A 57671-nucleotide genomic window follows, 5' to 3' on the forward strand; every position below is an offset into this window, starting at 1 on the left:
GGTTACAGAGCAGTGGCCGGCGATGAAAAAAAACATGAGTACTATCGTTTTCCTCGCGTTATGTGGTCAGGTCCTTTTTCCGTTGACCTTGTACATCGGCCTACAATATACGACATCTCTGAATGCGGCGATTTATATGTCGACCACACCAGCAATAGTCCTGCTAATCAATAAACTCTTTTTCAAGGAGAGGATCTCTTTGCGTAATATTGCTGGTGTGATACTCAGTACTGTTGGCGTTATCTGGCTAATATTGCAGGGTAATCTGATGCATCCGGAGGTGTTTAGTCATCTGAACCAGGGCGATTTCTGGACTATGGGCTCAGCGCTTAGTTGGGCCGTCTACTGTGCTTTTCTGCGAATTAAACCTCGTGAGGTTAAGGGAAATGCATTCGTCGCTGTGAGTGCACTGATAGGCGCAATTGTTCTTCTTCCGGTGCTAGCTATAGAACTGATGCGTGATGGTGTTCCGGACTGGAGTGGTTATGTGAATTCTGCAGTTATTTCCGGGGTCATGTACCTTATTATTTTTCCGTCCTGGCTGTCGTATTTACTCTGGAACAAAGGCATTAGCGCCATCGGGGCCACGCGTGGAGAAATATACTCACACCTGATCCCTTTGAGTGGAGGATTATTTAGCGTGGTATTTTTGCATGTGACGCTACATTCGTATCATCTGGTCAGTGCGCTGGTTATCGTCTTTGGTATTGCGCTCTGTTCACGCCCGGCAGTGCACAGGATAACGGAGCAACATACGGTGTGAGGGGGAACAGCTACATTAGCTGACGGTGGCGCCACTTGTTACATTCACCACCGTAGCAGTCATTGCACTGGCATGATCTGATGCCAGAAATGTTATAACTTCGGCGATTTGTAACAGAGTGGGCAGACGTTTGAGCATAGTGCTTTGTGCGGCGCCACCCAGCCATTGTTCCACGGTTAACCCCATTGACTGAGCTTTTGTGGTGAATATTTCCTCTGTGTAAGAGCCGGCCTGTATCGCATCCACAATTGCATGCGATCGCACGCCGAGGACTCGAATATTCTGTGGGCCAAGTTCACTGGCGAGCGCTTTAATAAAGGCTTCGGTTCCCGCGCAGCCAACGATGTGGCCCAGATGTCCTGGCATTGCCATCGGTGCCGCAGGAGCTACGATGGTGATAATACTGCCTGCACGTTCACCGCCCATATACGGAGTGACGGCCTTTGATATATTGAATTGTGCGGAGAGAAAAGGGGTGATGCCACTCATAAACTCAGCCAGAGATAACGCTTCTATTCTTTTGCCCTGTTCGTGCATAAAGCCAGTTGCGTTTACCACCACGTCAATACCACCGGCTTGCTGAGCCAGTTGCGCAATATGTTGAGTTGTGGACTGTTCGTCAAGTACATCGACGATGAAGATTTCAGCCGTGCCACCGGCCATGCGGATGCTGTCGGCAGCGCAGTCTAGCTTTCCCTTGCTACGTGCACCAAGGAACACATTCGCCCCTTCACGCGCCATAGTGCGTGCAACCGTACTACCGATCGCGCCACTTCCGCCGAAGATCACTACGTTTTTGCCTGAAAGCAACATTATGAATCTCCATCACCAGAAAGCATCAATCAAAAGTATGTGCCATAAACGGCATGCTGCAAATTGCGCGGATTATGGGGGGATTGTGGTATTTGAGGGGCGGGAGCTGAATTTCAGGCAACAAAAAACCCATCAACCTTGAACCAAAACGGCGGGGTTGATGGGCTCCACAAATTGGGGACATCAAAGAAAAGCAGTGGCAATAGTTATGACTGACACCTTGAAGAAAAGTTCTGCTTACCTGCAAAAAATTTTCACTTAAGGATAATTATCAGTCTTAACCGAGGCCTGGCCAGACAATGACAATAAGTGTCCCTGCCAGCGTCAGCAGGACGTTAGCAATTGCATAAGTGCCCGCATAACCTAAGGCTGGAATGTTACTGCGCGCCGTGTCGCTGATGATTTCCATTGCCGGAGCACAGGTACGCGCTCCCATCATGGCCCCAAACAACAGGGCGCGGTTCATACGCAATACGTAAGCACCAAACAAGAAGCAGATAACCACCGGAACCAGACTGACAATCAAACCGGCAATCAGCATTTGACCACCCACGGCACCGAGGCCGTTGCCAATACCGCTGCCAGCGCTTAAACCGACGCCTGCCATAAATACCATTAGGCCAAACTCTTTCACCATATTCAGCGCACCCTGCGGAATATAGCCAAACGTAGGATGGTTGGCGCGCAAGAAGCCAAGCATGATCCCGGCGAACAGTAATCCGGCTGCATTCCCAATGCCGAAGCTGAAATTACTGAACTGGAAGGTGATCATCCCGATCATCAGACCGATGATAAAGAAGGCGCAGAAGGCAAGGAGATCGGTCACCTGACTATGGATTGAAATAAAGCCGATACGATCAGCAATGGTTTTGACACGACGTGCATCACCACTGACCTGCAACACGTCGCCTTTATTGAGTACAACGTTGTCATCGATTGGCATCTCAATCTGGCTGCGGATCACGCGGTTAAGGAAGCAACCGTGATCGGTTAATTTCAACTGTGCCAGACGACGACCGACGGCATTGTGGTTTTTGACAACAATCTCTTCGGTGACGATACGCATATCGAGCAGATCGCGATCGAACACCTCTTTGCCATTACGAAAACTTGGGTCGAGGCGGGCATGCGCATCCGGGTAACCCACCAGGGCAATCTCATCACCCATTTGTAGCACTGCGTCACCATCAGGATTCGCCAAAATGCCGTTGCGACGGATGCGTTCAATATAACAACCAGTCTGGCGATAGATGCCCAGCTCACGGAGATTTTTACCGTCAGCCCATGCGACCAGTTCCGGACCGACACGATAGGCCCGAATCACGGGCAGATATACCTTACGGTTAGCGTCAGTGTCCAGACCGCGTTCACGTGCGATTTGTTGTGCGCTGGTTTGCAGATCCTGATGTTGCAGTTTCGGCAGGTAGCGTGCGCCGACGATCAGGCTGACCAGTCCAATAAGATAGGTGAGGGCGTAACCCAGACTCAGATTATCAAGGGCACTTGACAGCTGCGTACCTGCCATTCCTGAATGCCGCAATGTGTCGCCTGCGCCTACCAGCACAGGTGTGGAGGTCATTGAGCCAGCTAGCATACCGGCTGTCAGGCCGATGTCCCAGCCAAATAGCCGACCCAGCCCCAGGGCGATCAGCATTGCACTACCGACCATTACCAGAGCAAGCATTAGGTAATTTTTACCATCGCGAAAAAAAATGGAAAAAAAGTTGGGACCCGCTTCCACTCCGACACAAAAAATAAACAGCATAAAGCCGAGATTTAATGCATCAGTGTTAATACTAAAGTGCTGCTGCCCTAATAATAGGGAGACTACCAAAACGCCAATGGAATTACCGAGTTGGACTGAGCCCAGACGTAATTTACCCAGACACAGGCCCAGCGCCAGGACCACAAATAATAACAGGATGTAATTCCCATTTAACAAATCTGCGACGTTTATATTCACGGAGGCTAACTTCTTGTTTACTAGTAAGCTATTGAAAGAAATGGCAATTTACGCTAATGTTTTTGCCAGAAATTAAGGGGCGACAGCTTCGTATACAGCCCCAAATAAAAGCAGCATAACAATATATGTGGCTAGTTTAATCTCATTACGTATCAACGGCTATAAGAATCGTGTGGGTGTGTTTTTGGCATGGAATGCCGAGTAACTTTATCTGACTGGACGCCTTTGGGCGAAAAGAGTGTTCGATAGAGAAAAAGTCAGGAGGAACGGTTGAAACATAAGCAAGGTTGGGCGGGTGCGATCTGCTGCTTTGTGCTTTTTATTGTGGTGTGTCTTTCATTAACGCTAAACGTGAAAGGGGCATTTAAAGCGGCTGGACATCCTGAAGTCGGGTTGTTGTTTTTTATATTGCCAGGTGCAGCGGCAAGCTTTTTCTCCCACCGTCGGGAGGTGCTCAGACCTCTTCTTGGTGCAATGTTGGCGGCACCATGTTGCCTGTTGCTGATGCGGTTCGTCTTTATGCCCACGCGTTCGCTGTGGCAAGAACTGGCATGGCTGTTTAGTGCGGTGTTTTGGTGCGCGCTTGGCGCATTGTGTTTTTTATTTATCAGTAGCTTATTTAACCAACATCAACGACGTAAAAAAAACTAACGACGCCCTCCAGCGGAGGGCGTTGAAACACTAATCAGGCGAACAGGTTCGCATTTTCTTTTGCCCACGCTTCAAAATCCGTGCAGCCGCCGATGTGTTTTTGATCGACAAAAATCTGCGGTACGGTTTCAACAGGCTTACCTACCGTTTTTTCCAGATCCGCTTTGGTAATACCTTCAGCGTGGATATCAATGTAGCGGTAGTTAAAATCGTCATGCTCATTGCTCAATTTTTCTGCTAATTCTTTTGCGCGCACGCAATACGGGCACCCTGGGCGACCAAAAATAACAGCAAACATCTCTTTCTCCTCGAACTTATCAGGCCGGATGGCGAATTACCGTTATGATGCCGCGATTTACGATAGATGGAAAGCAGGTTGAGCCTGTTGCTTTGATATCCTTAGTCTATACCCTTTGTCTTTCAGGCTACATTTTGTGGTCTGCATCCGTTCACACCTGCCATAGAGTTATCTATGCTGCTGGAGATCACGGGCTTGCCGCTTCAGTACAACCCGAAATTCATAGCGTATACACTAAGCACCACTTCACCGGGAGGCCACTTATGCGCACAATTGGTGTGTTACCCAGGAGCGTATTGATTCTGGAAATGATTGGTATGGTATTGTTAGCGCTGGCGTTGCTGTCGCTTAACGATTACCTCACCTTACCCGCGCCGTTTAACAGCTCAGTAGCCTGCGTCGTGATGATCTTTTTGGGTGTATTGCTGATGCTTCCTGCGGCGGTGGTGTTGATGTGGCGCATTGCACGACTGCTTGCGCCGCAGTTGATGTCGCGTTCATCCGACGCGACTTCCCATTCAGTCAGAGATAAAAGAGATGACTCCAACCATTGATTTAATTCGCGGTCACCGCTCCATTCGCCATTTCACCGACGAGTCGATTTCGGATGCACAACGAGATGCGATTATTGCTGCTGCCCAGGGAACTTCAAGTTCCAGCTTTTTACAATGCAGTACAATAATTCGGATTACCGATAAAACTCTGCGCGAATCGCTGGTTACCTTGTCTGGAGGGCAAAAACATGTCGCCCAGGCTGCTGAGTTCTGGGTGTTTTGCGCTGATTTCAATCGTCATTTACAGATCTGCCCGGATGCTCAGTTAGGGCTGGCGGAACAACTGCTGCTGGGCGTGGTTGATACGGCTATGATGGCGCAAAATGCGCTAACGGCCGCGGAATCGTTGGGACTCGGAGGCGTCTATATTGGTGGCCTGCGCAATAATATTGAGGCAGTCTCCGAGCTCCTGAAACTCCCGCAGCACGTCTTACCGTTGTTTGGTCTTTGTCTCGGCTGGCCTGCCGATAACCCGGACATCAAACCGCGATTGCCTGCTGCAATCGTCGTGCATGAAAATCAGTACCAACCGCTCGATAAGGACATTCTGGCGCAATATGATGAACAGCTCGCGCAGTACTATCTGACCCGTGGCAGTAACACGCGTCGCGATACCTGGAGCGATCACATCCGCCGTACCATCATTAAAGAAAGTCGCCCCTTTATCCTGGAATATTTGCATAAACAAGGTTGGGCGACGCGCTAAAGATTCTAACCCGGTGTATGATACGTCAGCTTTTACCAGGTCTTTCAGAGAGGTGCAGGGTGAAAATTGCCATTTTGTCCCGGGACGGAACGCTCTATTCGTGTAAACGCCTGCGTGAAGCGGCGATGCATCGCGGCCACCTGGTAGAAATTATCGATCCCCTTTCTTGCTATATGAACATTAGCCCGGCGGCTTCTTCTATTCATTATAAGGGCCGCCAGCTACCCCATTTTGACGCAGTCATCCCAAGGATTGGCTCGGCCATTACTTTTTATGGGACTGCTGCGTTACGTCAGTTTGAGATACTGGGCAGCTATCCGCTGAATGAATCGGTAGCAATTACCCGTGCGCGCGATAAGCTGCGTTCGTTACAACTGCTGGCGCGCCAGGGGATCGATCTCCCCATCACCGGGATTGCTCACTCGCCGGATGATACCAGCGACATGATTGATATGGTCGGTGGGGCACCGTTGGTGGTGAAGTTGGTCGAAGGTACACAGGGCATCGGTGTAGTGCTGGCCGAAACGCGTCAGGCTGCAGAGAGCGTTGTGGATGCGTTTCGTGGGTTGAATGCCCATATACTGGTTCAGGAATACATTAAAGAAGCGAAAGGCCGCGATATCCGCTGTTTCGTTGTAGGTGACGAGGTTGTGGCCGCCATTGAGCGTCGGGCGAAAGATGGTGATTTTCGTTCTAATCTCCATCGTGGCGGAGTTGCCAGTATTGCAAATATCACGTCTCGCGAAAGGGAGATCGCCATCAAAGCCGCTCAGACAATGGGGCTGGATGTGGCGGGGGTTGATATTCTGCGCGCAGATCGCGGGCCACTGGTCATGGAAGTCAACGCTTCTCCTGGATTGGAAGGCGTGGAGAAAACTACAGGGATAGATATTGCTGCGCGGATGATCCAGTGGATCGAACGTCACGCAACACCTGAATTCTGTCTTAAAATCGGCGGTTAAGCGCAATATCGATTGCGATCGTGGTATGACACGGTCTTTTTGCGTAAGCTGTGCCGGTAATTTTTTCATCGTAAGAGGTCGCACATTATTATGACATCACTGGTCGTTCCCACTCTGGATACGTTGCGTCAATGGCTCGACGACCTGGGCATGAGTTTTTTTGAATGCGATACCTGTCAGGCGCTGCATTTACCACACATGCAGAACTTCGACGGCATCTTTGATGCGAAAATTGATTTGGTAGATAACGTCATTCTGTTCTCTGCAATGGCGGAGGTCAGACCTTCTGCACTGCTGCCGCTTGCGGCCGATCTGTCTGCTATTAATGCCAGTTCGCTGACGGTGAAAGCGTTTTTAGATATGCAGGATGATAATCTACCAAAGCTGGTGGTTTGCCAGTCTTTATCCGTTATGCCTGGCGTGACTTTCGAGCAGTTTGAATGTTTTGTTCGTCAGAGTGAAGAGCAGATATCGATGGTGATCCTTGAGGCCGGGGCACACCAGCTGTTGTTTAACGCCGAAGAAGATGCGCAAAATAGCAGCACCGAAAACCATTTCCTCCATTAATTCTTTCTTAGCAGTGACACATTTAACGCAGCCGCTGCCATAGCGGTTGCGTATTGTATTTTTTTATTCTGCATTTAACCTTTTATTAAAGAATTATTCACTTCAATTCTTTGCCTTCCGCTTTATGTCATAGACAAAACTTGCATAAAAAATTGATAAAAGACGTTTTTTAATCTGAGCTATATCCTTGAATCCTGGCTAAAGTTATTCTTGCGAGGCTCTTAAACGTCATCCTTCATCTGCCCCTGTGAGCTGACTTATAGCCACTATGCATAGTGAATGATTTCGCGTTGATCAGCGAGCCATAGCGGCATGGGGAGAAGCCCTTCTTCTCATCGGTGCCCAATGAAAAAATATGCACATTTCTTGCATATCGTGGAGTGTGACTTTTTTGTTCGTTTGTTAACGAACTTTCAGAAGGAAAGAGATTATGACCGCCTTAAATAAAAAATGGTTATCAGGCCTGGTTGCGGGTGCTCTGATGGCTATCTCTGCCGGCACGCTCGCTGCTGAACAAAAAACACTGCATATTTATAACTGGTCTGATTATATCGCTCCGGATACGGTGGCGAATTTTGAAAAAGAGACCGGGATTAAAGTGGTTTATGACGTATTCGACTCCAACGAGGTGCTGGAAGGTAAGCTGATGGCTGGCAGCACCGGTTTTGATCTGGTGGTACCTTCAGCCAGCTTTCTTGAGCGTCAACTCACTGCGGGAGTATTTCAGCCGCTGGATAAAAGTAAACTTCCTGGCTGGAAGAACCTCGATCCCGAACTGCTGAAACTGGTAGCGAAACACGATCCTGACAATAAGTTTGCCATGCCGTATATGTGGGCAACCACCGGTATTGGTTACAACGTGGATAAAGTTAAAGCGGTGCTGGGGGCTGATGCTCCGGTTAATAGTTGGGATCTGATCCTTAAACCGGAAAATCTTGAAAAACTTAAAAGCTGCGGTGTTTCTTTCCTGGATGCGCCCGAAGAAGTATTTGCCACTGTGCTGAATTATTTGGGGAAAGATCCAAACAGTACCAAAGCAGATGATTACACCGGGCCGGCGACGGACCTGCTGTTAAAGCTGCGTCCGAACATTCGCTACTTCCACTCTTCTCAATACATTAACGATCTGGCTAACGGCGATACCTGCGTAGCAATCGGCTGGGCAGGGGATGTATGGCAGGCCGCTAACCGTGCTAAGGAAGCGAAAAATGGTGTCAATATTTCCTTCTCAATTCCAAAAGAAGGGGCGATGGCGTTCTTCGACGTTTTTGCGATGCCTGCGGATGCTAAAAACAAAGATGAAGCATATCAGTTCCTCAACTACCTGCTGCGTCCGGATGTGATTGCCCATATTTCCGATCACGTGTTCTACGCGAATGCTAACAAAGAAGCGACGGCGTTGGTCAGCCCTGAGGTTCGGGACAATCCGGGTATCTATCCACCTGCGGATGTAAGAGCCAAGATGTTCACGCTGAAAGTGCAGGATCCGAAGATCGATCGTGTACGTACCCGTGCCTGGACGAAGGTGAAAAGCGGGAAATAACCCGATGTTTGGGACATGACCCGGCGGTACTTGTGCCCGCCGGGGCTGCATTGATACCCGAACACGTATAACCCGGCAATACGCACCATTGTGGTGCGTTATTTGCACCGTTTTTTTGTTTTATGCCGGAGAGCACTTGAGTGAATGATGCAACCTCCCGCCCACAGGCGAAGACCCGTAAAGCGCTGACCCCGCTCCTTGAAATTCGTAACCTGACCAAGTCATTTGATGGCCAGCACGCCGTCGATGATGTCAGCCTCACAATCTATAAAGGTGAAATATTTGCCCTGCTTGGCGCATCCGGCTGCGGCAAATCGACCCTGCTACGCATGCTGGCGGGGTTTGAACTGCCGACTACCGGGCAAATTATGCTGGATGGTGTTGATTTAGCGCATGTCCCGCCTTATCTGCGCCCGATAAATATGATGTTTCAGTCCTACGCGCTGTTTCCGCACATGACGGTGGAGCAGAACATTGCCTTTGGCCTTAAGCAGGACAAGTTGCCGAAAGCTGAAATTACCAGTCGCGTGAACGAGATGTTAGGCCTGGTGCATATGCAGGAATTTGCCAAACGCAAACCGCACCAGCTTTCCGGCGGTCAGCGTCAGCGTGTGGCGCTGGCGCGAAGCCTGGCAAAACGTCCGAAGCTGTTGCTGCTGGATGAGCCGATGGGGGCTCTGGATAAGAAACTACGTGACCGTATGCAACTGGAAGTGGTTGATATCCTCGAGCGTGTAGGGGTTACCTGCGTGATGGTGACACACGATCAGGAAGAAGCCATGACGATGGCGGGTCGCATTGCGATTATGAATCGTGGCAAGTTTGTACAAATCGGCGAGCCTGAAGAAATATATGAGCATCCGACCACGCGTTACAGCGCGGAATTTATCGGCTCAGTAAACGTTTTTGAAGGTCTACTGAAAGATCGTCAGGAAGATGGTCTGGTTATTGACTCCCCTGGGTTGGTTCATCCGCTGAAAGTGGATGCCGATGTTTCCATTGTTGATAACGTGCCAGTGTATGTTGCGCTGCGCCCGGAAAAAATCATGCTCTGTGAAGCCCCTCCGGCTGATGGCTATAACTTTGCGGTGGGCGAAGTCGTACACATTGCCTATCTCGGTGATTTGTCTGTATACCACGTACGTTTAAAAAGCGGCCAGATGTTGAGCGCCCAGTTACAAAACGAACATCGCTATCGCAAGGGGCTACCGACCTGGGGCGATGATGTACGTTTGTGTTGGGATGCGGACAGCTGTGTGGTGTTGACGGTTTAAGGAGTGAAGATGAGTACACTTGAACCTCCGGCTCGTGTGGACAAAGCGGGCCGTTTCACGCTGTTTATGTCGCGGATGCAGATGAAGCACGGGCGCAAGCTGGTGATTGCGCTGCCGTATGTTTGGCTGGTGCTCCTGTTTTTGTTGCCGTTTTTGATTGTTTTTAAGATCAGCCTGTCAGAGATGGCGCGGGCTATTCCCCCGTATACTGACCTTGTAGGCTGGGCTGATGACCAATTATCCATTACGCTCAATCTGGGCAACTTCCTGCAGCTAACGGACGATCCGCTCTATTTTGATGCTTATCTGCAGTCTTTGCAGGTGGCGGGGATTTCGACGATCTGTTGCCTGTTGCTGGGCTATCCATTGGCATGGGCCGTGGCGCACAGTAAACCGTCAACGCGTAATATTTTGCTATTGCTGGTGATCCTGCCGTCCTGGACCTCTTTTTTGATTCGCGTGTATGCCTGGATGGGGATCCTGAAAAATAACGGGGTATTGAATAATTTCCTGATGTGGCTCGGCGTTATCGATCAGCCACTGACGATCCTGCATACCAATCTGGCAGTTTATATTGGGATTGTTTATGCCTATTTGCCATTTATGGTGCTGCCAATATACACCGCATTAACGCGCATTGATTATTCGCTGGTGGAAGCTGCGCTGGATTTGGGAGCCAGACCGTTGAAAACCTTCTTTAGCGTGATTGTGCCGTTGACCAAGGGAGGGATCATCGCCGGATCAATGCTGGTGTTTATTCCGGCGGTGGGAGAGTTCGTGATCCCTGAGCTGCTTGGTGGCCCGGACAGCATTATGATTGGTCGCGTGTTGTGGCAGGAGTTTTTCAACAATCGTGACTGGCCGGTGGCATCCGCTGTCGCCATTATTATGCTGCTGTTACTGATTGTGCCGATCATGTGGTTCCATAAATATCAGCAAAAAAGCGTGGGGGAACACGGATGAATAACTTACCGGTCGTTCGCTCGCCGTGGCGTATTTTTATTCTGGTGTTGGGATTTACCTTCCTGTACGCACCGATGTTGATGTTGGTTATCTATTCGTTCAACAGCTCCAAACTGGTGACGGTCTGGGCTGGTTGGTCAACGCGCTGGTACGGCGAGCTTTTCCACGATACAGCGATGATAAGTGCAGTCGGTATGAGCTTAACTATTGCAGCTTGTGCTGCGACGATGGCGGCGATCCTCGGTACTATTGCCGCTGTCGTGATGGTGCGTTTTGGTCGTTTCCGTGGATCTAATGGTTTTGCCTTTATGATAACCGCACCACTGGTTATGCCGGATGTCATTACCGGTTTATCGCTGTTGTTGTTGTTTGTGGCAATGGCACATGCGATTGGCTGGCCTGCGGATCGTGGCATGTTGACCATCTGGCTGGCGCACGTCACGTTCTGTACGGCGTATGTTGCGGTGGTTATCTCTTCGCGTTTGCGCGAACTGGATCACTCAATTGAAGAAGCGGCGATGGATCTTGGTGCGACGCCGGTGAAGGTCTTTTTTGTCATCACGTTGCCGATGATTATGCCAGCGGTAATTTCCGGTTGGTTGTTGGCCTTCACGCTGTCGTTGGATGATCTGGTGATCGCCAGTTTTGTGTCTGGTCCGGGAGCGACGACCCTGCCAATGCTGGTGTTCTCCAGCGTACGTATGGGGGTCAATCCGGAGATTAACGCGTTGGCTACGCTCATCCTTGGTGTGGTAGGAATTATCGGATTTATCGCGTGGTATCTGATGGCGCGAACAGAAAAACAGCGGTTACGCGATATCCAGCGTGCAAGACGCAGCTGAAAAAACTAAAATCTGCCAACCTGTCTACACGGTGCAGCGTTTCCCGTTGCACCGTTTTCACGGAAGACGACGCGTTGGGATTTTTTAAGAAATCATCCACATCACATGCACGCCTGAACGTACCTGCTCTGGTGCAGGTGGCGGCGCTTGCTATTATCATGATCCGTTGCCTCGATCTGTTGATGATTTTTAATACGCTTGGTGTTCGCGGGACGAGCGAGTTTATTCATCGCAGCGTGCAGACCTGGGATTTGACGCTGGTATTTTTGAGCAGCCTGGTGCTGGTTTTTATTGAAATTTACTGTGCATTCTCCCTGGTGAAAGGACGTAACTGGGCACGCTGGCTCTACTTGCTTACCCAGGTGATTGCCTCAGGTTACCTGTGGGCGGCGTCACTCGGTTACGGGTATCCGGAACTGTTCAGTATCGCAGGGGAGTCTAAGCGCGAAATATTCCACACGCTGGTGATGCAAAAATTGCCGGATATGCTGGTGTTGCTGCTTCTCTTTGTTCCTGCGTCCAGTCGGCGGTTCTTCCGTTTGCAATAACGTGTATAATCTTCGCCCCTGTTAATTTGAAGGTTTCCGTATGCAGTGCGCACTTTATGACGCCGGACGCTGTCGTTCCTGTCAGTGGATAACACAGCCAGTTGGCGATCAACTCTCCACTAAAACAGCCGATCTCCAGAATTTGCTGGTCGATTTTTCGGTCGGGGAATGGTGCGCACCGGTCAGTGGTGCGGAAAGCGCTTTTCGTAATAAAGCTAAAATGGTGGTCAGCGGCAGCGTGGAAAAACCGCTGTTGGGTATGCTGCATCGCGACGGCACGCCAGAGGATTTGTGCGATTGCCCGCTCTATCCCACTTCATTTTCCCCGGTATTTGCAGTGTTAAAGCCCTTCATTGCGCGCGCAGGGCTTACTCCTTACAACGTTGCACGCAAGCGGGGAGAGCTCAAATATATTCTGTTAACCGAAAGTCAGTTCGATGGCGGCATGATGCTGCGTTTTGTCTTACGTTCAGACGCTAAACTGGCACAGCTGCGCACTGCGCTGCCGTGGCTGCAGGAACAACTGCCACAGTTGAAGGTGATTACGGCCAATATTCAGCCGGTGCATATGGCGATTATGGAAGGGGAGATGGAAATCTTCCTGACAGAACAGCAGGCGCTGGCAGAACGCTTCAACGATGTTCCGCTGTGGATACGCCCGCAGAGCTTCTTTCAGACCAACCCGGAGGTGGCCAGCTGTTTATATGCCACGGCCCGTAACTGGGTCCGTCAGCTTCCGGTTAACCATATGTGGGATCTATTTTGCGGTGTCGGGGGCTTTGGTCTGCATTGCGCTACGCCACAGATGAAACTGACGGGTATTGAAATCGCGCCAGAGGCGATTACCTGTGCAAAACAGTCTGCCCAGGAACTCGGGCTACAGAACCTGCATTTCCAGGCGCTGGACTCGACTCAATTTGCCACGGCGCAGGAAGAAGTGCCTGATCTGGTGCTGGTTAATCCGCCGCGTCGTGGAATTGGAAAACCACTGTGTGATTTTCTCTCCAGAATGGCGCCACGTTTTATTGTGTATTCCAGCTGTAATCCGCAAACGATGGCAAAAGATATTCGCGAGCTGTCGGAATACCACATTGAACGCGTGCAGATATTCGATATGTTCCCTCATACCGCCCATTATGAAGTGTTAACGTTGCTCAGCAGACGATAATTCATTTTCATCAACGAGAATGCCGGATGCGCTGCTTGCATCGTATCTGACATGCGCAACAGGCGAAAAAAAAGCCCGTACTTGCGTACGAGCTCTTCTTCAAATATGGCGGTGAGGCGGGGATTCGAACCCCGGATACGTTGCCGTATACACACTTTCCAGGCGTGCTCCTTCAGCCACTCGGACACCTCACCATATTGTATTGCTGCCTGACCGCTTGGGGGGCAACGGGGCGCTACTATAGGGAGTTGCGCTAAAACGGTCAAGCAGAATTTACGCGTTCATACTCGTTTGGTCACGCAATGTACATATTCTTCGCTCTGACAAGCACGGAGAATATTATTAGCGCTGAGAGTCCAGTTTTTCGCCGTTTGTCACGACCTCCTGGGCTTTGCTGTAGCTTTCGATCAGTAACTGATAAGCCGGGAATACTTTTGTATACACTTCCGCCCATTCTGCGGCGTCTTCACGGTTCCATGTACCCTGCAGTTCGGAGGCGACTGCTGCGGTATCCATTGGTACGACACCAGCCTGAACAACACGCGCGAGGGTGATTTCCTGCGCCATTTTACTGTATGTACCCGATGCGTCGATCACGGCGAAGACTTTATAACCCTCCGCAACCGCGCTGATGGCCGGGAAAGCCATGCATACGCTGGTAATGGTACCGGCGATAATCAGAGTCTTACGCCCCGTCGCTTTTACAGCATTAACAAAGTCTTCGTTATCCCAGGCGTTGATCTCACCTTTACGCGCCACGTATTGGGCATGTGGCGCGTTGGCGTGGATCTCCGGTATCAATGGACCATTGGGGCCTTGTGGGACAGATGCGGTTGTAATCACTGGCATCTTCGCCAGAGTTGCCATTTTCGCCAGCGCGGCGGCACGAGCGCGAAGTTCCGGCATTGGCATATCGCCTACGGTCTGGAAGAGTCCACTCTGGTGATCGATAAGCAGCATGATCGAATCATTCACATCAATGACCGGGCGTGAACCATTAAAATTTGCAGGACTGGACATCGTATTCTCCTTCGATTCAGATTTGGCCAAAGCGGCCGGAGTTAAAATCGCGTACGGCTTCAGCGATTTCTTGTTTCGTGTTCATCACAAACGGGCCGTAACCTACAATCGGCTCATTCAACGGTTCGCCAGATAGAAGCAGCACGCTGGCATCGCTGCTGGCTTCAATGTGTACTGTTTTACCTTGCTGGCTTAATACCACTAGCTGCGCTTCACTCGCGGGCGTGGTGCCGTTGACACTAATATTTCCTTTCAGTACGACCAGCGCGGTGCTCCATCCTTCAGGCTGGGGCAACATGACCTGATGGTTGCGTTGCAGGTGCATATCCCAGACATTTAACGGGGAGAACGTATGCGCCGGACCTTTTATGTCCTGATAGCTACCCGCAATAACGCGAACAGTACCAGCATCATCTGGCAGGGTGACCGTAGGGATGACGTCGCTGCTGATACCCTGGTAACCCGGCGCAGTCATTTTGTCTTTTGCTGGCAGATTCACCCATAGCTGTACCATTTCCAGCTCGCCGCCTTTACGGGTAAATTCAGGCGAATGGAACTCTTCGTGTAAGATCCCGGCCCCCGCCGTCATCCACTGCACGTCACCCGGGCCGATAACGCCGCCGCGACCCGTTGAATCGCGATGTTCAACTTCACCACTGTAAACAATGGTCACCGTTTCAAAGCCACGATGAGGGTGCTCTCCCACGCCGCGCTTTTCGCTACCCGGCGTGAATGTATGCGGACCGGCATAATCCAGCAGCAGGAAAGGGCTTAACTGCTCACCATGAGACTGGTAAGAGAACATTGAGCGAACCGGGAATCCATCGCCAACCCAGTGTGGGCGAGGTGCTGTGTAGACGCCTGTTACTTGTTTCATATTTGTCTCCTCATGGGCATTAGCTTGATGTGAATAAGCTTATATTCATGACAGCGAGCTGAGTAGTCGCTAAAATAGTCTTCACAGTCTCATTAATAGGACAATGCGATGGCGAAGCTGGATCTCAATGATTTCGCGTGGTTTGTTCATGTAGTCGAAGAGGGGGGATTCGCTGCTGCCGGGCGAGCGCTGGATGAACCTAAATCAAAACTCAGCCGACGAATTGCGCAACTGGAGGAGAGACTGGGCGTCCGTTTGATTCAACGAACTACCCGGCAATTTAATGTCACTGAAGTTGGACAGACATTTTACGAGCATTGTAAGGCGATGCTGGTGGAAGCGCAGGCGGCACAGGATGCTATTGCCGCGTTGCAGGTTGAGCCGCGTGGAATTGTAAAACTGACCTGTCCGGTCACTTTGCTGCATGTGCATATTGGTCCCATGCTGGCCAGGTTTATGGCGCGTTATCCGGATGTGTCGGTACAGCTTGAGGCCACGAACCGACGGGTTGATGTCGTAGGGGAAGGCCTGGATGTTGCGATTCGCGTCAGGCCACGCCCTTTTGAGGACAGCGATCTGGTCATGCGGGTGCTTGCGGATAGGGGACATCGGCTGTATGCCAGCCCGACATTAATAGCTCAAATGGGCGCTTTACACTCTCCAGCAGACCTGACTCGCTGGCCGGGCCTGAGTCTGGCATCCGGTAAACATGTTCATCGCTGGGAGTTATTTGGCCCACAGGGCGCGCGTGCGGAGGTTCATTTTACGCCGCGTATGATTACTACTGATATGCTGGCATTACGCGAAGCGGCGATAGCGGGAGTTGGTGTTGTTCAACTTCCGCAACTGATGGTAAAAGATCAATTAGCGGCGGGTGAACTGGTGGCATTACTGGACGGGTGGGAACCTAAGCGAGAGATTATTCACGCAGTCTTTCCATCACGCCGGGGATTATTGCCGTCGGTACGCGCATTGGTGGATTTCCTGACGGAAGAATATGCGCGAATGATCGAGGATTAAATTCTTAACCCCGATCCACAAAAAAGGTCGGCTAAACCGACCTTTTATTATCTGGACGCCGGACTGGCGTGAAAACAATCAGCGACTACGGAAGACAATGCGGCCTTTGCTCAGGTCGTACGGGGTCAGCTCAACAGTCACTTTGTCGCCCGTCAGGATGCGGATATAGTTTTTACGCATTTTACCGGAGATGTGTGCAGTAACCACGTGACCGTTTTCTAATTCTACGCGGAACATGGTATTAGGTAACGTATCGAGAACGGTACCCTGCATTTCAATATTGTCTTCTTTGGCCATCTAATCCTCTGGGGTATCACTACCGTAATTTGAACCGGCAAGATAATGCCGAAGTTCTTTTAATAAGTAAAGATTTGCGCGTTTAAAACACAGCAAATCAGGTTTGGCGCATTACTCTAACCACACACGGCAAAGCCGCACTAAAAGCGCAACGTGTAAGGGAACGATGAGATAAACGATAGGCGTTGCCTGACGCGAACTGTTCCTTAACGGCGGCGGGGTAATGGGCTAAACCAACTCTGCGGCACAATTATAACACCCCGACAAAAAATGTGCCGAAAACATTCACACCTGAGGTGAAAATAACCTTCTCGGTACCCAAAAATGGCTGGGTAGCCGCTGCTGGCGCAGTCTGCTCAGGTGTTCAAGGTACTCCCGCCGGGGAGTTTCAACTGCGCCCAGCGACGCTGTATGGCTATTTAACACCTGGCAGTCGATGAGTTTTCCACCCTGACGTATAAATTCAGCGCAAAATACAAGCAGTGCGGTCTTGGAAGCATTTTCCTGACGACTGAACATCGATTCGCCACAGAAAAGTGTACCTTGTGATACGCCGTACATACCGCCCACTAATTCGTTTTGCCGCCATACCTCAATAGAATGAGCATGGCCCAGTTCATGGAGTCGATGGTATGCGTCAACCACATCATGCGTTATCCAGGTGCCTTCTTCCCGGTCATTTGCACAGCCTTCAATAACCTGGCCAAATGCATAATTGAGAGTTACGCGATAAGGTGAATGTTTATGAAAACGTTTCATGCTGCGGCTAATATGAAATGTCTCAGGCCACAAAATAGCTCGCGGATCGGGTGACCACCAGAGGATCGGGTCGCCAGGTGAAAACCACGGGAAAATCCCGCGCTGGTATGCCATGAGCAAGCGGGCAGGGCTGAGATCGCCGCCAAGCGCCAACAAACCGTTAGGTTCGCGTAAAGCGCCTTCCGGCGACGGGAAGGCGATAGAATTACGAGAAAGTTGCACCAGGCGCATGACAGCGAAACTCCACTACGCGAGTCGGATCGTTCAATAATAGCTTACAGACGTTGCTTAAACTGGTAATAACGACCCTGCCGGGCTAACAGATCTGCGTGATTACCTTGCTCAATAATGTGTCCGTTGTCCATCACTATTATTTGATCAAAACGTGACAGCCCGCGCAGACGATGCGTAACCATCAGTACGGTTTTATCTCGCATCACATCGCCAATTAATTCAAGCATTTGGCTTTCTGTTGTGGCATCCAGCCCTTCGGTGGGTTCATCCAGCAGCATCAATGGGGCATCGTGCAACAATGCACGAGCGATGGCCAGACGGCGGAGTTCGCCACCTGAAAGTTGACGACCACCTTCACCTAACCAGGCGTTAAGTCCATCATCCGCCAGCAGCTTTTCCAGACCGACCCGGCTGAGCATTCCGGACAATACCTCATCACTGGCGTGTGGTGCGGCCAGCAGCAGGTTATCGCGTAATGTCGCGCTGAACAGATGCACGCGTTGCGGCACAACGCTGATGCTTTGACGCAGACTGGATTCACTTAAGGCCGAAATTGGCTGTTCGTTGATCAGAATTTCGCCGCTTTGTGGGTCCCAGGCACGCGTCAGCAATTGCAGAAGCGTTGACTTTCCGCAGCCGGTACGACCAAGAATTGCAATATGCTCACCGGGTTTAGCCTGCAAGGAAAGAGTATCCAGCGCGTTTTGCGCCTGTCCAGGGTAGCTGAAAGAAACGTCGCGCAGCGTGAGCGTTATTTGTTCAGTGACCGAGGAGCCCGCCTCAGGGAAGGTGACTTCCGGCTGCTGTTCGCTCAGTTCAGTGATACGCAGAGCCGAAGCAATCACCTGGCCAAGATGCTGAAACGCCCCGGTGACAGGCGCCAGAGCTTCAAAAGCAGCCAGCGCGCAGAAGACAAACAGGGCAATCAGTGCACCCGGTTGGGTATTTCCGCCCACACCGCCAGAGGCCATCCATAACATCATTATTACGGCCAGAGCGCCAACGAGTAGCATGACAGCCTGGGACAGCGCGGTTAATTCAGACTGACGACGCTGAGCTTCATGCCACTGCATTTCTGTCGCTTCCATTTGTGCACGATAGCGTTCGCTGGCACCAAAAATGGTGAGTTCAGCCTGCCCCTGCAACCATGAAGTTAACTGCTGACGATATTGACCGCGCAGATGCGTCAGACTTTGCCCGGTGCTTTTTCCGGCCTGATAAAAGATTGGGGGCAAAATAAACAAGGTGAGCAGCATAATGCCGCCAAGTGTGATCGCCAGAGTTAGATCGAGAACGCTAAGTCCCAGCGTCACTACCACGATGACCACAAATGCTCCTGTTAGCGGGGAGAGCACGCGTAAATAGAGATGATCGAGCGTGTCGACATCAGCAACCACACGGTTAAGCAACTCCCCCTGGCCATACCGGGCCAGACCAGCAGGAGAAAGCGGCAGCAGTTTACTAAAGGTATAAATACGCAGGTGCTGCAGCACGCGGAATGTCGCGTCGTGGCTGACCAGTCGCTCAAAATAACGGCCTGCGGTTCGGGTGATTGCTGCTCCCCGAACGCCTGCCGCCGGGAGCATGTAGTTAAAACTGTAAATCCCGGTCACGCCAACAACTGCGGAGGCGGAAAGGAACCAGCCTGACAGGGTCAGCAAACCGATACTTGCCAACAGCGTGATTATCGCCAGAACAATGCCTAGCGTTAACATCCATTTGTGACGTTTATAAAGCGTCAGATAGGGTAGCAAGGCGCGCATTCAGATATCCTCCTGACGGTGAGCCAGCAACGTCGCAAAAGCGCCGTTGGCTGCGCTAAGTTGAGCATAAGTGCCTTGCTCGACGATTTGTCCATCCTGCATGACCCAGATAGCATCCCAGTCGGCAAGATCTTCGAGTTGGTGCGTCACCATCAGCGTGGTCTGGCGGCGTGATGCGGCATTCAATGCCTGCATTACGCGTTGTTCACTGTGAGCATCAAGGCTGGCAGCGGGTTCGTCGAGCAGCAGTAACTGACACGGATTAAGCAGAGCGCGGGCAACGGCAACGCGTTGTGCTTGTCCGACAGAAAGTCGAGCCGCCTGATCGCCTACTGGCGTATCTACACCCTGAGGAAGCAAAGGTAAAAACTCGCTTACCCAGGCACTGTCGAGCGCGGCCTGAAGCTGTTGTTCACTGGCATCAGGACGTGCCAGCAACACATTATCTCGTAACGTCGCGGCGGGAAGTTGCGGGTTTTGACCAACCCATGAGAGCTGTTTACGCCAGGAGTCAGGCGATAAATCGCGAAGCTCAAAGCCGTTAATCCGCAATGACCCCTGATAAGAGAGAAAACCGGACAGAACGTTCAGAAGGGAGCTTTTACCTGAGCCACTACGACCAACCAGCACCGCACGTTGAGCTGCTGGCAGAGAAAAATTGAGCGGCCCTGCCAGAATTTTGCCTTCCGGTGATGTAATGACCAGATCTTCCGCTTCAATCGAAACGGCTTCTTTTGCTGCCAACTCAATGTCACCACGCTCAGGGTGAGCAAGCGGCGTTTCCATGAATGTTTTCAGACTATCTGCAGCACCTACCGCTTGTGCTTTCGCGTGGTAAAACGTACCCAGATCGCGCAAAGGCTGGAAAAATTCTGGGGCAAGGATCAGAGCCAGGAAACCAGCAGCCAGCGTTACGCCAGTTCCGTAATGACCGAAGTTGAGTTCGCCGAGGTAAGAAAAACCAAAATAAACCGCCACCAGGGCGATCGACAGTGACGTGAAAAACTCCAGTACACCCGAGGAAAGGAACGCAAGACGCAGGACTTCCATGGTGCGCTGACGAAAATCTTGCGATGCGGCGCGAATGCTTTCTGTTTCAGCTTCTCCGCGACCAAATATTCTCAGCGTCTCCATGCCCCTTAAGCGGTCGAGGAAATGGCCACTGAGTCTGGCAAGTGCCTGAAAATTACGACGGTTAGCATCTGCTGCTCCCATACCGACCATTGCCATAAAGAGCGGGATCAGCGGTGCGGTGCCCAGCAGGATAAGGGCGGCTACCCAGTTTGAAGGGAAAATTGCTGCCACAATTAATATAGGTACACAGACGGCAAGCGCCATTTGCGGCAGATAACGCGCATAGTAATCATGCATATCGTCAATCTGTTCCAGCACCAGGGTGGCCCAACTCCCGGCGGGTTTACCTTGTATCCATGCCGGACCTGCCTGCTGCAGGCGGTCCAGAACTTGACGGCGAATTTCAAAGCGAATGTGTTGTCCCGCATGGAAACCGACTCGCTCACGTAACCAGACAACCCAAGCACGCAGGATAAATATCAATACCAGCACGATGAAGGGGAGGAGAAGGGCCTCTCGGGGAATGTTGTCCATGATCATATGCTCAAGAATACGAGCCATGAGCCAGGCCTGAGCGACAATTAACAGCCCGCTCACGAATCCCAGCAGACGTGAAATATTTAGCCAGCGTTGTGAAATGACACTTTGCTGTTTTAACCAGTGGGTTAGCTCTTTTTGACGGGTTTTATTCATTGCTCGCTTAGCAGGTGAGTTATTGGAATTTTTGGGCAGGACAATGTTACAACGAGGCAAAAATAAAGGCGACTTATAGTCGCCTTTTTTACTTTTGTTACTGATTTGTAAAAACTATTTGCAGGCGTCAGCCAGACCATCAAGATAGCGTTCAGCATCGAGGGCAGCCATACACCCCGTACCTGCCGAGGTAATCGCCTGACGATAGATATGATCCATTACGTCGCCGGCTGCGAATACGCCAGGAATGCTGGTTTGCGTTGCATTGCCATGAATGCCGGACTGGACTTTGATGTAGCCGTTTTCCAGTTCAAGCTGACCGTCGAAAATGGCGGTGTTCGGGCTGTGGCCGATAGCGACAAATAATCCTGCGACGTCGAGAGACTCAACGTTGTCAGTATTCTGGGTATCACGCAGACGCAGTCCGGTCACACCCATTTGATCGCCGGTAACTTCTTCCAGAGTGCGGTGAGTGTGCAGCACAATGTTGCCGTTCTCGACTTTATCCATCAAACGTTTGATGAGGATTTTCTCAGCACGGAAGCTGTCGCGACGGTGGATCAAATGAACCTCAGAAGCGATATTCGCCAGGTACAATGCTTCTTCTACAGCGGTATTACCACCGCCAATAACCGCAACCTTTTGGTTACGATAGAAGAAACCGTCACAGGTCGCACAGGCGGAAACGCCGCGGCCTTTAAATGCCTCTTCTGAAGGTAAACCAAGATAGCGTGCTGAAGCGCCAGTGGCGATAATCAGTGCATCGCAAGTATATTCGCCGCTGTCACCGGTCAGGCGAAACGGACGATTTTGCAGATCAACTTTACTGATGTGATCAAAAATGATTTCGGTTTCAAATTTCGTCGCGTGTTCGTGCATACGCTCCATCAGCAACGGGCCAGTGAGATCGTGCGGATCGCCAGGCCAGTTTTCCACTTCTGTCGTTGTGGTCAACTGACCACCTTTTTCCATACCGGTAATCAACACCGGTTGCAGGTTTGCACGCGCAGCATAGACCGCGGCGGTGTATCCCGCAGGGCCTGAGCCCAGAATAAGAAGTTTACTGTGTTTGGTCGTGCCCATGAGATCCCCATAGTTGTTGGCAGGCAATGAGCAGGATTGTAGGGAATTTACGAACGTAAAAAAAGAGTATGGCGATTTTGTTAACAATATGTGTAATAGCAGAAACCGATGATTGCTAAAAACGACGGTAATATTATAACGATTTCTACTTAAAATCGGTCAGTTATAAGGTGATAAAATGACGATTTTCCATCACTCCCAATGAATAACTGGCATGTTGTACTAAAAATCGATGTTTTGCTTTGACAATCCCCTGCTGTTTTGCGAAAACATTCAAGGAAGAAAAAAACTGTGTCATGTATATGCTGCATAATCATGCATGTAGATAACATGTTTACCGAGTTAGCGAAATCTACGCATGGCGTGGACAGATGCCATTCGTGATGTCGATAGCCGCCGACAGGCAACGGTCTTCTCACCGTAAACCCAGGCATTGCGCACCGTAAATCCCTCTGGGTTTCGGGTTATTATGATGGGTAGCGGCTCTAAACAGTGATGTTTGTAGAGTCAGGCAGGAGTAGGGAAGGAATACAGAGAGACAATAATAATGGTAGATAGTAAGAAGCGCCCTGGCAAAGATCTCGACCGTATCGATCGTAACATTCTTAATGAGCTGCAAAAGGATGGGCGTATTTCTAACGTCGAGCTTTCTAAACGAGTGGGACTTTCACCAACGCCCTGCCTTGAGCGTGTGCGTCGGTTGGAAAGACAGGGTTTTATTCAGGGCTATACAGCGCTGTTGAACCCGCATTATCTGGATGCATCACTTCTGGTTTTTGTTGAGATTACTCTGAATCGTGGCGCCCCGGATGTGTTTGAGCAATTTAACTCTGCAGTACAAAAACTTGAAGAAATTCAAGAATGTCATTTGGTGTCCGGTGATTTCGACTACCTGCTGAAAACACGCGTACCGGATATGTCAGCTTACCGTAAGCTATTAGGGGAAACCCTGCTGCGTCTGCCTGGCGTGAATGACACACGTACTTACGTGGTTATGGAAGAAGTAAAACAGAGCAATCGTCTGGTTATTAAGACGCGCTAACACGGAACAGGTGCAAAATCGACTCAGTTTGATTACACTCCTGTTAATCCATACAGCAACAGTGCCGGGGTAACCCGGTGCTGTTGTCCGTTTTAGCATCGGGCAGGAAAAGCCTGAAACCTGGAGAGCCGTTTTTGAGCCAGGAATACACTGAAGACAAAGACGTCACATTGACGAAGTTAAGCAGCGGGCGCCGACTTCTGGAAGCGCTACTCATCCTTATTGCCCTTTTTGCCGTCTGGTTGATGGCTGCCTTACTCAGCTTTAACCCTTCGGACCCCAGCTGGTCGCAAACCGCGTGGCACGAGCCTATTCATAATCTGGGGGGAATACCCGGCGCATGGCTGGCGGACACGCTGTTCTTTATTTTCGGCGTCATGGCCTACACCATTCCCGTAATCATTGTTGGCGGCTGTTGGTTTGCCTGGCGGCATCAGGCCAGTGATGAATACGTTGATTATTTTGCCGTGTCGCTTCGCATTATCGGCGTTCTGGCGCTGATTCTTACTTCTTGCGGACTGGCGGCAATCAATGCCGACGACATCTGGTATTTCGCCTCAGGTGGCGTGATTGGCAGTTTGCTAAGTACCACTTTGCAACCTCTGCTGCATAGCAGCGGGGGAACGCTCACACTGTTATGTATCTGGGCTGCTGGGTTAACTCTGTTTACCGGCTGGTCATGGGTGAGTATTGCGGAGAAATTAGGGGGCTGGCTGCTAAATATTCTGACATTTGCCAGCAACCGAACTCGTCGTGATGATACCTGGGTCGATGATGAAGAATATGAAGACGACGAGTTTGTCGACGCTGCCGAAGGAAAACCGCATGAATCGCGTCGGGCACGTATTCTTCGCGGCGCATTAGCGCGTCGTAAGCGCCTGGCTGAAAAATTTACCAACCCGCTTGGGCGTCACACCGATGCTGCGCTGTTCTCCGGCAAACGCATGGATGATGAAGATGAAATAGAATACAGCGCCCGTGGCGTCGTTGCCGATCCTAATGATGTCCTGTTCTCTGGAAATCGGGCGACGTTGCCAGAATATGATGAATTCGATCCGCTTCTCAATGGACACTCTGTAGCAGAGCCAGTGGCAGCTGCGGCGGCGGCCACTGCAGCAACGCAGGCCTGGAGCGCTCCCGTTGACCCATTGATGCAAACCCCGCCTGCATCGGGCACAGTTCCTGTTCAGCCTACTCCTGCAGTTGCATGGCAATCTGCGCCGGGGCCACAGACTGGTGAACCGGCTATCGCGCCTGGACCAGAAGGGTATCCGCAGCCAAATCAGTACGCACAGCCATCTGTACAACCTTATGAAGCGTGGCAACAACCGGCGCCTGTTGAGCCCCAGCCGCAATATTCCGTTCCTCCTGTGGCTGACGTTGGTTATGAGCAGCCGATGATGCCAGAATCGCAAATGCCCTGGCAGACGCAAGAGCCGGTAGCGGAACAAAGCTGGCAACCTGAACCGGTTTATCAGCAGAATGCTCCTCTCCAGCCACAGTCTGTCTATCAGCAGGAGACTATTCCATCGCAACCAGTTGTTCATCAGCAATCCATTGTTGAACCGCCACCTGTTGTTGAGCCGGAACCGGTTGTTGAAGAGACTAAACCAGCTCGTCCTCCGCTCTACTATTTTGAAGAAGTGGAAGAGAAACGTGCGCGCGAACGTGAACAACTCGCAGCATGGTATCAGCCAATTCCGGAACCTGTGACAGAGCCAGAACGGGTGAAACCGTCTATGCCGACAACTGCCGCCATACCGCCAGTTGAGTCTGTCGTTGCCGCTGCACCAATGGCCACAGGGGCGAAAAATGCAGCTCTGGCTACCGGGGCTGCCGTTGCTGCCGCACCTGTGTTTAGTCTGGCTGGTGGTGCGCCACGTCCGCAGGTGAAAGAAGGTATTGGACCGCAGTTGCCACGCCCGAACCGTGTCCGCGTGCCAACGCGTCGTGAACTGGCCTCGTATGGCATAAAATTACCGTCGCAGCGAATTGCTGAAGAAAAAGCGCGTGAAGAGCAAATTGATTCGGATACGCAATATAGTGACGATGAAATTGATGCAATGCATCAGGATGAGCTGGCACGTCAGTTCGCGCAGTCCCAACAGCATCGTTATGGGGAAGAGTATCAGGACGGTACAAACCAAGCTGAGGATGAAGATTCTGCTGCAGAAGCGGAGTTAGCCCGTCAGTTTGCATCTTCCCAACAGCAGCGCTATTCCGGCGAACAACCTGCGGGCGCTAATCCGTTCTCACTGGATGACTTTGCATTCTCACCGATGAAAGCTCTGGTCGATGACGGCCCGCATGAGCCGCTGTTTACCCCGAGCGTGATGCCGGAGGAGCCTGCACCAGCGCCGCAATATCAACAACCGCCACAGCCTGTAGCACCGCAGCAGCATTATCAGCAGCCGCCGCAGCCTGTAGCATCGCAGCAGCATTATCAGCAGCCGCCACAGCCTGTAGCACCGCAGCAGCATTATCAGCAGCCGCCGCAGCCTGTAGCATCGCAGCAGCATTATCAGCAGCCGCCGCAGCCTGTAGCGCCGCAGCAGCATTATCAGCAGCCGCCACAACCTGTAGCACCGCAGCCGCAGGATAGCTTGATCCATCCATTACTGATGCGTAATGGTGACAGCCGCCCGGTACAACGTCCAACCACACCGCTGCCCTCGCTGGATCTGTTGACGCCACCGCCGAGTGAAGTTGAACCAGTGGATACCTTTGCGCTGGAGCAAATGGCGCGTCTGGTTGAAGCCCGACTGGCGGATTTCCGCATTAAAGCTGATGTCGTGAACTATTCACCGGGTCCGGTTATTACCCGTTTTGAACTGAACCTGGCCCCTGGTGTGAAAGCTGCGCGTATTTCGAACCTCTCCCGCGATCTGGCTCGTTCGTTGTCGACCGTTGCGGTGCGTGTGGTAGAAGTGATTCCAGGTAAACCGTATGTGGGACTGGAACTGCCGAATAAAAAACGTCAGACCGTCTATCTGCGTGAAGTTCTGGATAACGCGAAGTTCCGCGAAAATCCATCTCCGCTGACAGTCGTGTTGGGTAAAGATATTGCAGGCGAGCCGGTCGTTGCTGACCTGGCAAAAATGCCTCATCTGCTGGTTGCAGGAACCACCGGCTCCGGTAAGTCGGTTGGGGTAAACGCCATGATCCTCAGCATGCTGTACAAGGCACAACCGGAAGATGTCCGCTTTATCATGATTGACCCGAAAATGCTGGAACTTTCCGTTTACGAAGGTATCCCGCATCTGTTGACTGAAGTTGTTACAGATATGAAAGATGCGGCCAATGCTTTGCGCTGGAGCGTCAATGAAATGGAGCGTCGCTATAAGCTGATGTCGGCGCTTGGCGTACGTAACCTTGCTGGTTATAACGAGAAAATCGCTGAAGCAGCCCGTATGGGGCGTCCGATTCCTGACCCGTACTGGAAACCTGGCGATAGCATGGACGTTCAGCATCCTGTGCTGGAAAAACTGCCGTATATCGTCGTGTTGGTAGATGAATTCGCTGATCTGATGATGACCGTCGGTAAAAAGGTGGAAGAACTCATCGCTCGTCTGGCACAAAAAGCACGTGCGGCGGGCATCCACCTGGTACTGGCGACTCAGCGTCCGTCGGTTGATGTTATTACTGGTTTGATTAAAGCCAACATTCCAACCCGTATCGCCTTTACCGTTTCCAGTAAGATTGATTCACGCACCATCCTCGACCAGAGTGGCGCAGAGTCTCTGCTGGGCATGGGGGATATGCTTTATTCCGGGCCTAACTCCACTATGCCAGTGCGTGTGCATGGCGCATTTGTGCGCGACCAGGAAGTGCATGCAGTTGTTCAGGACTGGAAAGCGCGTGGGCGTCCACAATACGTTGATGGCATTACCTCCGACAGCGAAAGCGAAGGCGGTGGCGGTGGTTTTGACGGTGGTGAAGAGCTGGATCCGCTGTTTGACCAGGCCGTCAAATTTGTCACGGAGAAACGTAAGGCCTCAATCTCCGGCGTTCAGCGTCAGTTCCGTATTGGTTACAACCGTGCCGCACGCATCATTGAACAGATGGAAGCGCAGGGAATTGTCAGTGAGCAGGGACATAATGGTAATCGTGAAGTGCTGGCGCCGCCTCCCTTCGATTGATTGCAAAGTTAAGTAATTCAGTATTTTCTACTTTCCTCATGCTGATTTTTGGCCTGGAATGGATAGCAGAGGGATCTCCCCGTCGGGAGTGACGTATTTTGAGGAATAACGATGAAAAGAATCGCAATCACCTGTGCATTACTGTCGAGCTTTGTGGTTAGCAGCGTCTGGGCTGATGCTGCCAGCGATCTGAAAAGCCGTCTGGATAAAGTCAGTAGTTTCCATGCCAGCTTCACCCAGAAGGTGACGGATGGCAGCGGAGCGGCAGTACAGGAAGGTCAGGGTGACTTATGGGTTAAACGTCCGAACCTGTTTAACTGGCATATGACACAGCCTGACGAGAGCATTCTGGTATCCGATGGCAAAACGCTGTGGTTCTTTAACCCGTTTGTTGAGCAAGCAACGGCCACCTGGCTGAAAGATGCCACGGGGAATACACCGTTTATGCTGATTGCGCGCAACCAGTCCAGCGACTGGCAACAATACAATATCAAGCAAAACGGTGATGACTTTGTGCTGACCCCGAAAACCAGCAGCGGTAATCTGAAGCAGTTCACCATTAATGTCGGGCGTGATGGAACAATCCATCAGTTCAGTGCTGTCGAGCAGGACGATCAACGCAGTAGCTATCAGCTGAAGTCTCAGCAGAATGGTGCAATTGAACCATCAAAATTCACCTTTACCCCGCCACAAGGTGTGACGGTGGACGATCAACGTAAGTAGAGGCGCGTGAGTGGGCAATCTGTCGCTCGATTTTTCTGATAATACCTTTCAGCCACTGGCCGCGCGTATGCGGCCAGAAAATTTAGCACAGTATATCGGCCAGCAGCATTTGCTGGCCGCAGGCAAGCCCTTGCCGCGTGCCATTGAGGCAGGGCACCTGCACTCCATGATCTTGTGGGGACCACCCGGTACGGGTAAAACAACACTCGCCGAAGTGATTGCTCGCTACGCTGATGCAGATGTTGAACGCATTTCGGCGGTCACCTCTGGTGTGAAAGAAATTCGTGAGGCCATTGAGCGTGCGCGTCAGAACCGCAATGCAGGTCGGCGTACAATTTTGTTCGTGGATGAAGTTCATCGTTTTAATAAAAGCCAGCAGGACGCGTTTCTCCCGCATATCGAAGATGGCACCATTACATTTATTGGCGCCACGACCGAAAATCCCTCTTTTGAACTTAACTCGGCATTACTGTCGCGTGCGCGTGTCTATCTACTGAAATCGTTAACCACCGAAGATATTGAGCAGGTGCTGGACCAGGCGATGACAGATAAAGCGCGTGGCTACGGGGGACAGGATATTGTCCTGCCGAATGAAACACGTCGGGCGATTGCGGAACTGGTGAATGGTGACGCGCGAAGGGCGTTGAACACGCTGGAAATGATGGCTGATATGGCCGAAGTCGATGACAGCGGAAAACGTGTTTTACAGACAGCATTACTGACTGAGATTGCCGGGGAGCGCAGCGCGCGCTTTGATAATAAAGGCGATCGCTTTTACGATCTGATCTCGGCGTTACACAAATCGGTACGCGGCAGCGCACCGGATGCGGCGCTTTACTGGTATGCACGGATCATTACCGCCGGTGGCGATCCGTTATATGTCGCGCGCCGTTGTCTGGCAATTGCTTCCGAAGATGTGGGAAATGCCGACCCACGGGCTATGCAAGTGGCAATTTCAGCATGGGATTGTTTCACTCGCGTAGGGCCTGCAGAAGGCGAACGAGCGATAGCTCAGGCGATAGTTTATCTGGCCTGTGCGCCGAAAAGTAATGCAGTCTATACCGCCTATAAAGCAGCGTTGGCTGATGCCCGCGAGCGTCCGGATTATGATGTGCCTGTGCATTTGCGTAATGCCCCGACGAAGCTGATGAAAGAAATGGGCTACGGACAGGAATATCGCTACGCTCATGATGAGCCGAATGCGTATGCTGCCGGTGAAGAGTACTTTCCGCAGGAACTGGCACAAACGCGCTATTATCACCCCACAAACAGAGGTCTTGAGGGTAAGATTGGCGAAAAGCTCGCCTGGCTTGCCGGGCAGGATCAAAATAGCCCTATAAAACGCTACCGTTAGCGCGATCGTTGCGGTAATGTTGGCAATGTATCCCTGTGATCGCAGGCTGTGGTCACTTTCTCCTATTTTAATTCGATAAGCACAGGATAAGCATGCTCGATCCCAATCTGCTGCGTAATGAGCCAGACGCAGTCGCTGAAAAACTGGCAAGCCGGGGCTTTAAGCTGGATGTAGATAAGCTGCGCGCTCTTGAAGAGCGTCGTAAAGTTCTGCAGGTACAAACAGAGAACCTGCAGGCAGAGCGTAACTCTCGATCGAAATCCATCGGCCAGGCAAAAGCGCGCGGAGAAGATATCGAGTCTTTACGTCTGGAAGTGAACAAACTGGGCGAAGAGCTGGATACCGCGAAAGCTGAACTTGATGCCTTGCAGGCCGAGATCCGCGATATTGCACTGACCATTCCTAACCTGCCAGCGGACGAAGTTCCGGTGGGTAAAGATGAAAATGACAATATCGAAGTCAGCCGTTGGGGTACTCCTCGCGAATTTGATTTCGAAGTGCGCGATCACGTCACGCTGGGTGAAATGCATACCGGTCTTGATTTCGCTGCTGCGGTTAAGCTAACGGGTTCTCGTTTCGTGGTAATGAAAGGGCAGATTGCACGTATGCACCGTGCGCTGTCTCAGTTCATGCTGGATCTACATACCGAACAGCATGGTTACAGCGAAAACTACGTTCCGTATCTGGTTAACCATGACACGCTGTACGGTACAGGTCAGTTGCCGAAGTTTGCCGGTGATCTGTTCCATACGCGTCCGCTGGACGAAGAAGCCGATAGCAGTAACTATGCGCTGATCCCAACGGCAGAAGTCCCGCTGACCAACCTGGTACGCGATGAGATCATTGACGAAGATGCACTGCCGATCAAAATGACCGCGCATACGCCATGTTTCCGTTCTGAAGCCGGCTCTTACGGTCGTGACACTCGTGGTCTGATCCGTATGCACCAGTTTGATAAAGTTGAAATGGTGCAGATTGTTCGTCCTGAAGATTCTATGGACGCACTGGAAGAGATGACAGGCCATGCTGAGAAAGTACTTCAGCTGCTGGGACTGCCGTACCGTAAGATCATTCTATGCACTGGTGACATGGGCTTTGGCGCATGCAAAACCTATGATCTGGAAGTGTGGATCCCGGCGCAGAATACTTACCGCGAGATCTCCTCCTGCTCAAACGTGTGGGATTTCCAGGCACGTCGTATGCAGGCTCGTTGCCGCAACAAATCCGACAAGAAGACGCGTTTAGTGCATACGCTGAACGGTTCTGGTCTGGCTGTGGGACGTACCTTGGTTGCTGTGATGGAAAACTACCAGCAAGCTGATGGCCGCATTCAGGTTCCGGAAGTATTACGTCCCTATATGAATGGTCTGGAATACATCGGTTAAGCCATCTTTTTCTGTTAAAAAAGCGCCTGTGGGCGCTTTTTTTATGCCTGCTTGATACCGGACAATAACCCTTACCTCATTAGTGGTAATACTACCTTCGAATGAAGGTCAGTATTTATCTCTGTCTTTACGCAAATTCACTATATACCAGTCTGTATAACGATAATATCGATATATAAATATCTATACAACGAGTATTTCTTTTTTGTTTATTGTGAGCAGCAGAGTGAGTCACTATGAAAACTAAGATCCCCGATGCCGTACTGGCAGCTGAGGTGAGTCGTCGCGGTTTGGTAAAAACGACGGCGATAGGCGGACTGGCGATGGCCAGTAGCGCATTTACCCTGCCATTTACCCGCATAGCAAATGCCGCAGAAGCCATTAATCCGGCGCAGATCAATGAGAAAGTGATCTGGAGCGCCTGTACGGTGAACTGCGGTAGCCGCTGTCCGTTGCGTATGCATGTGGTGGATGGTGAAATAAAGTATGTTGAAACCGATAATACCGGCGATGACAATTATGACGGCCTGCACCAGGTTCGTGCCTGTCTGCGCGGCCGCTCCATGCGTCGTCGCGTCTATAACCCGGACCGTCTGAAATATCCGATGAAGCGTGTCGGTAAGCGCGGTGAAGGCAAATTCGAGCGTATAAGTTGGGATGAAGCCTACGATATTATCGCCAGCAATATGCAACGTCTGATCAAAGACTACGGTAACGAGTCTATTTACCTCAACTACGGTACCGGTACGCTGGGAGGCACCATGACGCGCTCATGGCCGCCGGGAAAAACGCTGGTTGCTCGCTTGATGAACTGTTGTGGCGGCTATCTGAACCACTACGGTGACTACTCTTCTGCGCAAATTGCTGCTGGTCTGAACTATACCTATGGCGGCTGGGCGGACGGTAATAGCCCGTCTGATATCGAAAACAGCAAGCTTGTTGTTCTGTTTGGTAATAACCCTGGTGAAACCCGCATGAGCGGTGGTGGGGTAACGTATTACCTTGAGCAGGCGAGGCAGAAGTCAAATGCCCGTATGATCATTATAGATCCTCGTTATACCGATACTGGTGCGGGGCGCGAGGACGAATGGATCCCGATTAGACCGGGCACCGATGCGGCGCTGGTCAATGGTCTGGCGTACGTATTGATCAGCGAAAATATGGTTGATCAACCGTTTCTCGATAAATACTGCGTGGGATACGATGAGAAAACCCTTCCGGCAGGTGCGCCAAAAAATGGCCACTACAAGGCTTACATCCTCGGGCAGGGTAAAGATGGTATAGCGAAGACTCCGGAATGGGCTGCGCAGATAACAGGTATTCCGGCTGACCGTATCGTTAAGCTGGCACGTGAGATTGGTAGTGCCAAACCCGCCTATATCAGCCAGGGCTGGGGACCACAGCGTCATGCTAACGGTGAAATTGCTACCCGTGCTATTTCCATGCTGGCTATTCTGACCGGTAACGTCGGTATTAACGGCGGTAACAGCGGCGCGCGTGAAGGCTCTTACAGTTTACCGTTTGAACGTATGCCTACGCTGGAAAACCCTGTTGAAACTAGTATCTCGATGTTTATGTGGACCGACGCGATTGAACGCGGCCCGGAAATGACGGCGCTACGTGACGGCGTTCGTGGAAAAAATAAACTCGACGTTCCGATTAAAATGATCTGGAACTATGCTGGTAACTGTCTGATTAACCAGCATTCCGATATCAACCGCACTCACGAAATCCTTCAGGATGATAAGAAGTGCGAAATGATTGTTGTCATTGACTGCCATATGACGTCCTCGGCTAAATACGCCGATATTTTGCTGCCAGACTGCACAGCTTCCGAACAAATGGATTTCGCCCTCGACGCTTCGTGCGGGAATATGTCCTATGTGATATTCACCGACCAGGCCATCAAGCCACGCTTTGAGTGCAAGACTATCTATCAAATGACCAGCGAGCTGGCAAAACGCCTGGGCGTCGAGCAGCAGTTTACTGAGGGTCGTACTCAGGAAGAGTGGATGCGTCATCTGTACGAGCAGTCACGCAAAGCGATACCTGAATTGCCGACGTTTGAAGAGTTCCGCAAGCAAGGGATCTTCAAACAGCGCGATCCCGAAGGACATCACGTAGCTTACAAAGCATTCCGCGAGGATCCAAAAGCAAATCCACTTACCACGCCATCGGGCAAGATCGAAATTTATTCTCAGGAACTGGCGGATATCGCAGCAACCTGGGAACTGCCTGAAGACGACGTGATTGATCCATTGCCAATCTACGCCCCGGGATTTGAAAGCTTAAACGATCCGTTGGCGGATAAATTTCCCCTGCAGTTGACGGGATTTCACTATAAGTCTCGCGTTCACTCAACCTATGGCAACGTTGATGTTCTGAAAGCATCTTGCCGCCAGGAAATGTGGATTAACCCGCTGGACGCGCAAAGACGTGGTATTAACAACGGCGACAAAGTACGTATCTTTAATGACCGTGGCGAGGTGCATATTGAGGCGAAAGTAACGCCACGTATGATGCCAGGCGTTGTGGCGTTAGGTGAGGGGGCATGGTATGACCCGGATGTGAAACGTGTGGATCAGGGCGGTTGTATTAACGTGCTGACAACCCAGCGTCCTTCTCCTCTCGCCAAGGGGAACCCGTCACATACGAACCTTGTTCAGGTTGAAAAGGTGTAAGGAGTAACCGATGACAACCCAGTATGGATTTTTTATTGATTCCAGCCGTTGCACCGGTTGCAAAACCTGCGAACTGGCCTGCAAAGACTACAAAGATTTAACTCCGGATGTCAGCTTCCGTCGTATTTATGAATACGCTGGCGGCGACTGGCAGGAAGATAACGGCGTCTGGCATCAAAACGTTTTTGCCTATTATCTCTCCATCGCATGTAACCACTGCGAAGACCCGGCCTGCACCAAGGTTTGTCCGAGCGGAGCTATGCACAAACGTGAAGATGGTTTTGTGGTCGTTGATGAGGACGTGTGCATCGGATGTCGTTATTGCCATATGGCCTGCCCTTATGGCGCTCCGCAATACAATGCTGCTAAAGGGCATATGACCAAGTGTGATGGCTGTCATGACCGTGTTGCAGAGGGTAAAAAACCAATCTGCGTTGAGTCCTGCCCGTTACGTGCACTGGATTTTGGCCCGATTGATGAACTGCGTAAAAAGCACGGAGAACTGGCTGCGGTTGCGCCATTGCCGGGTGCGCACTTCACCAAACCTTGTATTGTGATCAAGCCTAACGCCAATAGCCGCCCTACAGGGGATACCACGGGTTATCTGGCAAATCCGAAGGAGGTGTAAGATGGGAAGTGGATGGCATGAGTGGCCGCTGATGATCTTCACTGTTTTCGGACAGTGTGTGGTTGGTGGCTTTATTGTTCTGGCACTGGCGCTGATGAAAGGGGATTTACGCCCTGAATCACAACAACGTGTGATTGCCTGTATGTTTGGCTTGTGGGTGTTAATGGGGATCGGTTTTATTGCTTCCATGCTGCACCTGGGGTCACCTGTGCGAGCCTTTAACTCACTCAACCGTGTAGGTTCTTCTGCACTGAGTAATGAAATCGCCAGCGGCTCGCTCTTCTTCGCCGTTGGTGGTATCGGTTGGTTGTTGGCGGTATTGAAAAAAATGTCACCAGCATTACGTAATCTTTGGCTGGTTGCCACCATGGTACTGGGCGTAGCTTTTGTCTGGATGATGGTACGTGTGTATAACACCATTGATACGGTACCAACTTGGTTCAGTATCTGGACGCCGCTGGGCTTCTTCCTGACGCTATTTATGGGGGGGCCACTGCTGGGTTATTTGCTGCTGCGCGTTGCCGGAATTGATGGTTGGGCAATGCGACTGCTGCCGGCTATTTCAGTACTTGCACTGGTGGTAAGCGCCATCATGTCCGTGATGCAGGGGGCTGAGTTGGCAACTATCCACAGTTCAATTCAGCAGGCATCTACCCTTGTGCCGGATTACGGTTCGCTGATGGCATGGCGTATTGTGGCATTGGCTTTAGCGCTGTGCTGCTGGATAGTGCCGCAAGTAAAAGGCTATCAACCAGCAATACCACTGCTTTCAGTCGCATTTATACTGCTGTTGGTGGGTGAATTGATCGGTCGCGGCGTGTTTTATGGTCTGCATATGACAGTCGGCATGGCAGTTGCCAGTTAAAGTCTGTTTGTCGGCATGATATGAAAGCCGGGGTTAATACCCCGGTTTTTTTACATCTGACTGGTAATAACAGAAAAAAAGACAAAATGAACCATGAAATTTTTCGACTGAACGTAACGGGGCAGTTTTGTTTTAGATCAATTTAAACAATCAGATGGCGTCAGGCAGATTATCATCATTGATGATGAGAATTAGTATTTCAAATCGATCACATTGAAATCGTGCTACAGGCCGTAGTCAGCCGATTGACAATGTTTTTGGCAGTGGCATGATGCGCATGAAATTTGAACTTCCTCACGGTTTTTATTCATGTCCACCTATACCCGACCCGTCATGCTGCTGCTGTGCGGGCTGCTTCTATTGACCCTGGCGATCGCCGTGTTAAACACGCTCGTCCCGCTTTGGCTCGCCCATGAAAATTTGCCAACCTGGCAAGTGGGAGTGGTCAGCTCGTCTTATTTCACCGGCAATCTGATTGGGACATTACTTACCGGGTATTTAATTAGACACCTTGGCTTTAATCGCAGCTATTACATTGCATCGTTTATTTTTGCAGTGGGTTGTGTGGGATTGGGCGTTATGGTGGGATTCTGGAGCTGGATGACCTGGCGCTTTATTGCGGGCGTAGGTTGCGCCATGATTTGGGTGGTGGTGGAAAGCGCGCTAATGTGCAGCGGAACTTCGCGTAATCGCGGACGCTTACTTGCTGCATATATGATGGTCTATTACGTGGGGACGTTTTTAGGACAGCTGTTGGTCAGTAAAGTATCGACAGAATTAATGAGCGTTCTGCCATGGGTTACTGGCACGATCCTGGCCGGTGTCTTACCGTTGCTCTTTACGCGCATTGTGAACCAACAGAGTGATGATCATCATTCGACGACCCCAATTGCCTCCATGTTGAAGCTTCGACAGGCTCGTCTGGGCGTGAATGGCTGTATTATTTCCGGAATTGTGCTGGGTTCTTTGTACGGTTTGATGCCGCTGTATCTCAATCATCAGGGAGTCAGCAATGCCAGCATTGGCTTCTGGATGGCCGTTCTGGTCAGCGCCGGGATTCTGGGGCAATGGCCGATTGGTCGTCTTGCGGATAAATTAGGCCGTCTGTTGGTTTTGCGTGTGCAGGTGTTCGTGGTGATCCTCGGTAGTATCGCTATGCTGAATCAGGCGGCGATGGCACCCGCGTTGTTCATGCTGGGAGCGGCAGGTTTTACCCTCTATCCGGTAGCAATGGCCTGGGCCTGCGAGAAAGTTGAGCATCATCAACTGGTCGCCATGAATCAGGCACTGTTATTAAGCTATACCGTGGGTAGCCTGCTTGGACCGTCATTTACCGCCATGCTGATGCAGAATTATTCTGACAGCGTGTTGTTTATTATGATCGCCAGTGTGTCGTTTATTTATTTGCTGATGCTGCTTCGTAAGGCTGGGCATACACCAAACTCTGTGGCGCATGTCTGAGTTGTATTAAGTAAAATAGCGTGAAGTTCCTGTTGGCTGCTAACAGTGGCGAGTTGTTGCAGATGCTCAGCCTCATCCAGCCAGCACACCAGCTGTTGAATAATCCTGATATGCTGAGTGCCATCAGATGCGACAAGTACAATAATTATCCGTACTTCAGGCTAGCCAGGAAAACATACTGGCGTGGTCAAGGCATAGCAATGACAAATGCGTCTCATGGCTGCTTTTCAGACGTTATGGTGCTCTTATTCCAGAGGCATAAGGGATTTGGGTACGACATAGTGCTTGCCATCATATCGTAGCAATGTTGTCGTTTTGCCTGGTTTGTCCTTTGATACACACTCGCCATTGGCGTCAGTATGTGTGGTGGATGCTACGTTTTTCTCGGTTACCCGTATATTGGCGTATCCCTTCTGTGAGCCGGGTTCCAGAGCCAGGGTGCGTTTAACATCGTTAAATGTGCCTGCACAGTTTCCATCCCATTCGCCGCTGCTATTTTCAAGCACAATACCGTTTAATATTGTCCGTAACTGGTTATCCTCAATGACAAACAGCGACAGTGCATCTTCACTCATAGGGTTCACTCGTGAGCTGCCGTTGCGCATGATATGCAAGCCGAATGCAGTCTGGTTAGGTTTAACTTTCCAGCGTGCTGTATCAAGAGTAATGCCTGTAATACGAAAAGCGTCATCGTCCATACGCGTAGGAAGATTTAATCGCTGTTTGACGTTGAGGGTAGCGGAATCCAGTACCAGAAGTTCCAGATCGCCTGAGTGATCGTAATCGGTATACTGCTGAGACATCAATGGAACCGCTGCCAGTGTCAGCTCCGGTTGTGCCGGCCAGACCTTGCAAATTGCGCTTTGGGGAGAATTGGCGCTGGTGGTGATAACCTGGTTATCTTTGGTGATGATGCCCTGCGGTGTAGATGTTGCATCTGGCCACGCATGCTGGACGATGGCATTGATATCGCAGCTGCTGGCGGCATTTACGCACTGGGCTGACAGCAGTAAAACTCCTGAGATGAATAAGCGCTTCACATCCTTTCCTTTGTTATGACCTGAATATCAGATGCTTTAGATAGCAAAACGGCTGCCCTGATGGCAGCCGTTTCGATGAGGCAAAAAATCAATACATCACTTTGTGACCATATTGCTCAAGGATACCTTTCACGCGCTCCATGGTCTCTTTCTTCGGCGGCTTAACACCATCCAGTTTGTACTCTTCGCCCATCGCCACCCATTTGTGTTTACCCAACTCGTGATAAGGCAGTAGTTCGATTTTTTCTACGTTGCCCATATCACGGGTAAACTCACCCAGACGGTGCGCGGAATCGTCATCGTCAGACCAACCGGGGACGACAACGTAGCGGATCCACACTTTAATATCTTTGTTGGACAGGTAGCGAGCAAATTCCAGTGTACGATGGTTAGATACACCCACAAGGTTCTGATGGATTTCGTCGTTCATCTGTTTAAGATCGAGCATCACCAGGTCAGTCACTTCCAGCAGTTCATCAATAACTGGATCGTAGCGGCGAACAAAACCGTTAGTATCAAGACAGGTATGAATGCCTTCTTTCTTACAGGCACGAAACCAGTCACGAACAAATTCAGCCTGCAGGATGGCCTCACCGCCGGATGCCGTTACGCCGCCACCGGAAGCATTCATAAAGTGGCGATAAGTCACCACTTCTTTCATTAACTCTTCGACAGTAACTTCTTTGCCACCGTGCGTATCCCACGTATCACGGTTGTGGCAATACAGGCAGCGCATCAGGCAGCCCTGGAAGAAAGTGATAAAACGGATGCCTGGGCCGTCTACGGTGCCACAGGATTCAAAGGAGTGAATGCGACCAATAACTGACATTGCGGTGTTTCTCCAGGTGTGGCCCATCCGGGGCCTGTGTTAGTGCACAGTTGTTCACTGTGTCGAGTCTGTTTTGGCAGTCATCCATAAGTATAGATAGCTGGCGAAAGAGACTTAGTTGTTAAAAAGGCCCCACTTACGTGGAGCCTTTATTGTACGCTTTTTCAGTCAGACTGGGAATTACATGGTCTGAGTGAAGGTACGAGTGATAACGTCCTGCTGCTGTTCTTTAGTCAGGGAGTTAAAACGTACTGCGTAGCCAGAAACACGGATGGTCAGCTGCGGATATTTTTCCGGATGTTCCATCGCATCCAGCAGCATTTCGCGGTTCATGACGTTCACGTTCAGGTGCTGACCACCTTCGATGGACGCTTCATGGTGGAAGTAACCATCCATCAGACCAGCCAGGTTGGTCTTACGAACTTCGTCGTCTTTACCCAGAGCGTTCGGAACGATAGAGAAGGTGTAAGAGATACCATCTTTAGCGTAAGCAAACGGCAGTTTTGCAACAGAGGTCAGAGAGGCAACAGCACCTTTCTGGTCACGACCGTGCATTGGGTTAGCACCAGGTCCGAACGGCGCGCCAGCACGACGACCATCTGGGGTGTTACCTGTTTTCTTACCATACACAACGTTAGAAGTGATGGTCAGAACAGACTGAGTCGGGATAGCGTTACGGTAGGTAGTCAGTTTCTGAATTTTCTTCATGAAACGTTCTACCAGGTCAACCGCCATGTCATCAACGCGAGAGTCGTTGTTACCAAACTGCGGGTATTCGCCTTCGATTTCGAAGTCAACAGCCAGGCCGTCTTCGTCACGAATCGGTTTAACTTTCGCATATTTGATTGCAGACAGGGAGTCTGCAGCAACGGACAGACCAGCGATACCACACGCCATGGTGCGGATAACATCACGGTCGTGCAGCGCCATCAGAGAGGCTTCGTAGCTGTACTTATCGTGCATGTAGTGGATAACGTTCAGTGCGGTGACGTACTGTTTTGCCAGCCAGTCCATGAAGTGATCCATGCGCTCCATAACTTCGTCGAAGTTCAGGACGTCGCCTTTGATCGGCTCAGACTTAGGACCAACCTGCATTTTCAGTTTTTCATCAACGCCGCCGTTGATTGCGTACAGCATGGTTTTCGCCAGGTTTGCACGCGCACCGAAGAACTGCATTTGTTTACCAACAACCATTGGGCTTACGCAGCAAGCGATAGCGTAATCGTCGTTGTTGAAGTCCGGACGCATCAGGTCATCGTTCTCGTACTGCAGAGAAGAGGTATCGATGGACACTTTAGCGGCGAATTTCTTGAAGTTCAGAGGCAGTTTTTCAGACCACAGAACGGTGATGTTCGGCTCCGGAGAAGGACCCATGGTGTACAGGGTGTTCAGGAAGCGGAAGCTGTTTTTGGTAACCAGAGTACGGCCGTCAACGCCCATACCACCGATAGATTCAGTTGCCCAAATCGGGTCACCGGAGAACAGTTCATCATATTCAGGGGTACGCAGGAAGCGAACCATACGCAGTTTCATGACCAGGTGGTCAATCATTTCCTGAGCGTCTTGCTCGGTGATTTTGCCTGCTTTGATATCGCGTTCGATGTAAGCATCCAGGAAGGTGGATACACGACCGAAGGACATTGCTGCACCGTTCTGAGACTTAACAGCGGCCAGGTAGCCGAAGTAGGTCCACTGGATAGCTTCCTGAGCGTTGGTAGCCGGACCAGAGATATCGCAGCCATATTTAGCAGCCATTTCTTTGATCTGACCCAGCGCGCGGTGCTGTTCAGCGATTTCTTCACGCAGACGGATAGTCGCTTCCAGGTTTACGCCATTTTCCAGATCGGATTGCAGAGAAACGAACTGAGCGTATTTGTCTTTCATCAGGTAGTCGATACCGTACAGCGCAACGCGACGGTAGTCACCGATGATACGACCACGGCCATACGCATCTGGCAGACCAGTCAGAACACCGGATTTACGGCAGTTCAGAATGTCTTTGGTATAAACATCGAATACACCCTGGTTGTGGGTTTTGCGGTATTCGGTGAAGATTTTTTTCAGCATCGGGTCCAGTTCGCGATTGTACGCTTTGCAGGAACCTTCAACCATTTTGATGCCGCCAAACGGGATAATTGCACGTTTCAGCGGAGCTTCAGTCTGCAGACCAACAATTTTCTCGAGCGCTTTGTTGATGTAACCAGCGTCGTGAGAAGTGATGGTAGAAGCAACGGAGGTGTCAAAGTCAACAGGCGCGTGAGTGCGGTTTTCCTGTTTAACGCCTTCCATCACGCTGTCCCACAGTGCGGTGGTCGCTTCAGTCGCGCCAGCCAGGAAGGACTCGTCACCCTCGTACGGAGTGTAGTTTTTCTGAATGAAGTCACGGACGTTTACTTCATTCTGCCAATCACCTTTGGTAAAACCTTCCCAGGCTGTGGCTAACTTTTCATTAAGCTCGGACATGTAACACCTACCTTCTTAAGTGGATTTTTTATTTACTGCGTGTAATGAACATCAACAAATTAATGATGATCGTTACCACGCAGGTAAATGACCCAGTATGTCAACCCGACCAACAAACCGCCGCCGATAATGTTACCGATCGTAACCGGAATCAGGTTATCGGTGATGAAATTCATCACGGTCAGGTGAGAAAAATTCTCCGGAGAGGAACCGACTGCGGTCCAGAATTCCGGGGTGGCGAAATCGCGTATTACGATACCCATAGGGATCATAAACATGTTTGCGATACTGTGCTCAAAACCGCTGGCAACAAACATTGCGACCGGTAATACCATGATAAACGCTTTGTCCATCAGGCTGCGACCTGAGTAGCTCATCCATACGGCCAGACATACCATCAGGTTAGCCAGAATGCCAAGGCTAACAGCCTCAACAAAAGTATGGTGCACTTTGTGATCGGCTGTTTGTAGAACGTTAAGCCCCCATGCGCCATTGGCGGTCATGTACTCGCCAGAAAGCCACATCAGTAACACGAAGATGAGGGCGCCAATCAGGTTGCCGACATATACGTTAAGCCAGTTCTTTGCCAGTTGGCCCCAGGTAATACGACCACTCGCCTTAGCGACGACAATCAGTACCGTTGAGGTGAAGAGGTCTGCACCGCAGACAACACACAGGATCAACCCCAGGGAAAAGCAGATACCACCCACCAATTTTGCCATACCGAAAGGCATTGTTCCGGTGCCGGTGGTGGCGGTGATATAGAAAACAAAGGCAATTGAAATGAATACACCGGCAGTAATTGCCAGATAGAACGTCTTAAGCGGATGTTTCGTTGCTTTATAGACGCCTGCTTCTTCGGCAACTTTGGCCATTGCAGCAGGTAGAATAAGATCAAAAGGGTTGTCAGCTTTCACACTAACTCTCTCTTTATTAAGTCGGCGACGAGATACTAACAAAGCATTATAGATGAGAATTTGATATAGATCATATCTCGCCTGGCTTATAGGCCCGTAAGACGCATGGTTTTTATGCAATTACGGTGTAACTTTTTGATTATCCAAGTAAAAATAAATTTTAAAAATTATAAAGTGAGTTGAATTTTTTCCTTTTGCCCCCTGTTGAGCAGTTAATTAAAATGGAGTAATTGCAATAAAAGGTAACATTACTAAGTTAATTTTTTTAATATCAACTACTAATATTTAACCTTGCTTTTACATTTATTTTTGATTACGCAAAAATAAAAAAATGGGGCACTAAAAGCGCCCCGTAATATAGCGTAGTCAATTGTTGAAGCCTACTCAGAGTAGGCTGTTTGCCACTATTTTGACCAGTGTGCTGCTTTAGCACGCTGCAATTTTTCGTAGGCTTTCAGCAAAGACTGATGTGCCGGGAACGCTTGCAGATCGTTGTCAACGGGCTGGAGGCCATAGAAAGGCGCTTCTCCGCTCAATGCCGCACTTGCCGCTTCAACGGCATCAGCACCGTACATGCGAACAAAGGCATTCAGATATTGCAGCGGTTGCCGATCTTCTTCTTGCGACAGCAGCAACAGCGTTTGCAGACAACGGTAATAGTTTGCACGTTCGGCGCTAAAGACAGAGGCGTTAAATTCCATCGTCCATTCCGTCCAAATCAATGCCTGCTCCAGGTCGCCACCAGCCAGAGCCAGCATGACTTTTAACTCGCCAATGCGCAGGGTAGACCAACCGTTGTCCGGACCAGTCGCCAGGCCCAGCAGTTCACGCACGCGAGTAAAGTCGTCAAAACCTTCTTCATCCAGTTGTTCGAGCAGATTGAGATAGTCTTCTTTATCCCATTCACTGCCCGGCAGAGAAAGGATTGTCTCACGCAAATGCGCGCCCATACCGTTGTTCGCTAACCACAAATCTTCAGCCGGATAGATGTCAGACATACCGGGAACGATAATGCGGCAAGCGTACACGCCCAGGTGTTCGTAGTCGGCGATATACACTTCTTTATCTTCAGTGTTGAAGATAGCCATCAGGGTGGCGAACTCCTGTTCCGTGGTTCCGGAGAAATTCCAGTCGACGAACGGATAATCAGCATCCTGTTTGAACAGATCCCAGGAGATCAAGCCGCTGGAATCGATGAAATGAGTTTCGAGGTTGGTGTGTTCAGCGACTTCTTCGTCGTCGAAGGTCGGCGGAGTGAACACATCGAGATCTTTCAGACCACGGCCTTGTAACAGTTCGGTGACTGTACGTTCCAGTGCCACGCCAAAATCAGGATGTGCGCCGAATGAAGCAAAGCAGGTGCCATTGGCAGGGTTAAACAAAACCACGCAGATTACTGGGTATTTGCCGCCCAGAGAGCCGTCATACGCGAAAATCGGGAAACCTTCCGCTTCCAGTTTGGCGATGGACTCGACAACCGCCGGATAGCGCGCCAGCACGTCGGCAGGAATTTCCGGCAGGCTGATGCTTTCCGCGATAATACGATTCTTCACATAACGTTCAAAGACCTCAGACAAACCCTGAACGCGCGCTTCATTAGGCGTGTTACCGGCGGACATCCCGTTAGATACGTACAGGTTGCCGATAATGTTCATCGGAATATAGACGGTCTGGTTATCAGACTGGCGGGTAAACGGCAGGCCGCAGACACCGCGTTCTTCATTGCCTGACTGCAGATCGATAAGCATGCTTCCGGTCAGTTCATTTTCTGGATCGTAGAATGCGCGCAGACGCGGATCCAGCAGACCTTCCGGAACGTTGTCGTCTTCGGTCAACGGGAACCATTTTTCGTTCGGATAATGCACGAACGGACTGTTAGCGATGGTTTCACCCAACCAGAAATCAGCAAAGAAGTAGTTAGTGGACAGACGCTCAAAATATTCACCCAGCGCGGAAGCCAGCGCTGCTTTTTTCGTCGCGCCCTTACCGTTGGTGAAGCACAGTGCGCACTCTTTATCGCGGATATGTACAGACCAGACGTTAGGAACGGGGTTTAACCATGAAGCTTCTTCAATATGGAAACCGAGGTCGAGCAATTTTTGCTGGAAGCGGGCGATGGAATCTTCCAGAGCGGCATCTTTGCCGGGGATAAATGTTTGCGTCATGAAAATCACTTTTGTCGTACGGAAAGCGCGCAATGATACGGGTTTTAAATGAATGGCGCTATCGCAGCTACCACTGCGGCGTAAATAAAAGTATTGGCTATGCTTTCACACAGTCCACAACGTTTAGAGCGTAAGAATGAAAGCATTTGATTTGCAGCGTATGGCTCTTGATAAGGTGCCAATGGATTTTCTTGGCGAGGTTGCTCTGCGTAGCCTCTATACCTTTATATTAGTTTTCCTTTTCTTAAAGCTCACAGGACGGCGTGGCGTTCGTCAGATGTCACTTTTTGAAGTGCTGATTATTTTGACGCTGGGTTCAGCTGCGGGTGATGTGGCGTTCTATGACGATGTCCCTATGCTTCCGGTACTGGTGGTTTTTATGACCCTGGCGCTGCTTTATCGTTTAGTGATGTGGTTAATGGCACATAGCGAAAAGCTGGAGGATTTGCTGGAAGGCAAGCCAGTGGTCATCGTTGAGGATGGCGAACTGGCATGGTCAAAGCTTCACAACGCCAATATGACGGAATTCGAATTCTTTATGGAGCTACGTCTCAATGGTGTCGAGCAACTTGGGCAGGTCAGGCTGGCGATTCTTGAAACGAACGGGCAGATTAGCGTCTATTTTTTCGAGGATAAACAGATCAAACCCGGACTAAGCATTCTTCCCAAACACTGCACACAACGATTTAAGGTTGTACCTGAAGCGGGAGACTATGCCTGCGTACGTTGTAGTGAAGTGATCCAAATGAGTGCGGGCGATCATCAATTATGTCCGCGCTGTGCAAATCCAGAATGGTCGAAGGCCAGCCGGGCAAAACGCGTCACCTGACAGCGAAAATCTCGGTTTTTTTCCGTCAATCCGATAGATTCTGTTGTGTGATGCATCGCTCATTTTTACCCTGGTCATTTTTACCCATTGCGGCGCGTGTCACTGAATGATAAAACCGATATCCACAGGAATAACTTATACCCAATGTCTGTCACAGGAATTATCGTAACGACAGGATGTTGATCGGATAACAACACAACGTGGTGAGGGGAAATGGCTCAGGTCTTCAATTTTAGTTCAGGTCCGGCAATGCTACCGGCAGAAGTACTTAAACTGGCTCAACAGGATCTTTGTGACTGGAATGGTCTTGGCACGTCGGTAATGGAAATTAGCCACCGGGGTAAAGAGTTTATTCAGGTCGCAGAGGAAGCCGAGCAGGATTTTCGCGATCTTCTCAGTATCCCCTCCAACTATAAAGTGTTGTTCTGCCATGGTGGTGGTCGTGGGCAGTTTGCCGGTATCCCATTAAATATTCTGGGTAATAAAACTACGGCAGATTACGTTGATGCCGGTTACTGGGCAGCCAGTGCTATTAAAGAAGCGAAAAAGTACTGCACGCCGAATGTTATTGATGCCAAAGTTACCGTTGACGGCCTGCGTGCTGTCAAGCCAATGAGCGAATGGCAGCTTTCTGATAACGCGGCGTACCTGCACTATTGTCCGAATGAAACCATCGATGGCATTGCGATCGATGAAACGCCGAAGTTTGCCAGCAATGTGGTGGTGACGGCGGATCTATCCTCCACCATTCTTTCCGGCCCGCTGGATGTTAGCCGCTATGGCGTTATCTATGCTGGAGCACAGAAGAATATCGGTCCGGCAGGGCTGACGATTGTTATTGTTCGTGAAGATTTACTGGGTAAAGCCCACGTGTCCTGTCCGTCGATCCTTGACTACACCGTACTGAACGACAATGACTCCATGTTCAATACACCACCGACTTTTGCCTGGTATCTTTCTGGTCTGGTCTTTAAATGGCTGAAAGAACAGGGTGGTGTTAATGCTATGGATAAAATTAACCAGCAAAAAGCAGAGCTACTGTATAGCGTGATTGATAACAGTGACTTCTACCGCAATGATGTCGCGAAGTCTAACCGCTCACGCATGAACGTACCGTTCCAGTTAGCTGACAGCTCGCTGGATAAACTCTTCCTGGAAGAGTCGTTCGCAGCGGGTTTGCATGCGCTGAAAGGACATCGGGTTGTCGGCGGTATGCGAGCGTCTATCTACAATGCCATGCCGCTTGAAGGTGTGAAAGCGCTGACCGATTTCATGATCGATTTCGAGCGTCGCCGCGGTTAATTTGTTGTTTCTTTTCATCCCCGCAGCCAGCCTGTGGGGGTTTTTATGTCTGTTTTTGAGAGTTAAGTTTCATGGAATCCCTGACGTTACAACCCATTGCGCGGGTGGATGGCACCATCAATCTGCCTGGATCCAAAAGTGTTTCTAACCGCGCTTTGCTGCTGGCTGCATTAGCGAATGGTACTACTGTCCTTACAAACCTGCTGGACAGCGATGATGTTCGCCATATGCTCAATGCTCTGAACGCGTTAGGGATTAGCTATACCCTTTCAGCCGATCGCACTCGCTGTGAAATTACTGGCAATGGTGGCCCATTACATGCCGAAGGCGCTGTCGAACTGTTTCTTGGCAATGCCGGAACCGCGATGCGCCCTTTAGCTGCTGCGCTGTGTCTGGGAAATAATGATATCGTGCTGACGGGTGAACCGCGCATGAAAGAGCGCCCGATTGGTCATCTGGTAGATGCACTACGCCAGGGCGGAGCAGAGATTGAATACCTTGAGCAGGAAAACTATCCGCCTTTACGTCTGCGCGGTGGTTTTGTTGGCGGGCAGGTAGAGGTTGACGGCAGTGTTTCCAGCCAGTTCCTGACGGCGTTATTGATGACCGCACCGCTGGCACCGCAGGATACGACGATCGCGATTAAAGGCGAACTGGTGTCAAAACCCTACATCGACATCACACTGAATTTGATGAAAACGTTTGGTGTTGAAATTGAGAACCAGAATTACCAGCGCTTTGTGGTGCAGGGGGGGCAGCAGTACCAGTCTCCGGGTCATTACCTGGTAGAAGGGGATGCGTCATCAGCCTCTTACTTCCTCGCTGCCGGAGCGATTAAAGGCGGTACAGTAAAAGTCACTGGGATTGGCCGCAATAGTATGCAGGGCGATATTCGTTTCGCTGATGTGCTGGAAAAAATGGGCGCGACCATTACCTGGGGGGACGACTTCATAGCCTGTACGCGCGGCGAATTAAACGCTGTTGATATGGACATGAATCACATCCCGGATGCGGCAATGACCATTGCCACCGCAGCGCTTTTTGCTAAAGGTACGACGACCTTACGTAATATCTACAACTGGCGTGTCAAAGAGACCGACCGTCTGTTCGCAATGGCGACAGAGTTACGTAAAGTTGGTGCTGAAGTGGAAGAGGGGCATGATTTTATCCGTATTACACCGCCAGCATCGTTAACATTCGCGGACATCGCGACCTATAACGATCACCGTATGGCGATGTGTTTCTCTCTGGTGGCGTTATCTGATACGCCAGTTACTATTCTTGACCCTAAATGTACCGCAAAAACCTTCCCGGATTACTTTGAACAGCTGGCGCGTATTAGTACGCCTGTCTGATTTGATCGCCGCACCATCGGGTGCGGCACATTCTTACGCTTTCTGACATCCCCGATTGTCCATTTATTCTACACTCAGCTTCAATGACTCTGTATTTTTCACACAAAGATAACGATCGTTGACGTTGGCGCGTATAATGCGCGGCGTTCACGTTAACGGTATGCCTGTTTAAGGAGAAAAAGATGACGGCAATTGCCCCGGTTATTACCATTGATGGCCCAAGCGGTGCAGGTAAAGGCACCTTGTGCAAGGCAATGGCGGAAGCATTGCAGTGGCATCTGTTAGATTCTGGCGCGATTTATCGTGTACTGGCGCTCGCGGCGTTACATCACCATGTTGATGTCGCTTCTGAAGATGCGCTGGTCCCGCTTGCGTCGCATCTGGATGTGCGCTTTATCTCAACAGACGGCAATCTGGAAGTTATTCTGGAAGGTGAAGATGTTAGCGGTGAAATCCGCACCCAGGAGGTGGCTAATGCTGCATCTCAGGTGGCTGCGTTTCCTCGTGTTCGTGAAGCACTTTTACGTCGCCAACGCGCCTTTCGCGAAGCGCCGGGATTGATCGCTGACGGACGTGATATGGGGACAGTGGTGTTCCCTGACGCACCGGTGAAAATTTTTCTGGACGCGTCCTCGCAAGAACGTGCGCATCGACGTATGCTACAGTTGCAGGAGAAGGGCTTTAGTGTTAACTTTGAACGCCTTTTGGCCGAGATCGAAGAACGCGACGACCGCGATCGTAATCGTGCTGTAGCGCCATTAGTTCCTGCTGCCGATGCTTTAGTTTTGGACTCAACCCGATTAAGCATTGAGCAAGTGATTGAAAAAGCGTTACAATACGCGCGCCAAAAACTGGCACTCGCTTAAGTGCGACCGAATTTGCAGTACCCCCGTTGCAATGGAATGACAGCGGGTATGTTAAACAACCCCATCCGGCATGGAGCCAGGTGGACGTTAAATATGAAACCTGAAGATTAAACATGACTGAATCTTTTGCTCAACTGTTTGAAGAATCCTTAAAAGAAATCGAAACCCGTCCGGGTTCCATCGTTCGTGGTGTTGTTGTTGCTATCGACAAAGATATCGTACTGGTTGATGCCGGTCTGAAATCTGAGTCTGCCATTCCGGCAGAGCAGTTCAAAAATGCCCAGGGCGAGCTGGAAATCCAGGTTGGTGACGAAGTTGATGTTGCTCTGGATGCAGTAGAAGACGGCTTCGGTGAAACTCTGCTGTCCCGTGAAAAAGCTAAGCGTCATGAAGCTTGGATCACGCTGGAAAAAGCTTACGAAGAAGCTGCGACCGTTACTGGTGTTATCAATGGCAAAGTCAAGGGTGGCTTCACTGTTGAGCTGAATGGTATTCGCGCGTTCCTGCCGGGTTCCCTGGTAGACGTTCGTCCGGTCCGCGACACGCTGCACCTGGAAGGCAAAGAGCTTGAGTTCAAAGTAATCAAGCTGGATCAGAAGCGTAACAACGTTGTTGTTTCCCGTCGTGCCGTTATCGAATCCGAAAACAGCGCAGAACGCGATCAGCTGCTGGAAAACCTGCAGGAAGGCATGGAAGTTAAAGGTATCGTTAAGAACCTCACTGACTACGGTGCATTCGTTGATCTGGGTGGCGTTGACGGCCTGCTGCACATCACCGACATGGCATGGAAACGCGTTAAGCATCCGAGCGAAATCGTAAACGTTGGCGACGAAATCACTGTTAAAGTGCTGAAGTTCGACCGCGAGCGTACTCGTGTATCTCTGGGCCTGAAACAGCTGGGCGAAGATCCATGGGTAGCTATCGCTAAGCGTTATCCGGAAGGTACCAAACTGACTGGTCGCGTGACCAACCTGACCGACTACGGCTGCTTCGTTGAAATCGAAGAAGGCGTTGAAGGCCTGGTTCACGTTTCCGAAATGGATTGGACCAACAAAAACATCCACCCGTCCAAAGTTGTTAACGTTGGCGATGTAGTGGAAGTTATGGTTCTGGATATCGACGAAGAACGTCGTCGTATCTCCCTGGGTCTGAAGCAGTGCAAAAACAACCCATGGCAGCAGTTCGCGGAAACCCACAACAAGGGCGACCGTGTTGAAGGTAAAATCAAGTCTATCACTGACTTCGGTATCTTCATCGGCCTGGACGGCGGCATCGACGGCCTGGTTCACCTGTCTGACATCTCCTGGAACGTTGCAGGCGAAGAAGCAGTTCGTGAATACAAAAAAGGCGACGAAATCGCAGCAGTTGTTCTGCAGGTTGATGCAGAACGTGAGCGTATCTCTCTGGGCGTTAAACAGCTCGCAGAAGATCCGTTCAACAACTGGGTTGCACTGAACAAGAAAGGCGCAATCGTAAACGGTAAAGTGACTGCAGTTGACGCTAAAGGCGCAACCGTAGAACTGGCTGACGGCGTTGAAGGTTACCTGCGCGCTTCTGAAGCTTCACGTGACCGCGTTGAAGATGCAACTCTGGTTCTGAGCGTAGGCGACGACGTTGAAGCTAAATTCACCGGCGTTGATCGTAAGAACCGTGCAATCAGCCTGTCTGTTCGTGCTAAAGACGAAGCTGATGAGAAAGATGCAATCGCAACTGTTAACAAACAGGAAGATGCAAACTTCTCCAACAACGCAATGGCTGAAGCTTTCAAAGCAGCTAAAGGCGAGTAATATCGAGTACTCTCTCATTCCTTTGTGCTATCAACAGCACAAAGGGTGACGAGTAGCTTGACAGATGACAGGATTCGTCCTGTAATCAATGACAAAGGGCGGCTACGGCCGCCCTTAATCAATGCAGCAGCTAATTTTGCCTTTAAGGAACCGGAGGAATCATGACCAAGTCAGAATTGATTGAAAGACTTGCAACCCAGCAACCTCATATTCCCGCGAAAGCGGTTGAAGATGCAGTAAAAGAGATGCTGGAACATATGGCCTCGACTCTTGCGCAGGGCGAGCGTATTGAAATCCGCGGTTTCGGCAGTTTTTCTTTGCATTACCGCGCACCACGCACCGGACGTAATCCGAAGACTGGCGATAAAGTGGATCTGGAAGGGAAATATGTTCCGCACTTTAAACCGGGTAAAGAACTGCGCGATCGCGCCAATATTTACGGTTAAGTTTTAAAAGAAACTTAAGCGCGAAAAAGCACCTGAATGGGTGCTTTTTTCATTTTGACACCCATATTTGAATGCCTCCTCGCAGTTAATTTGCACGTTACATTTCCCATGTAAAAACCGCGGAACCCACCGCGTTTAACGGACAATTTTCACCAGACAACCGTTAAGCTGTACTGCACACTTCCGCCAACAGGGAGGTGTCTGATGAAAATAACAACGGTGAGTTTGTGTGCGTTGTGCGGCATGCTGCCACTTACGCTATTGCCAGTGCTGCCTGGAGCGCTGTATTTCAGTGGTCTGTTTTGTCTGGCATGTATGCTCTGTCTTATTCCTCGCAAATATCTGCAATACACCGGATTAACCCTGTTGTTCTTTCTCTGGGGAATACTGGCGGCGAAAGAAGCGATCTGGGCGAGTAATACGCTCCCTGCCAGGACCCAGCAGGCCATCGTCCAGATTACCAGTACGGACAATAAGACGACACACTACGGGAAAATAACGCACCTCCGGGGACGCCGGATATTTCCAGCAGTGGGGATCGTGCTGTACGGACAGTATTTACCCGGCGATGTTTGTGCGGGCCAGCAATGGGATATGACGCTCAAGGTTCGTGCGGTACATGGGCAGTTGAATGAAGGTGGATTTGATAGCCAGCGTTATGCGCTAGCACAGCATCAGGTGCTGACTGGGCGTTTTCTGCAGGCCACGGTTATCATGCCAAAATGCAGTTTGCGTGCTCGTTACCTCTCTTCACTCAATACCGCTCTGGCCACGTATCCCTGGCAGCAGGTCATACTGGGCCTGGGAATGGGGGAACGATTATCCGTTTCGCAAGAGGTGAAAACCATAATGCGTGATACCGGCACTGCGCATTTGATGGCCATTTCCGGGCTGCACATTGCTTTTGCCGCACTACTGGTCGGCGGGTTGATACGCGGCGGACAATTTTTTATGCCGACACGATGGCTCCACTGGCAGGTACCGCTGGTTGGCGGAATAGCCAGTGCGGCATTCTATGCATGGCTAACGGGTTTACAACCTCCTGCATTACGTACGGTGGTTGCACTGATTGTGTGGGGAGCGCTTCAATTAAGTGGTAGGCAGTGGAGTGGGTGGTCGGTCTGGGTATGTTGCCTGGCCGCCATCGTACTGGTGGATCCAGTCAGTATTCTTTCTCAGAGCCTGTGGTTATCGGCTTTTGCTGTTGCGGCACTGATATTCTGGTATCAGTGGGTTCCAGTGTCGGATCGACCGCTATCCCGTGTCGGACATGTAATCCTGGCGCTGATCCATCTTCAGTTGGGTATTACCGTTCTGTTGATGCCTGTGCAAATCGCTTTTTTTCACGGCATCAGCCTGACATCTTTTCTGGCTAATTTATTTGCCGTCCCGCTGGTTACGTTCGTTACCGTCCCGCTGATACTCGCCGCAATGATTGTGCATTTAACCGGTCTGGTGATGCTCGAATCGGGACTATGGTATTTGGCTGACCGTTCTCTGGCGCTTCTATTCTGGACGCTCAACAAGCTGCCAGAAGGGTGGGTTAACATTGATGAACGCTGGCAATGGCTAGCATTATCTCCCTGGTTGATGCTTATCGCATGGCGGCTGAATATCTGGCGTACCCTGCCGATAGTCTGTATTTCTGGACTGTTTTTGCTGAGCGTGCCGCTCTGGATAACGCCGCGAAATGACGTATGGCAGGTGCATATGCTGGATGTCGGGCAGGGGCTGGCGATGGTGATTACCCGTAATGGGAAGGCGATACTTTATGATACCGGTCTGGCCTGGCCGGAAGGCGACAGCGCGCAACAGCTCATTATTCCCTGGTTACGCTGGCACAACCTGGAACCGGAAGGGATTATTCTCAGTCATGAGCATATGGATCACCGGGGGGGATTACGCTCACTACAAAAGACCTGGCCATCTTTGTGGACAAGAAGTCCGTTGGGCTGGGAAGGGCATCTTCCTTGTTTTCGCGGGCAGAGGTGGCAATGGCAGGGTTTAACGTTTAGCGCACACTGGCCAATCAGAAGAAATAAAGAGCAGGGAAATAATCAATCCTGCGTGGTAAAAGTTGATGATGGAAATCACAGCATCCTTCTGACAGGTGATATTGAATCTTCTGCTGAACAAAAAATGCTAAGTCACTACTGGCAGCATCTTCGGTCTACTTTTATTCAAGTTCCGCATCATGGCAGTAATACCTCCTCATCATTAGCGCTGATTCAGCGGGTTGGCGGACAAGGCGCTTTAGCCTCAGCGTCACGCTACAATGCCTGGCGCCTGCCATCCAGGAAGGTGAAGCAGCGTTACCTGCAACAGGGTTATCAATGGCTGGATACACCTCATCAGGGACAAGTTACACTGGATTTTTATCAGAAAAGTTGGCGAGTACGCAGTTTAAGGGATCAGATTTTACCCCGTTGGTATCATCAGTGGTTTGGCGTGCCGGAGGATAACGGGTAGAATATGCGGCTATTCTAACAAATGCTGGTTTTTTGAATGCATAACGATAAAGATCTCTCTACGTGGCAGACATTTCGCCGACTATGGCCAACCATAGCGCCTTTTAAATCGGGTCTGATCGTGGCGGGTATAGCGTTAGTCCTTAACGCGGCCAGCGATACCTTCATGTTATCGCTCCTTAAGCCATTACTGGATGATGGTTTTGGTAAAACAGATCGCTCAGTGCTGCTGTGGATGCCGCTGGTGGTTATTGGGCTGATGATTGTACGTGGCTTAACCAGCTACGTCTCCAGCTACTGTATTTCATGGGTGTCAGGCAAAGTGGTTATGACCATGCGCCGCCGCCTGTTTGGTCATATGATGGGCATGCCCGTCGCCTTTTTTGATAAGCAGTCTACCGGTACGTTACTGTCACGTATTACCTATGATTCAGAGCAGGTGGCGTCTTCGTCTTCCGGCGCGTTGATCACCGTGGTGCGTGAAGGGGCCTCAATTATTGGCCTGTTTATCATGATGTTTTATTACAGCTGGCAGCTGTCATTAATCCTGATTGTGCTGGCCCCTATTGTATCAATTGCGATTCGTGTTGTTTCCAAGCGCTTTCGTAGCATCAGTAAAAACATGCAAAATACGATGGGTCAGGTTACAACCAGTGCTGAGCAAATGCTGAAAGGCCACAAAGAAGTTCTGATATTCGGTGGTCAGGAAGTTGAAACCAAGCGTTTTGATAAAGTCAGCAACAAGATGCGCTTGCAAGGCATGAAGATGGTTTCTGCATCTTCCATCTCCGATCCTATCATCCAGTTGATTGCCTCTTTGGCTCTGGCCTTCGTGTTATACGCAGCCAGTTTCCCAAGTGTGATGGAAAACCTGACTGCGGGGACAATTACGGTTGTCTTCTCCTCTATGATCGCCCTGATGCGTCCGCTGAAGTCTCTGACTAACGTCAACGCGCAGTTCCAGCGTGGTATGGCTGCATGCCAGACCTTGTTTACTATTCTGGATAGTGAACAAGAAAAAGACGAAGGTAAACGTGTGATTGAACGCGCTACCGGCGATCTGGAATTCCGTAATGTGACTTTTACCTATCCGGGGCGTGAAGTTCCAGCGTTGCGTAACATCAATCTGAATATCCCGGCGGGTAAAACCGTGGCGCTGGTAGGCCGTTCCGGTTCAGGAAAATCCACCATTGCGAGTCTGATTACGCGCTTCTACGACATTGATGAAGGGCAGATTCTGATGGACGGACACGATCTGCGTGAATACACCCTGGCGTCCTTACGCGATCAGGTGGCTCTGGTCTCGCAGAACGTACACCTGTTTAACGATACGGTTGCGAACAACATTGCCTACGCGCGCACAGATATGTACAGCCGGGAGCAGATTGAAAAAGCGGCGCAGATGGCTTATGCCATGGATTTCATCAACAAAATGGATGATGGTCTGGATACGATTATTGGCGAGAACGGCGTCCTGCTGTCCGGCGGCCAACGCCAGCGTATCGCTATCGCCCGTGCTTTGCTGCGCGACAGCCCGATTTTGATCCTTGATGAGGCTACGTCAGCTCTGGATACAGAGTCCGAACGCGCAATTCAGGCTGCACTGGATGAGTTACAGAAAAACCGTACTTCACTGGTCATTGCTCACCGCCTTTCAACTATCGAACAAGCGGATGAAATCGTGGTGGTGGAAGACGGGCTGATTGTTGAGCGCGGCACCCATAGCGAACTGCTCGAACAGCGCGGTGTGTATGCACAACTGCACAAAATGCAATTTGGCCAATGATTGCGCGCATTTGGTCTGGTGAATCGCCGCTGTGGCGATTATTACTTCCGCTCTCCTGGCTCTACGGACTGGTGAGCGGAGGTATCCGCTTATGCTACACGTTGGGACTTAAACGTGCATGGCGCGCACCAGTGCCGGTTGTTGTTGTCGGAAACCTGACTGCGGGTGGCAATGGTAAAACGCCAGTGGTAATTTGGCTGGTTGAACAATTGCAGCAACGCGGCATTCGCGTGGGCGTTGTTTCTCGTGGCTATGGCGGGAAAGCACAGGCTTATCCGCTTTTACTGACAACAGAGACGACCACGGCAGAAGCGGGTGATGAACCTGTGCTGATCTTCCAGCGTACCGGTGTGCCAGTGGCTGTCTCTCCGGTAAGAACTGATGCGGTAAAAGCCATTCTTGCCCGGCACGACGTGCAGATTATTGTTACCGATGATGGGTTACAGCACTATCGTCTGGCGCGTGATGTTGAAATTGTAGTGATTGACGGTGAACGTCGGTTCGGTAATGGCTGGTGGCTTCCGGCTGGTCCAATGCGTGAGCGTGCCGGACGCCTCAAATCAGTTGACGCGACGATCGTCAATGGTGGCACTCCATTGCCCGGGGAAATTCCCATGTGCCTTGAGCCAGGCCTGGCCGTTAATTTACGTACAGGTGAGCGGCGTAATGTAGCGCAGCTACCCAATATTGTTGCCATGGCGGGTATTGGTCATCCCCCCCGTTTTTTTGCCACACTTGAGGCATGCGGCGCCCGTCCGCAGAAGTGTATCGCGCTGGCAGACCACCAGTCTCTGACCTACAGTGACGTCAGCGTGTTGTCAGGTGAAGACCAAACGCTCGTCATGACGGAGAAAGACGCAGTTAAATGTCGCGCTTTTGCCGATGACAACTGGTGGTACTTACCCGTTGATGCTCATCTGTCGGGTGAACAACCTGGTGTCTTACTCGATAAGTTAACCTCGCTGACTCGCTAACAGATTCAAGCCGCGGCAGCGAATCATTTATGAGGTCATAAATGTCGTTGCCGCACCTTTCTTTGAAGGATGCCCGTCATCTCCACCTTGCTGCACAAGGTTTGCTGAAAAAAACTCGTCGCCGGGCAACCTCTGCTGACATTCTCGCGACCATTTCGCAAATGTCCTTACTCCAAATCGATACTATCAATATTGTGGCGCGCAGCCCTTACCTGGTGCTGTTTAGCCGTTTGGGTGACTATTCGCCGCAATGGCTCGATGAATCATTACTGTGCGGTGAGCTGATGGAATACTGGGCACATGAGGCCTGCTTCCTGCCGCGTAGCGACTTTATGCTGATACGGCATCGCATGCTGGCTCCTGAGAAAATGGGCTGGAAGTACAAAGCAGAGTGGATGAAAGAGCATGCCCATGAGATTGAACAACTGTTACAGCATATCCAGCATAACGGACCAGTAAGATCCGCGGATTTTGAGCACCCGCGTAAGGGAACCAGCGGTTGGTGGGAATGGAAACCGCATAAGCGTCATCTTGAAGGACTTTTCACCGCCGGGAAGGTGATGGTGGTGGAGCGGCGTAATTTCCAGCGAGTCTATGATTTAACGCATCGCGTCATGCCGCACTGGGATGATGATCGTGACCTTCTCTCAAAGGCTGAAGCGGAAATAGTTATGCTTGATAACAGCGCCCGCAGCCTCGGTATTTTTCGTGAGCAGTGGCTGGCAGACTATTACCGCTTGCAGCGTCCGGCGTTAAAAACCTGGTGTGAAGTACGGGCAGAGCAACAACGAATTATTCCTGTAGACGTTGAAGGCCTGGGAACTCTGTGGCTCCATAGCGACCTGCAACCACTTCTTGAGCAGGCACTGGCGGGTAAGTTAACAGCGACCCATACTACGGTTTTATCGCCATTTGATCCGGTGGTTTGGGATCGTAAACGGGCTGAACAGCTGTTCGATTTTAGCTACCGGCTGGAATGCTACACGCCAGCACCGAAACGTCAGTATGGCTATTTTGTCTTGCCCCTACTGCATCGGGGACAGTTGGTTGGGCGTATGGATGCCAAAATGCACCGAAAAACAGGCGTGCTGGAGGTCATTTCTCTTTGGCTGCAGGATGAGGCCAAACCTGGGGTTACCTTGCAAAAAGGATTATTCCAGGCGATCGATGATTTCGCTCGCTGGCAGCAGGCTGTGCGAGTCACGATAGGCAGCTGTCCTGACGGTTTATTTACTGACTTGCGTCAGGGCTGGGAAATAGACCCAGCCCTGTAAGCGATTATGTTAATATTTACGTATTCACAATCCGGTCCATCTGGAGGAACTATGGATCATCGTCTGCTTGAAATCATTGCCTGCCCGGTATGCAATGGCAAACTCTGGTACAACCAGGAAAAACAAGAACTGATTTGCAAACTGGATAACCTTGCTTTCCCACTGCGAGAGGGAATTCCCGTGTTGCTGGAAACGGAAGCTCGTGTCCTGACTGCTGATGAGAGTAAATCATGAGTTTTGTGGTCATTATTCCTGCGCGTTATGCGTCCACACGTCTGCCTGGTAAGCCGCTGCTGGATATTAACGGTAAGCCGATGATAGTACATGTGCTGGAGCGTGCGCGTGAATCTGGCGCTGAACGTATTATTGTTGCTACCGATCATGAAGATGTTGCGCGTGCTGTAGAAGCCGTTGGTGGCGAGGTGTGCATGACCCGCGCCGATCACCAGTCTGGTAC

Annotated in this window: 50 protein-coding genes and 1 tRNA gene (2 of these 51 running past the window's edge); 34 read left to right on the forward strand and 17 right to left on the reverse strand. The window is 50.7% G+C overall.

Annotated features, from left to right (window positions below; translation table 11 throughout):
• Positions 1-763, forward strand: partial view of a DMT family transporter gene (locus tag AACS05_RS07210; protein WP_045441226.1) — the 3' portion only. 152 nt of this gene lie to the left of the window's left edge; only the last 763 of its 915 coding nucleotides appear in the window; the start codon falls outside the window, past its left edge; its stop codon occupies positions 761-763.
• Positions 764-778: 15 nt separating this feature from the next.
• On the opposite strand, the gene AACS05_RS07215 is transcribed toward AACS05_RS07210, so the two are convergent.
• Positions 779-1576, reverse strand: a complete 798-nt coding sequence (locus AACS05_RS07215) for an SDR family NAD(P)-dependent oxidoreductase (RefSeq protein WP_045441227.1) — start codon at positions 1574-1576, stop codon at positions 779-781.
• Between the two features lie 277 nt (positions 1577-1853).
• Positions 1854-3539 (reverse strand): aspartate:alanine antiporter, encoded by a 1686-nt coding sequence (locus tag AACS05_RS07220; RefSeq protein ID WP_045441228.1) that lies wholly within the window; start codon positions 3537-3539, stop codon positions 1854-1856.
• Positions 3540-3809: 270 nt separating this feature from the next.
• Here AACS05_RS07220 and AACS05_RS07225 point away from each other — a divergent pair, with 270 nt between their 5' ends.
• A complete protein-coding gene (locus AACS05_RS07225) occupies positions 3810-4190 on the forward strand; it encodes an inner membrane protein YbjM (protein ID WP_045441229.1) in 381 nt (126 codons plus the stop codon).
• A 34-nt stretch (positions 4191-4224) separates the two neighbouring features.
• Here AACS05_RS07225 and AACS05_RS07230 read toward each other — a convergent pair whose 3' ends face one another.
• Positions 4225-4488 (reverse strand): GrxA family glutaredoxin, encoded by a 264-nt coding sequence (locus tag AACS05_RS07230; protein WP_045441230.1) that lies wholly within the window; start codon positions 4486-4488, stop codon positions 4225-4227.
• 263 nt (positions 4489-4751) lie between these two features.
• Between AACS05_RS07230 and AACS05_RS07235 the strand changes: the two genes are divergently transcribed.
• The 10 genes from AACS05_RS07235 (at position 4752) to rlmC (ending at position 13615) form a co-directional block, all read left to right on the forward strand.
• Positions 4752-5042, forward strand: coding sequence for a DUF1418 family protein (locus AACS05_RS07235; RefSeq protein ID WP_045441231.1), 291 nt, complete (start codon positions 4752-4754; stop codon positions 5040-5042).
• Positions 5026-5748, forward strand: a complete 723-nt coding sequence (gene nfsA, locus AACS05_RS07240) for a nitroreductase NfsA (protein WP_045441232.1) — start codon at positions 5026-5028, stop codon at positions 5746-5748. The genes AACS05_RS07235 and nfsA overlap by 17 nt, the downstream gene beginning before the upstream one ends.
• Before the next feature lie 59 nt (positions 5749-5807).
• A complete protein-coding gene (rimK, locus tag AACS05_RS07245; protein ID WP_045441233.1) occupies positions 5808-6710 on the forward strand; it encodes a 30S ribosomal protein S6--L-glutamate ligase in 903 nt (300 codons plus the stop codon).
• A gap of 90 nt (positions 6711-6800) precedes the next feature.
• Positions 6801-7277: a YbjN domain-containing protein gene (locus AACS05_RS07250; RefSeq protein ID WP_045441234.1), complete on the forward strand. Its 477-nt coding sequence runs from the start codon at positions 6801-6803 to the stop codon at positions 7275-7277.
• A gap of 430 nt (positions 7278-7707) precedes the next feature.
• Positions 7708-8820, forward strand: coding sequence for a spermidine/putrescine ABC transporter substrate-binding protein PotF (gene potF, locus AACS05_RS07255; RefSeq protein ID WP_045441235.1), 1113 nt, complete (start codon positions 7708-7710; stop codon positions 8818-8820).
• Positions 8821-8960: 140 nt separating this feature from the next.
• Positions 8961-10094: a putrescine ABC transporter ATP-binding subunit PotG gene (gene potG, locus AACS05_RS07260; protein WP_045441236.1), complete on the forward strand. Its 1134-nt coding sequence runs from the start codon at positions 8961-8963 to the stop codon at positions 10092-10094.
• A gap of 9 nt (positions 10095-10103) precedes the next feature.
• Entirely contained in the window at positions 10104-11057 is a 954-nt protein-coding gene (gene potH, locus AACS05_RS07265; protein WP_045441237.1) for a putrescine ABC transporter permease PotH, read from the forward strand.
• Positions 11054-11899, forward strand: a complete 846-nt coding sequence (gene potI, locus AACS05_RS07270) for a putrescine ABC transporter permease PotI (RefSeq protein ID WP_045441238.1) — start codon at positions 11054-11056, stop codon at positions 11897-11899. Before potH ends, potI begins: the two co-directional genes overlap by 4 nt.
• 20 nt (positions 11900-11919) lie before the next feature.
• Positions 11920-12447, forward strand: a complete 528-nt coding sequence (locus tag AACS05_RS07275; RefSeq protein ID WP_144243096.1) for a YbjO family protein — start codon at positions 11920-11922, stop codon at positions 12445-12447.
• A gap of 40 nt (positions 12448-12487) precedes the next feature.
• Complete coding sequence (gene rlmC / locus AACS05_RS07280) at positions 12488-13615, forward strand: 23S rRNA (uracil(747)-C(5))-methyltransferase RlmC (protein WP_045441240.1); 1128 nt, start codon at positions 12488-12490, stop codon at positions 13613-13615.
• A 106-nt stretch (positions 13616-13721) separates the two neighbouring features.
• Here rlmC and AACS05_RS07285 read toward each other — a convergent pair.
• From AACS05_RS07285 to AACS05_RS07295, 3 genes are all read right to left on the reverse strand, one after another.
• A tRNA-Ser gene (locus AACS05_RS07285) sits at positions 13722-13809 on the reverse strand.
• 148 nt (positions 13810-13957) lie between these two features.
• Positions 13958-14635 (reverse strand): isochorismatase family protein, encoded by a 678-nt coding sequence (locus AACS05_RS07290; protein ID WP_045441241.1) that lies wholly within the window; start codon positions 14633-14635, stop codon positions 13958-13960.
• Between the two features lie 16 nt (positions 14636-14651).
• On the reverse strand, positions 14652-15512 hold the full coding sequence (locus AACS05_RS07295; protein ID WP_045441242.1) for a pirin family protein: 861 nt from the start codon (positions 15510-15512) through the stop codon (positions 14652-14654).
• Positions 15513-15620: 108 nt separating this feature from the next.
• On the opposite strand from AACS05_RS07295, the gene AACS05_RS07300 reads away from it, so the two are divergent.
• Positions 15621-16532 carry a LysR family transcriptional regulator gene (locus tag AACS05_RS07300; protein WP_045441243.1) on the forward strand — a complete coding sequence of 304 codons (912 nt, stop codon included), beginning with the start codon at positions 15621-15623 and terminating at the stop codon, positions 16530-16532.
• Positions 16533-16610: 78 nt separating this feature from the next.
• Here AACS05_RS07300 and infA read toward each other — a convergent pair whose 3' ends face one another.
• The 5 genes from infA to trxB all read right to left on the reverse strand — a co-directional run bounded on the left by infA (position 16611) and on the right by trxB (position 22435).
• Complete coding sequence (gene infA, locus AACS05_RS07305) at positions 16611-16829, reverse strand: translation initiation factor IF-1 (RefSeq protein WP_002211347.1); 219 nt, start codon at positions 16827-16829, stop codon at positions 16611-16613.
• A gap of 285 nt (positions 16830-17114) precedes the next feature.
• A complete protein-coding gene (gene aat, locus AACS05_RS07315; protein ID WP_045441244.1) occupies positions 17115-17819 on the reverse strand; it encodes a leucyl/phenylalanyl-tRNA--protein transferase in 705 nt (234 codons plus the stop codon).
• Positions 17820-17863: 44 nt separating this feature from the next.
• The gene (cydC, locus tag AACS05_RS07320) at positions 17864-19585 is read right to left on the reverse strand and encodes a heme ABC transporter ATP-binding protein/permease CydC (RefSeq protein WP_045441245.1); all 1722 of its coding nucleotides are present in this window, start codon (positions 19583-19585) and stop codon (positions 17864-17866) included.
• The gene (gene cydD, locus AACS05_RS07325; protein WP_045441246.1) at positions 19586-21352 is read right to left on the reverse strand and encodes a heme ABC transporter permease/ATP-binding protein CydD; all 1767 of its coding nucleotides are present in this window, start codon (positions 21350-21352) and stop codon (positions 19586-19588) included.
• Positions 21353-21466: 114 nt separating this feature from the next.
• Positions 21467-22435, reverse strand: a complete 969-nt coding sequence (trxB, locus tag AACS05_RS07330) for a thioredoxin-disulfide reductase (RefSeq protein ID WP_045441247.1) — start codon at positions 22433-22435, stop codon at positions 21467-21469.
• Between the two features lie 547 nt (positions 22436-22982).
• On the opposite strand from trxB, the gene lrp reads away from it, so the two are divergent.
• The 9 genes from lrp (at position 22983) to AACS05_RS07375 (ending at position 36713) form a co-directional block, all read left to right on the forward strand.
• The gene (gene lrp, locus AACS05_RS07335) at positions 22983-23477 is read left to right on the forward strand and encodes a leucine-responsive transcriptional regulator Lrp (RefSeq protein ID WP_002439523.1); all 495 of its coding nucleotides are present in this window, start codon (positions 22983-22985) and stop codon (positions 23475-23477) included.
• A gap of 134 nt (positions 23478-23611) precedes the next feature.
• Entirely contained in the window at positions 23612-27616 is a 4005-nt protein-coding gene (gene ftsK, locus AACS05_RS07340) for a DNA translocase FtsK (protein WP_045441248.1), read from the forward strand.
• 111 nt (positions 27617-27727) lie between these two features.
• Entirely contained in the window at positions 27728-28339 is a 612-nt protein-coding gene (gene lolA, locus AACS05_RS07345) for an outer membrane lipoprotein chaperone LolA (protein WP_040233939.1), read from the forward strand.
• A 10-nt stretch (positions 28340-28349) separates the two neighbouring features.
• Entirely contained in the window at positions 28350-29693 is a 1344-nt protein-coding gene (rarA, locus tag AACS05_RS07350) for a replication-associated recombination protein RarA (protein ID WP_045441249.1), read from the forward strand.
• A gap of 92 nt (positions 29694-29785) precedes the next feature.
• On the forward strand, positions 29786-31078 hold the full coding sequence (serS, locus tag AACS05_RS07355) for a serine--tRNA ligase (protein ID WP_045441250.1): 1293 nt from the start codon (positions 29786-29788) through the stop codon (positions 31076-31078).
• 236 nt (positions 31079-31314) lie between these two features.
• Positions 31315-33759, forward strand: coding sequence for a dimethylsulfoxide reductase subunit A (gene dmsA / locus AACS05_RS07360; RefSeq protein ID WP_045441251.1), 2445 nt, complete (start codon positions 31315-31317; stop codon positions 33757-33759).
• A 10-nt stretch (positions 33760-33769) separates the two neighbouring features.
• On the forward strand, positions 33770-34387 hold the full coding sequence (gene dmsB / locus AACS05_RS07365; protein WP_045441252.1) for a dimethylsulfoxide reductase iron-sulfur subunit DmsB: 618 nt from the start codon (positions 33770-33772) through the stop codon (positions 34385-34387).
• A gap of 1 nt (position 34388) precedes the next feature.
• Complete coding sequence (locus AACS05_RS07370; protein WP_045441253.1) at positions 34389-35252, forward strand: dimethyl sulfoxide reductase anchor subunit family protein; 864 nt, start codon at positions 34389-34391, stop codon at positions 35250-35252.
• 309 nt (positions 35253-35561) lie between these two features.
• The gene (locus tag AACS05_RS07375) at positions 35562-36713 is read left to right on the forward strand and encodes an MFS transporter (RefSeq protein ID WP_045441254.1); all 1152 of its coding nucleotides are present in this window, start codon (positions 35562-35564) and stop codon (positions 36711-36713) included.
• Here the strand turns inward: AACS05_RS07375 and AACS05_RS07380 are convergent.
• The 6 genes from AACS05_RS07380 to ycaO all read right to left on the reverse strand — a co-directional run bounded on the left by AACS05_RS07380 (position 36653) and on the right by ycaO (position 44127).
• Entirely contained in the window at positions 36653-36862 is a 210-nt protein-coding gene (locus AACS05_RS07380; protein ID WP_081918189.1) for a PTS sugar transporter subunit IIA, read from the reverse strand. The genes AACS05_RS07375 and AACS05_RS07380 overlap by 61 nt on opposite strands.
• A gap of 96 nt (positions 36863-36958) precedes the next feature.
• Complete coding sequence (locus AACS05_RS07385; protein ID WP_052369272.1) at positions 36959-37753, reverse strand: hypothetical protein; 795 nt, start codon at positions 37751-37753, stop codon at positions 36959-36961.
• Positions 37754-37841: 88 nt separating this feature from the next.
• Positions 37842-38582 (reverse strand): pyruvate formate lyase 1-activating protein, encoded by a 741-nt coding sequence (pflA, locus tag AACS05_RS07390; RefSeq protein ID WP_045441255.1) that lies wholly within the window; start codon positions 38580-38582, stop codon positions 37842-37844.
• A gap of 180 nt (positions 38583-38762) precedes the next feature.
• On the reverse strand, positions 38763-41045 hold the full coding sequence (gene pflB / locus AACS05_RS07395; protein WP_045441256.1) for a formate C-acetyltransferase: 2283 nt from the start codon (positions 41043-41045) through the stop codon (positions 38763-38765).
• 59 nt (positions 41046-41104) lie between these two features.
• On the reverse strand, positions 41105-41962 hold the full coding sequence (gene focA, locus AACS05_RS07400) for a formate transporter FocA (RefSeq protein WP_003831909.1): 858 nt from the start codon (positions 41960-41962) through the stop codon (positions 41105-41107).
• 404 nt (positions 41963-42366) lie between these two features.
• A complete protein-coding gene (gene ycaO, locus AACS05_RS07405) occupies positions 42367-44127 on the reverse strand; it encodes a 30S ribosomal protein S12 methylthiotransferase accessory factor YcaO (RefSeq protein ID WP_045441257.1) in 1761 nt (586 codons plus the stop codon).
• A 136-nt stretch (positions 44128-44263) separates the two neighbouring features.
• Between ycaO and AACS05_RS07410 the strand changes: the two genes are divergently transcribed.
• From AACS05_RS07410 to kdsB, 12 genes are all read left to right on the forward strand, one after another.
• Positions 44264-44956 (forward strand): DUF421 domain-containing protein, encoded by a 693-nt coding sequence (locus AACS05_RS07410; protein ID WP_045441258.1) that lies wholly within the window; start codon positions 44264-44266, stop codon positions 44954-44956.
• A gap of 213 nt (positions 44957-45169) precedes the next feature.
• Positions 45170-46258 (forward strand): 3-phosphoserine/phosphohydroxythreonine transaminase, encoded by a 1089-nt coding sequence (gene serC, locus AACS05_RS07415; protein ID WP_045441259.1) that lies wholly within the window; start codon positions 45170-45172, stop codon positions 46256-46258.
• A 71-nt stretch (positions 46259-46329) separates the two neighbouring features.
• Entirely contained in the window at positions 46330-47613 is a 1284-nt protein-coding gene (gene aroA / locus AACS05_RS07420; RefSeq protein WP_045441260.1) for a 3-phosphoshikimate 1-carboxyvinyltransferase, read from the forward strand.
• 182 nt (positions 47614-47795) lie between these two features.
• Positions 47796-48479: a (d)CMP kinase gene (gene cmk / locus AACS05_RS07425; RefSeq protein WP_045441261.1), complete on the forward strand. Its 684-nt coding sequence runs from the start codon at positions 47796-47798 to the stop codon at positions 48477-48479.
• Between the two features lie 113 nt (positions 48480-48592).
• Positions 48593-50266, forward strand: a complete 1674-nt coding sequence (rpsA, locus tag AACS05_RS07430) for a 30S ribosomal protein S1 (protein WP_045441262.1) — start codon at positions 48593-48595, stop codon at positions 50264-50266.
• Positions 50267-50427: 161 nt separating this feature from the next.
• Positions 50428-50712: an integration host factor subunit beta gene (ihfB, locus tag AACS05_RS07435; protein ID WP_003035780.1), complete on the forward strand. Its 285-nt coding sequence runs from the start codon at positions 50428-50430 to the stop codon at positions 50710-50712.
• A 204-nt stretch (positions 50713-50916) separates the two neighbouring features.
• Positions 50917-53181: a ComEC family protein gene (locus AACS05_RS07440; protein ID WP_045441263.1), complete on the forward strand. Its 2265-nt coding sequence runs from the start codon at positions 50917-50919 to the stop codon at positions 53179-53181.
• A 36-nt stretch (positions 53182-53217) separates the two neighbouring features.
• Entirely contained in the window at positions 53218-54966 is a 1749-nt protein-coding gene (gene msbA / locus AACS05_RS07445; RefSeq protein WP_045441264.1) for a lipid A ABC transporter ATP-binding protein/permease MsbA, read from the forward strand.
• Positions 54963-55940, forward strand: coding sequence for a tetraacyldisaccharide 4'-kinase (gene lpxK, locus AACS05_RS07450; protein ID WP_045441265.1), 978 nt, complete (start codon positions 54963-54965; stop codon positions 55938-55940). Before msbA ends, lpxK begins: the two co-directional genes overlap by 4 nt.
• 41 nt (positions 55941-55981) lie before the next feature.
• Entirely contained in the window at positions 55982-57214 is a 1233-nt protein-coding gene (locus AACS05_RS07455) for a winged helix-turn-helix domain-containing protein (RefSeq protein WP_045441266.1), read from the forward strand.
• A gap of 51 nt (positions 57215-57265) precedes the next feature.
• On the forward strand, positions 57266-57448 hold the full coding sequence (gene ycaR / locus AACS05_RS07460; RefSeq protein ID WP_045441267.1) for a protein YcaR: 183 nt from the start codon (positions 57266-57268) through the stop codon (positions 57446-57448).
• Positions 57445-57671, forward strand: partial view of a 3-deoxy-manno-octulosonate cytidylyltransferase gene (gene kdsB / locus AACS05_RS07465; protein WP_045441268.1) — the beginning only. The gene runs 520 nt beyond the window's last position; the window shows 227 of its 747 coding nt (coding positions 1-227); it begins with the start codon at positions 57445-57447; the stop codon falls past the right edge of the window. Before ycaR ends, kdsB begins: the two co-directional genes overlap by 4 nt.

The organism is Citrobacter sp. S-77 (genome assembly GCF_963864895.1).
GTDB classification, from domain to species: Bacteria; Pseudomonadota; Gammaproteobacteria; order Enterobacterales; family Enterobacteriaceae; genus Citrobacter; species Citrobacter murliniae.

Bases quoted from the DNA above. Each gene is read 5' to 3' on its own strand.
- AACS05_RS07215 (WP_045441227.1), bottom strand. From the start codon at position 1,576: ATGTTGCTTTCAGGCAAAAACGTAGTGATCTTCGGCGGAAGTGGCGCG.
- AACS05_RS07230 (WP_045441230.1), bottom strand. From the start codon at position 4,488: ATGTTTGCTGTTATTTTTGGTCGCCCAGGGTGCCCGTATTGCGTGCGC.
- AACS05_RS07235 (WP_045441231.1), top strand. From the start codon at position 4,752: ATGCGCACAATTGGTGTGTTACCCAGGAGCGTATTGATTCTGGAAATG.
- nfsA (WP_045441232.1), top strand. From the start codon at position 5,026: ATGACTCCAACCATTGATTTAATTCGCGGTCACCGCTCCATTCGCCAT.
- AACS05_RS07250 (WP_045441234.1), top strand. From the start codon at position 6,801: ATGACATCACTGGTCGTTCCCACTCTGGATACGTTGCGTCAATGGCTC.
- potF (WP_045441235.1), top strand. From the start codon at position 7,708: ATGACCGCCTTAAATAAAAAATGGTTATCAGGCCTGGTTGCGGGTGCT.
- potH (WP_045441237.1), top strand. From the start codon at position 10,104: ATGAGTACACTTGAACCTCCGGCTCGTGTGGACAAAGCGGGCCGTTTC.
- potI (WP_045441238.1), top strand. From the start codon at position 11,054: ATGAATAACTTACCGGTCGTTCGCTCGCCGTGGCGTATTTTTATTCTG.
- rlmC (WP_045441240.1), top strand. From the start codon at position 12,488: ATGCAGTGCGCACTTTATGACGCCGGACGCTGTCGTTCCTGTCAGTGG.
- AACS05_RS07290 (WP_045441241.1), bottom strand. From the start codon at position 14,635: ATGTCCAGTCCTGCAAATTTTAATGGTTCACGCCCGGTCATTGATGTG.
- AACS05_RS07295 (WP_045441242.1), bottom strand. From the start codon at position 15,512: ATGAAACAAGTAACAGGCGTCTACACAGCACCTCGCCCACACTGGGTT.
- AACS05_RS07300 (WP_045441243.1), top strand. From the start codon at position 15,621: ATGGCGAAGCTGGATCTCAATGATTTCGCGTGGTTTGTTCATGTAGTC.
- infA (WP_002211347.1), bottom strand. From the start codon at position 16,829: ATGGCCAAAGAAGACAATATTGAAATGCAGGGTACCGTTCTCGATACG.
- aat (WP_045441244.1), bottom strand. From the start codon at position 17,819: ATGCGCCTGGTGCAACTTTCTCGTAATTCTATCGCCTTCCCGTCGCCG.
- cydC (WP_045441245.1), bottom strand. From the start codon at position 19,585: ATGCGCGCCTTGCTACCCTATCTGACGCTTTATAAACGTCACAAATGG.
- cydD (WP_045441246.1), bottom strand. From the start codon at position 21,352: ATGAATAAAACCCGTCAAAAAGAGCTAACCCACTGGTTAAAACAGCAA.
- trxB (WP_045441247.1), bottom strand. From the start codon at position 22,435: ATGGGCACGACCAAACACAGTAAACTTCTTATTCTGGGCTCAGGCCCT.
- lrp (WP_002439523.1), top strand. From the start codon at position 22,983: ATGGTAGATAGTAAGAAGCGCCCTGGCAAAGATCTCGACCGTATCGAT.
- lolA (WP_040233939.1), top strand. From the start codon at position 27,728: ATGAAAAGAATCGCAATCACCTGTGCATTACTGTCGAGCTTTGTGGTT.
- serS (WP_045441250.1), top strand. From the start codon at position 29,786: ATGCTCGATCCCAATCTGCTGCGTAATGAGCCAGACGCAGTCGCTGAA.
- dmsA (WP_045441251.1), top strand. From the start codon at position 31,315: ATGAAAACTAAGATCCCCGATGCCGTACTGGCAGCTGAGGTGAGTCGT.
- dmsB (WP_045441252.1), top strand. From the start codon at position 33,770: ATGACAACCCAGTATGGATTTTTTATTGATTCCAGCCGTTGCACCGGT.
- AACS05_RS07370 (WP_045441253.1), top strand. From the start codon at position 34,389: ATGGGAAGTGGATGGCATGAGTGGCCGCTGATGATCTTCACTGTTTTC.
- AACS05_RS07375 (WP_045441254.1), top strand. From the start codon at position 35,562: ATGTCCACCTATACCCGACCCGTCATGCTGCTGCTGTGCGGGCTGCTT.
- pflA (WP_045441255.1), bottom strand. From the start codon at position 38,582: ATGTCAGTTATTGGTCGCATTCACTCCTTTGAATCCTGTGGCACCGTA.
- pflB (WP_045441256.1), bottom strand. From the start codon at position 41,045: ATGTCCGAGCTTAATGAAAAGTTAGCCACAGCCTGGGAAGGTTTTACC.
- ycaO (WP_045441257.1), bottom strand. From the start codon at position 44,127: ATGACGCAAACATTTATCCCCGGCAAAGATGCCGCTCTGGAAGATTCC.
- AACS05_RS07410 (WP_045441258.1), top strand. From the start codon at position 44,264: ATGAAAGCATTTGATTTGCAGCGTATGGCTCTTGATAAGGTGCCAATG.
- serC (WP_045441259.1), top strand. From the start codon at position 45,170: ATGGCTCAGGTCTTCAATTTTAGTTCAGGTCCGGCAATGCTACCGGCA.
- aroA (WP_045441260.1), top strand. From the start codon at position 46,330: ATGGAATCCCTGACGTTACAACCCATTGCGCGGGTGGATGGCACCATC.
- cmk (WP_045441261.1), top strand. From the start codon at position 47,796: ATGACGGCAATTGCCCCGGTTATTACCATTGATGGCCCAAGCGGTGCA.
- rpsA (WP_045441262.1), top strand. From the start codon at position 48,593: ATGACTGAATCTTTTGCTCAACTGTTTGAAGAATCCTTAAAAGAAATC.
- ihfB (WP_003035780.1), top strand. From the start codon at position 50,428: ATGACCAAGTCAGAATTGATTGAAAGACTTGCAACCCAGCAACCTCAT.
- AACS05_RS07440 (WP_045441263.1), top strand. From the start codon at position 50,917: ATGAAAATAACAACGGTGAGTTTGTGTGCGTTGTGCGGCATGCTGCCA.
- msbA (WP_045441264.1), top strand. From the start codon at position 53,218: ATGCATAACGATAAAGATCTCTCTACGTGGCAGACATTTCGCCGACTA.
- lpxK (WP_045441265.1), top strand. From the start codon at position 54,963: ATGATTGCGCGCATTTGGTCTGGTGAATCGCCGCTGTGGCGATTATTA.
- AACS05_RS07455 (WP_045441266.1), top strand. From the start codon at position 55,982: ATGTCGTTGCCGCACCTTTCTTTGAAGGATGCCCGTCATCTCCACCTT.
- ycaR (WP_045441267.1), top strand. From the start codon at position 57,266: ATGGATCATCGTCTGCTTGAAATCATTGCCTGCCCGGTATGCAATGGC.